The 57,671-nt window shown below is 63.8% G+C and carries 49 protein-coding genes, 1 tRNA gene, 1 other RNA gene and 6 pseudogenes (1 of these 57 running past the window's edge); 21 read left to right on the top strand and 36 right to left on the bottom strand.

All coding sequences use genetic code 11. The annotated features are described in order from the left end of the window. On the top strand, window positions 1-663 hold the 3' portion of the coding sequence (gene pip, locus NOF53_RS07285) for a prolyl aminopeptidase (protein ID WP_374212582.1). The gene continues 312 nt to the left of window position 1, outside the view; the window shows 663 of its 975 coding nt (coding positions 313-975); its start codon lies beyond the left edge, outside the window; its stop codon occupies window positions 661-663. Between the two features lie 5 nt (window positions 664-668). On the opposite strand, the gene NOF53_RS07280 is transcribed toward pip, so the two are convergent. Beyond that, window positions 669-2,066 carry an RNB domain-containing ribonuclease gene (locus NOF53_RS07280; RefSeq protein ID WP_255967205.1) on the bottom strand — a complete coding sequence of 466 codons (1,398 nt, stop codon included), beginning with the start codon at window positions 2,064-2,066 and terminating at the stop codon, window positions 669-671. Window positions 2,067-2,120: 54 nt separating this feature from the next. Further along, entirely contained in the window at window positions 2,121-2,306 is a 186-nt protein-coding gene (locus NOF53_RS07275) for a hypothetical protein (RefSeq protein ID WP_255966813.1), read from the bottom strand. A gap of 418 nt (window positions 2,307-2,724) precedes the next feature. Between NOF53_RS07275 and NOF53_RS07270 the strand changes: the two genes are divergently transcribed. The 3 genes from NOF53_RS07270 to NOF53_RS07260 are packed head-to-tail and all read left to right on the top strand — an operon-like array spanning window position 2,725 to window position 4,233. Further along, window positions 2,725-3,171 carry an FAS1-like dehydratase domain-containing protein gene (locus NOF53_RS07270; protein ID WP_255966811.1) on the top strand — a complete coding sequence of 149 codons (447 nt, stop codon included), beginning with the start codon at window positions 2,725-2,727 and terminating at the stop codon, window positions 3,169-3,171. Then, a complete protein-coding gene (locus NOF53_RS07265) occupies window positions 3,168-3,587 on the top strand; it encodes a MaoC/PaaZ C-terminal domain-containing protein (RefSeq protein ID WP_255966809.1) in 420 nt (139 codons plus the stop codon). Before NOF53_RS07270 ends, NOF53_RS07265 begins: the two co-directional genes overlap by 4 nt. 22 nt (window positions 3,588-3,609) lie before the next feature. Continuing rightward, complete coding sequence (locus NOF53_RS07260; RefSeq protein WP_255966807.1) at window positions 3,610-4,233, top strand: LysE family translocator; 624 nt, start codon at window positions 3,610-3,612, stop codon at window positions 4,231-4,233. Between the two features lie 10 nt (window positions 4,234-4,243). Here the strand turns inward: NOF53_RS07260 and NOF53_RS07255 are convergent, their stop codons facing one another. Next, complete coding sequence (locus NOF53_RS07255; RefSeq protein ID WP_255966805.1) at window positions 4,244-5,047, bottom strand: alpha/beta fold hydrolase; 804 nt, start codon at window positions 5,045-5,047, stop codon at window positions 4,244-4,246. A 58-nt stretch (window positions 5,048-5,105) separates the two neighbouring features. Continuing rightward, an RNA gene (rnpB, locus tag NOF53_RS07250) (RNase P RNA component class A) lies at window positions 5,106-5,540 on the bottom strand. Window positions 5,541-5,617: 77 nt separating this feature from the next. Here rnpB and NOF53_RS07245 point away from each other — a divergent pair. Both NOF53_RS07245 and NOF53_RS07240 read left to right on the top strand, forming a co-directional pair. Next, window positions 5,618-6,145 carry a DUF1697 domain-containing protein gene (locus NOF53_RS07245; RefSeq protein WP_255966803.1) on the top strand — a complete coding sequence of 176 codons (528 nt, stop codon included), beginning with the start codon at window positions 5,618-5,620 and terminating at the stop codon, window positions 6,143-6,145. Window positions 6,146-6,151: 6 nt separating this feature from the next. Continuing rightward, a complete protein-coding gene (locus NOF53_RS07240) occupies window positions 6,152-7,387 on the top strand; it encodes an SLC13 family permease (protein ID WP_255966801.1) in 1,236 nt (411 codons plus the stop codon). A gap of 6 nt (window positions 7,388-7,393) precedes the next feature. Here the strand turns inward: NOF53_RS07240 and NOF53_RS07235 are convergent, their stop codons facing one another. The 4 genes from NOF53_RS07235 to cobC all read right to left on the bottom strand — a co-directional run bounded on the left by NOF53_RS07235 (window position 7,394) and on the right by cobC (window position 11,508). After that, window positions 7,394-8,506, bottom strand: coding sequence for a bifunctional RNase H/acid phosphatase (locus NOF53_RS07235; protein ID WP_255966799.1), 1,113 nt, complete (start codon window positions 8,504-8,506; stop codon window positions 7,394-7,396). Beyond that, window positions 8,503-9,240 (bottom strand): zinc ribbon domain-containing protein, encoded by a 738-nt coding sequence (locus tag NOF53_RS07230; protein WP_255966797.1) that lies wholly within the window; start codon window positions 9,238-9,240, stop codon window positions 8,503-8,505. The genes NOF53_RS07235 and NOF53_RS07230 overlap by 4 nt, the downstream gene beginning before the upstream one ends. Before the next feature lie 88 nt (window positions 9,241-9,328). Then, window positions 9,329-10,477, bottom strand: coding sequence for a Nif3-like dinuclear metal center hexameric protein (locus tag NOF53_RS07225; RefSeq protein WP_255966795.1), 1,149 nt, complete (start codon window positions 10,475-10,477; stop codon window positions 9,329-9,331). Continuing rightward, window positions 10,474-11,508, bottom strand: a complete 1,035-nt coding sequence (gene cobC / locus NOF53_RS07220) for an Rv2231c family histidinol phosphate aminotransferase CobC (RefSeq protein ID WP_255966793.1) — start codon at window positions 11,506-11,508, stop codon at window positions 10,474-10,476. Before cobC ends, NOF53_RS07225 begins: the two co-directional genes overlap by 4 nt. 29 nt (window positions 11,509-11,537) lie before the next feature. Between cobC and NOF53_RS07215 the strand changes: the two genes are divergently transcribed. From NOF53_RS07215 to NOF53_RS07205, 3 genes are read left to right on the top strand one after another with little or no spacing between them, the layout of a single operon-like run. Further along, a complete protein-coding gene (locus tag NOF53_RS07215; protein ID WP_255966791.1) occupies window positions 11,538-12,263 on the top strand; it encodes an HAD-IA family hydrolase in 726 nt (241 codons plus the stop codon). Further along, window positions 12,250-12,723, top strand: a complete 474-nt coding sequence (locus tag NOF53_RS07210) for a low molecular weight protein-tyrosine-phosphatase (RefSeq protein ID WP_255966789.1) — start codon at window positions 12,250-12,252, stop codon at window positions 12,721-12,723. The genes NOF53_RS07215 and NOF53_RS07210 overlap by 14 nt, the downstream gene beginning before the upstream one ends. A 43-nt stretch (window positions 12,724-12,766) precedes the next feature. Beyond that, a complete protein-coding gene (locus NOF53_RS07205; protein ID WP_255966788.1) occupies window positions 12,767-13,648 on the top strand; it encodes an SURF1 family cytochrome oxidase biogenesis protein in 882 nt (293 codons plus the stop codon). On the opposite strand, the gene NOF53_RS07200 is transcribed toward NOF53_RS07205, so the two are convergent. Beyond that, the gene (locus NOF53_RS07200; RefSeq protein ID WP_255966787.1) at window positions 13,589-14,572 is read right to left on the bottom strand and encodes a cobalamin biosynthesis protein; all 984 of its coding nucleotides are present in this window, start codon (window positions 14,570-14,572) and stop codon (window positions 13,589-13,591) included. The genes NOF53_RS07205 and NOF53_RS07200 overlap by 60 nt on opposite strands. A 47-nt stretch (window positions 14,573-14,619) precedes the next feature. Here NOF53_RS07200 and NOF53_RS07195 point away from each other — a divergent pair, with 47 nt between their 5' ends. After that, a complete protein-coding gene (locus tag NOF53_RS07195; RefSeq protein ID WP_159921579.1) occupies window positions 14,620-14,982 on the top strand; it encodes a DUF5655 domain-containing protein in 363 nt (120 codons plus the stop codon). Window positions 14,983-15,073: 91 nt separating this feature from the next. Here the strand turns inward: NOF53_RS07195 and NOF53_RS07190 are convergent. The 4 genes from NOF53_RS07190 to NOF53_RS07175 form a co-directional block, all read right to left on the bottom strand. After that, window positions 15,074-15,148 (bottom strand) — tRNA-Val (locus NOF53_RS07190). 32 nt (window positions 15,149-15,180) lie between these two features. Next, a complete protein-coding gene (locus NOF53_RS07185) occupies window positions 15,181-15,645 on the bottom strand; it encodes a peroxiredoxin (protein ID WP_255966784.1) in 465 nt (154 codons plus the stop codon). 38 nt (window positions 15,646-15,683) lie between these two features. Continuing rightward, a complete protein-coding gene (locus tag NOF53_RS07180; protein WP_255966782.1) occupies window positions 15,684-16,109 on the bottom strand; it encodes a DUF3052 domain-containing protein in 426 nt (141 codons plus the stop codon). A gap of 165 nt (window positions 16,110-16,274) precedes the next feature. Beyond that, window positions 16,275-16,778 (bottom strand): Rv2240c family protein, encoded by a 504-nt coding sequence (locus NOF53_RS07175; RefSeq protein WP_255966781.1) that lies wholly within the window; start codon window positions 16,776-16,778, stop codon window positions 16,275-16,277. Between the two features lie 249 nt (window positions 16,779-17,027). Here NOF53_RS07175 and aceE point away from each other — a divergent pair, with 249 nt between their 5' ends. From aceE to NOF53_RS07145, 6 genes are all read left to right on the top strand, one after another. Continuing rightward, a complete protein-coding gene (gene aceE, locus NOF53_RS07170; protein ID WP_255966780.1) occupies window positions 17,028-19,883 on the top strand; it encodes a pyruvate dehydrogenase (acetyl-transferring), homodimeric type in 2,856 nt (951 codons plus the stop codon). An 80-nt stretch (window positions 19,884-19,963) separates the two neighbouring features. Continuing rightward, window positions 19,964-21,235: a PucR family transcriptional regulator gene (locus NOF53_RS07165; protein ID WP_255966779.1), complete on the top strand. Its 1,272-nt coding sequence runs from the start codon at window positions 19,964-19,966 to the stop codon at window positions 21,233-21,235. 127 nt (window positions 21,236-21,362) lie between these two features. Continuing rightward, window positions 21,363-22,280, top strand: a complete 918-nt coding sequence (locus NOF53_RS07160; protein ID WP_255966778.1) for an ACP S-malonyltransferase — start codon at window positions 21,363-21,365, stop codon at window positions 22,278-22,280. A gap of 108 nt (window positions 22,281-22,388) precedes the next feature. Further along, window positions 22,389-22,700 carry a meromycolate extension acyl carrier protein AcpM gene (gene acpM, locus NOF53_RS07155; RefSeq protein WP_109329100.1) on the top strand — a complete coding sequence of 104 codons (312 nt, stop codon included), beginning with the start codon at window positions 22,389-22,391 and terminating at the stop codon, window positions 22,698-22,700. Window positions 22,701-22,708: 8 nt separating this feature from the next. After that, window positions 22,709-23,959: a KasA/KasB family beta-ketoacyl-ACP synthase gene (locus NOF53_RS07150; RefSeq protein WP_255966777.1), complete on the top strand. Its 1,251-nt coding sequence runs from the start codon at window positions 22,709-22,711 to the stop codon at window positions 23,957-23,959. Window positions 23,960-24,057: 98 nt separating this feature from the next. After that, entirely contained in the window at window positions 24,058-25,491 is a 1,434-nt protein-coding gene (locus tag NOF53_RS07145; RefSeq protein ID WP_255966776.1) for an acyl-CoA carboxylase subunit beta, read from the top strand. A 118-nt stretch (window positions 25,492-25,609) separates the two neighbouring features. Here the strand turns inward: NOF53_RS07145 and NOF53_RS07140 are convergent, their stop codons facing one another. From NOF53_RS07140 to NOF53_RS07110, 7 genes and pseudogenes are all read right to left on the bottom strand, one after another. Beyond that, window positions 25,610-26,119, bottom strand: a complete 510-nt coding sequence (locus tag NOF53_RS07140) for a DUF3145 domain-containing protein (RefSeq protein WP_255966775.1) — start codon at window positions 26,117-26,119, stop codon at window positions 25,610-25,612. 125 nt (window positions 26,120-26,244) lie between these two features. Then, window positions 26,245-27,063, bottom strand: a complete 819-nt coding sequence (locus NOF53_RS07135; protein ID WP_255966773.1) for a serine hydrolase domain-containing protein — start codon at window positions 27,061-27,063, stop codon at window positions 26,245-26,247. Window positions 27,064-27,108: 45 nt separating this feature from the next. Further along, the gene (locus tag NOF53_RS07130; protein ID WP_255966771.1) at window positions 27,109-28,236 is read right to left on the bottom strand and encodes an NDMA-dependent alcohol dehydrogenase; all 1,128 of its coding nucleotides are present in this window, start codon (window positions 28,234-28,236) and stop codon (window positions 27,109-27,111) included. A 110-nt stretch (window positions 28,237-28,346) separates the two neighbouring features. Further along, complete coding sequence (locus NOF53_RS07125; RefSeq protein WP_255966769.1) at window positions 28,347-28,871, bottom strand: DinB family protein; 525 nt, start codon at window positions 28,869-28,871, stop codon at window positions 28,347-28,349. A gap of 574 nt (window positions 28,872-29,445) precedes the next feature. Then, a pseudogene (locus NOF53_RS07120) lies at window positions 29,446-30,590 on the bottom strand (IS701 family transposase). A 449-nt stretch (window positions 30,591-31,039) separates the two neighbouring features. Further along, window positions 31,040-31,666 (bottom strand): site-specific integrase, encoded by a 627-nt coding sequence (locus NOF53_RS07115; protein ID WP_255966767.1) that lies wholly within the window; start codon window positions 31,664-31,666, stop codon window positions 31,040-31,042. Between the two features lie 7 nt (window positions 31,667-31,673). Beyond that, window positions 31,674-32,693, bottom strand: a pseudogene (locus NOF53_RS07110) (site-specific integrase). 357 nt (window positions 32,694-33,050) lie between these two features. Between NOF53_RS07110 and NOF53_RS07105 the strand changes: the two are divergent. After that, window positions 33,051-33,538, top strand: a pseudogene (locus NOF53_RS07105) (helicase associated domain-containing protein); the annotation flags it as partial. Between the two features lie 354 nt (window positions 33,539-33,892). Here the strand turns inward: NOF53_RS07105 and NOF53_RS07100 are convergent. The 15 genes and pseudogenes from NOF53_RS07100 to NOF53_RS07035 form a co-directional block, all read right to left on the bottom strand. After that, window positions 33,893-34,819 (bottom strand): annotated as a pseudogene (locus NOF53_RS07100) (bile acid:sodium symporter family protein); the annotation flags it as partial. Window positions 34,820-35,376: 557 nt separating this feature from the next. Further along, the gene (locus tag NOF53_RS07095; RefSeq protein ID WP_255966765.1) at window positions 35,377-36,306 is read right to left on the bottom strand and encodes an NAD-dependent epimerase/dehydratase family protein; all 930 of its coding nucleotides are present in this window, start codon (window positions 36,304-36,306) and stop codon (window positions 35,377-35,379) included. 37 nt (window positions 36,307-36,343) lie between these two features. Then, window positions 36,344-37,363 carry a bifunctional lysylphosphatidylglycerol flippase/synthetase MprF gene (locus NOF53_RS07090; protein ID WP_255966763.1) on the bottom strand — a complete coding sequence of 340 codons (1,020 nt, stop codon included), beginning with the start codon at window positions 37,361-37,363 and terminating at the stop codon, window positions 36,344-36,346. An 11-nt stretch (window positions 37,364-37,374) separates the two neighbouring features. Beyond that, window positions 37,375-38,247, bottom strand: coding sequence for a tocopherol cyclase family protein (locus NOF53_RS07085; RefSeq protein WP_255966761.1), 873 nt, complete (start codon window positions 38,245-38,247; stop codon window positions 37,375-37,377). 140 nt (window positions 38,248-38,387) lie between these two features. Beyond that, window positions 38,388-39,749: an NAD(P)/FAD-dependent oxidoreductase gene (locus tag NOF53_RS27915; protein ID WP_374212580.1), complete on the bottom strand. Its 1,362-nt coding sequence runs from the start codon at window positions 39,747-39,749 to the stop codon at window positions 38,388-38,390. Between the two features lie 2 nt (window positions 39,750-39,751). Then, window positions 39,752-40,231, bottom strand: a complete 480-nt coding sequence (locus NOF53_RS07080) for a hypothetical protein (RefSeq protein WP_255966759.1) — start codon at window positions 40,229-40,231, stop codon at window positions 39,752-39,754. Between the two features lie 60 nt (window positions 40,232-40,291). Further along, the gene (locus tag NOF53_RS07075) at window positions 40,292-41,536 is read right to left on the bottom strand and encodes a class-III pyridoxal-phosphate-dependent aminotransferase (RefSeq protein ID WP_255966758.1); all 1,245 of its coding nucleotides are present in this window, start codon (window positions 41,534-41,536) and stop codon (window positions 40,292-40,294) included. Beyond that, window positions 41,533-43,746 (bottom strand): PEP/pyruvate-binding domain-containing protein, encoded by a 2,214-nt coding sequence (locus NOF53_RS07070; protein ID WP_255966757.1) that lies wholly within the window; start codon window positions 43,744-43,746, stop codon window positions 41,533-41,535. Before NOF53_RS07070 ends, NOF53_RS07075 begins: the two co-directional genes overlap by 4 nt. An 89-nt stretch (window positions 43,747-43,835) precedes the next feature. Next, a complete protein-coding gene (locus NOF53_RS07065) occupies window positions 43,836-44,360 on the bottom strand; it encodes a hypothetical protein (protein ID WP_255966756.1) in 525 nt (174 codons plus the stop codon). Window positions 44,361-44,881: 521 nt separating this feature from the next. Then, window positions 44,882-46,084, bottom strand: a complete 1,203-nt coding sequence (locus NOF53_RS07060) for an acyl-CoA dehydrogenase family protein (RefSeq protein ID WP_255966755.1) — start codon at window positions 46,082-46,084, stop codon at window positions 44,882-44,884. 37 nt (window positions 46,085-46,121) lie between these two features. Next, window positions 46,122-47,387 (bottom strand): aminotransferase class I/II-fold pyridoxal phosphate-dependent enzyme, encoded by a 1,266-nt coding sequence (locus NOF53_RS07055; protein ID WP_255966753.1) that lies wholly within the window; start codon window positions 47,385-47,387, stop codon window positions 46,122-46,124. A 75-nt stretch (window positions 47,388-47,462) separates the two neighbouring features. Beyond that, entirely contained in the window at window positions 47,463-49,751 is a 2,289-nt protein-coding gene (locus NOF53_RS07050; protein ID WP_255966751.1) for an MMPL family transporter, read from the bottom strand. Next, window positions 49,748-51,229: a cytochrome P450 gene (locus NOF53_RS07045; RefSeq protein WP_255967203.1), complete on the bottom strand. Its 1,482-nt coding sequence runs from the start codon at window positions 51,227-51,229 to the stop codon at window positions 49,748-49,750. Before NOF53_RS07045 ends, NOF53_RS07050 begins: the two co-directional genes overlap by 4 nt. Beyond that, window positions 51,205-51,792 carry a class I SAM-dependent methyltransferase gene (locus NOF53_RS07040; RefSeq protein ID WP_255966749.1) on the bottom strand — a complete coding sequence of 196 codons (588 nt, stop codon included), beginning with the start codon at window positions 51,790-51,792 and terminating at the stop codon, window positions 51,205-51,207. The genes NOF53_RS07045 and NOF53_RS07040 overlap by 25 nt, the downstream gene beginning before the upstream one ends. Before the next feature lie 291 nt (window positions 51,793-52,083). Continuing rightward, window positions 52,084-52,581 (bottom strand): hypothetical protein, encoded by a 498-nt coding sequence (locus NOF53_RS07035; RefSeq protein WP_255966747.1) that lies wholly within the window; start codon window positions 52,579-52,581, stop codon window positions 52,084-52,086. 123 nt (window positions 52,582-52,704) lie between these two features. Here NOF53_RS07035 and NOF53_RS07030 point away from each other — a divergent pair, with 123 nt between their 5' ends. The 4 genes and pseudogenes from NOF53_RS07030 to NOF53_RS07015 all read left to right on the top strand — a co-directional run bounded on the left by NOF53_RS07030 (window position 52,705) and on the right by NOF53_RS07015 (window position 56,879). After that, the gene (locus tag NOF53_RS07030; protein WP_255966745.1) at window positions 52,705-53,310 is read left to right on the top strand and encodes a TetR/AcrR family transcriptional regulator; all 606 of its coding nucleotides are present in this window, start codon (window positions 52,705-52,707) and stop codon (window positions 53,308-53,310) included. Window positions 53,311-54,236: 926 nt separating this feature from the next. Continuing rightward, window positions 54,237-54,860, top strand: coding sequence for a maleylpyruvate isomerase family mycothiol-dependent enzyme (locus NOF53_RS07025; protein WP_255966744.1), 624 nt, complete (start codon window positions 54,237-54,239; stop codon window positions 54,858-54,860). A 251-nt stretch (window positions 54,861-55,111) separates the two neighbouring features. Then, a complete protein-coding gene (locus tag NOF53_RS07020) occupies window positions 55,112-55,546 on the top strand; it encodes a hypothetical protein (RefSeq protein ID WP_255966742.1) in 435 nt (144 codons plus the stop codon). Window positions 55,547-55,941: 395 nt separating this feature from the next. After that, window positions 55,942-56,879 (top strand): annotated as a pseudogene (locus NOF53_RS07015) (phosphatidylserine/phosphatidylglycerophosphate/cardiolipin synthase family protein). Between the two features lie 213 nt (window positions 56,880-57,092). On the opposite strand, the pseudogene NOF53_RS07010 reads toward NOF53_RS07015, so the two are convergent. Then, window positions 57,093-57,557, bottom strand: a pseudogene (locus NOF53_RS07010) (IS5 family transposase); the annotation flags it as partial. Between the last annotated feature and the right edge of the window lie 114 nt (window positions 57,558-57,671).

Below are 57,671 nucleotides of genomic sequence, written 5' to 3'. Positions count from 1 at the left end.
CTGCGCAGCCACCTCGGCGTGGAGCGATGGCAGGTGTTCGGCGGTTCGTGGGGTTCCACCCTGGCGCTGGCGTACGCGCAGAAGCATCCGCTCCGGGTCACCGAATTGATCTTGCGGGGCATCTTCCTGCTGCGGCGCAGCGAGGTCGACTGGTACTACAACGGGGGTGCTGCGCATCTCTTCCCGGAACTGTGGGAGGAGTTCTTGGCCCCCGTACCCGAGCAGGAGCGGGACGGTGATCTGGTCGAGGCCTACCACCGGCTGTTGCATGCCGCAGATCCGGAGGTAGCCACACGGGCCGCGATCGCGTGGTCGGCTTGGGAAGGCGCGACCAGTTCTCTCCTGCCGAAGCCGGAACGGGTTGCCGAGAGCTCGGAGCCTCGGTTCGCGCTCGCCTTCGCCCGGATCGAGAACCACTATTTCCACCACCGCGGATTCCTCGCCGAGGGCCAGCTGCTACGCGACGCTGCGACACTCGAGGGCATTCCGGGTGTGATCGTGCAGGGTCGTTACGACGTGGTATGCCCGGCGACGAGCGCGTGGGCCCTCCACCGGGCGTGGCCCGGCTCCCAGCTCGACATCGTCGGCGACGCCGGCCATTCGGCGATGGAGCCGGGGATCGTCGATCGTCTGGTATCGGCCACCGACCGGTTCCGCCCCTGACGTTTCTACGCCGGATAGCTGAACTCGACGGTCCTCTTGGCGACGTCGGCGACGACGAGCCGGATCTTGACCTGCTCACCTTCCGCAGGATCGCCGACGCATTTGGCCATTACCGACACGGACGGGACGAACACGTCCGCAGTGCGCTTGCCGTTGCGTGAGCGGAGAACGGTGGCATCGAACACCTCCCCCACCCGGTCGGCGAGGACCGTCGCCTCGGCGAGGTCGATGCAGGCGCGTTCCACCTTGCCGGCCAGCGTGTCCGAGCCGCCCATGATTTCGGGCATCGATCCCAGTGCCTCGCGCACCCACGACGGGACCGCGGCACCGGACGCAATGGCCAGGCACACTTCCGTGGAGTATCGGTCCGAGAGCCGGCGCAAAGGTGCGGTGACGTGCGCATAGGGGGCGCCGATGGCCGCATGCACCGTCAACTCCGGAACGGTGCCGTCGAAGGCCGCGTAAGCGGCCCCCCGCAGCAACGACGGCGCCTCGGTCATCAGTACGAGCGTCGGCGCATTCGGGTCCAGCCCGGCGAGCATTTCACCCACACCGACGTCGCGTGGCCACTCGATGCCCAATGCCGCCGCGGTGCGTCGCAGAGCATTCACGGCGTCGGGCCCCGCGGGCGGCAACGTCCGCAGCAACCCGACATTCGCGTCGATCATCATGGCGGCGGCACACATTCCAGTGAGCAAGGACACCTCGGCGTTCCAGTCGTCGGCCTCGGTGCGGGGCGCCAGATCGATGCGCCAGCCGTCTCCGTCGGGCACCACATCCTGTTCCGGCAGTCTCAGTTCGATCGCTCCCCGGGCTACCGCGGCTGCGGCGCGAAGCCGGCCGAACTCGGGCAGTGACGTGATGGACGGATGCAATCGGCCCGCCTCGGAATCCGACTGGACCCCGGCATAGTCGAGCCGCGCGACCGAGCGCACGGTCGCGCGGGACACCGTCCACGCCAGCGGTTCGGCCCGCTGGTCGAGGTCGATCCGCCACAGGGCTGCGGGACGGATCTGGTCCGGCAGGAGGCTCGCCGACCCCTCCGACAGCTCCTTGGGGTGCAACGGGACCTTGCCGTCCGGAAGGTAGAACGTCTGTCCCCTCTTGCGGCTCTCCGCCTCCAGCGCACTGCCGGGTTCGACGACGGCACCCACATCCGCGATCGCATAGTGCAGGACGAACCCGCCCGCGGTGCGTTCGAGGTGAAGCGCCTGGTCCAGGTCCATCGACTCCGGCGGGTCGATGGTGACGAGAGGAAGATCCGTGCGGTCCTCACGCTCTGCGGCGCACCGGTCGGTGGCCTCTACCGCCTGGGACACAGCCTGCGGCGGGTAGCCGGGTGGAAGGTTGAACTCCTCGCGCACGGCACCGAAGTCGATTCCGTGCGCAAGGAAACGAGTTATCGGCACCGTAGGAACGCCCCTTTCACGCCGTAGGCACCCTGACGGTGCGCACTGTCAGTTGTTCCATTCCTCGTCGGCGTGATCTGCCGCCTTGTTTCGTTCAGCGGCGATCTGCAGCGCCTTCTCGGCTGATGCCCGGTCGGGGTACGGGCCCATCCTGGACATGGACGAAGCCGCCTTTCCTCGAGTGACGGTCCCGTCGTCGACGTTGTAGTACCAGAGTTGATCTTCGTCAGTCATGTTCCCAGTGTGGCACCGGCAGACCGTGTGGAGTTGTGGATCATGCCCAGACTGTTACCCTCGGGGCCTGTCCGGTGATACGTTCCCCGGCGCCGGTACGTGCGGTGTCGTGGAGGCGTCTCCCGCGTGCAGTGCCCGAACAGAGAATGGAGCGAGCATGTCAACGATCATCTTTGATCAGCTACTTCCCTACCTCGGCGCCGAAGGCGCCTCCTACTGGGCCCAGCTTCTGATGGTCGATCCCGTCTGACGGGATGCCGGTCAGCTGATTCGGAGCGAAGCCCCCGCCGAACTCGGCGGGGGCTTCACCGTGTCCGGGGTCGGTAGCTGAGCGGTCGGAGGTGGTGGTCGACGCAGCGGTGACGAATCACAGGCCGTTTCCCCTGCCCGTCGCCCACAGTCTCTCTACGCTGACATGATGGCAGTCAATCGAGCGATCGAGGGACGGGTCTATCCGCCCACCGAGCCGTACCTCGTCGGCCGTGAGAAGATCCGCGAATTCGCACGGGCCGTGTTCGCCACCAACCCGACCTCCTTCGACGTCGAACGCGCCCGAGCCGCCGGACATGCCGATCTCGTTGCGCCGCCGACGTTTCCCGTCATCGTGCAGGAACGCGCCCTCGCGCAGTTGGTCGCCGATCCGACTACGGGCATCGAGCCCGTCAACCTGGTACACAGCACCGAACACGCGTCGTCCCTTCGCCCGGTCGTCGCCGGCGACGAGCTGTCCGCGGTGCTCACGGTCACCGATGTGGCACCTCGGGGGCCCCACACCCTCATCGTCGCCACCATCGACATCACCGACGCGAGCGGTGATCTCGTCGCTACGATGACGTCCAGCCTGTTCGTGCGCGGTGAACAGTGACCTCTCCGGAGCGAATTCTGTTGGGCGACACCGTCGCCAAGTCGCGATATCACCTGACCCGCGCGTCGTTGGTCCGCTACGCCGGCGCCTCCGGTGATTTCAATCCGATTCACTATCGCGACGACATTGCGGCAGACGTCGGACTTCCCGGCGTCCTGGCTCAGGGGATGCTCACGTTGGGGCTCGCCACACAGTGCGTCGTCGATTGGCTCGGCGATCCCGCGCGGATCAACGGCTACCGGGCACGCTTCACGAAGCCGGTGGTCGTTCATCCCGAGGACGGCGCGTTCGTCGACGTGGTCGCCAAGGCTGCAGAGGTGGACGACGATGCGGGTAGCGCCCGGATCGACCTCACCGTGACGTGCGACGGCCACACGGTGCTGGGTAAGTCGCAGGTGTGGATTTCGCTCCACTGACTCCGAACGAGATACTGGGGGCATGTGGGGAGTTGTCGCGACCGCACTTGCCGTGCTGGCGCAGTTGACGGTTGTTCCGGGTCCGGACATGGCGGTGGTCACCAGGGAAGGCCTGTCCGGGGGGCGGAGCTCCGCGCTGAGGGCGACGTTCGGTGTGGTTGCCGGGCTGATGGTCTGGGGTGCGCTGACCGTTGTCGGGCTCGGCGCCGTACTCGCGGCGTCCGCGGAGGCGTACACGGTGGTCAAGGTCGTCGGTGGGCTCTACCTCGTGTACCTCGGTGTCACCACGCTGTGGCAGAGCCGCACCCGCAAGGAATCGGCCGGGACGAAGCCCGTTTCCGTGCACTTGCAAGGCTCGAGTTGGCGGGCGGGATTCCTCACCAACCTCCTCAATCCGAAGATCGCGGTGTTCTACACCGGACTTCTCCCCCAGCTCGTTCCGCCCGGCTGGCCCACCGCCCCCACTCTGGCAGCGCTGGTGCTCGTCCACGGGCTTCTCGGCATCGTGTGGCTCGGTGCCTACAGTCTTCTGTTGACCCGGGCCCGCGCCACCCTGGGGAAGCCGTCGATACGGCGAATCCTCGACCGCATCACGGGCACCGTGCTCTTCGGTTTCGGGGCGGTGGTGGTCGCCGAGGCGAGGTAGTGGACGCGGGTCAGCGTGGCGCCGAGGATGTCGCCGAGCTACCGCCCAGCAGGATGGTGCCGATGAGATCGGGGTCGTCGCTCATGGGGACGTGGCCAATTCCGGGAAGCACCAGCAGCCGGGCCTGGGGAAAGGACTTGCGCACCCGTCGCGCCTGGTACACGGGCAGGATGAAATCGCGCCTCCCCCACGCCACGGTGACAGGAACGGTGGCGTCCACGACGGGCGGCAGCGCGAAGGTGGCCGTCATCCCCTGGTCCACCAACGCGTTGGTGGCGAGGGACCGGGCGTCGATCACGGCATCCTCGTACGGCACGTGGCTCGGCCTGGCGAAGAACGCGGCGAGCGACGGATAACGGATGGCGCGGTAGCTCAGCGCCTTCGGAGCATTCTCCCCCATTGCCCTCGTAACCTTGCGGAGCGCGCGGAAGGTGTAGATGGTGCGCGCCTGATCCGCCCTGTTGACGAAGAACCCGGCCGGCGAGAGCGCTGTGGCGGAGGCCACCTCACCCCTGGCTGCGAGAGCGAGGGAAAGCCAGCCGCCGAGAGAGTTCCCGGCGATATGTGCGCGTTCCCCCGGCGGCGTCACCGAACGGACGAACGCGCTCAGCCCCTCGAGCAGCGCGGCCATCGCGTCCACACCGTCGTGCTCGAGCGCCGGACACTCCCCATGGCCCGGAAGGTCGACGGTGACCACTCGTCGATACGGCGTCAACTGGTCCAGCAGGGCGTTCCACGCCTGGCGACGATGCACCACGCCGTGTACGAGGACGAGCGTGGGGCCGGAGCCGGCGATGTCATGAGGCAAGTCCATGGGCAGATGTTAGCGCTCCCACAGGTAACACCTAAAGCTCCGGGTAAAACGACGAGCGCGGACGAGTTGGCGTGTAAGCCGGATCCTGTCCCCGGCACCGAAATGCCGGGTGGCGACCATCCATCTGGGCACACCGTCGCCGGGTACCTCGAGCGGTTCACCCGCAGGCTCGGGCGAGCAGCCCTCGAACACCTGCGCAACTGCACCAGACCCGAAGGACCTGGTGCAGTCTTCAACCTTGCTCCGGGCGGGGTTTACCTAGCCACCCCGGTCACCCGGGGTGCTGGTGCGCTCTTACCGCACCGTTTCACCCTGACCGACGCACATCCCGGAGAATGTGACGTCGGCGGTCTGTTTTCTGTGGCACTGTCCCGCGAGTCACCTCGGGTTGCCGTTAACAACCGCCCTGCTCTGTGGAGTCCGGACTTTCCTCGGCTCAGGGCCTGTGCATCTGCATGCTGGTTCCCTGTGCCGCGGCCGCCCGGCCAACTCGTCCGCCCGATCAGGATACTCGGCGCGCGCTCCGCCTCCGACGTCGCGGTGTCATCCCCTCGCACTATGGTCGGAATCATGACTCGATACGTCGCCCTTCTGCGCGGAATCAATGTGGGTGGCATCAACATCAAGATGGCAGAGCTACGCCGCACCTTCAGCGACTTGGGATTCGAGAACGTGAAGACGGTGCTCGCGTCCGGCAACGTGCTCTTCGACTCCGATCGCACCGACACCGCGGGGCTGAAAGGTGAGATCGAGAAGGCCTTGAGTGCCGAGTTCCGTTACGAGGCGTGGGTTTTCGTTCTGGAACTCGATACGGTTCGGAAGATCGTCGACGACTACCCGTTCGATCCCGAACGAGAAGGCTGGCACCCGTACGTACTAGTGACGCCCGACCCCGACGTCCTTTCCGGGTTCGTCGCCAAGCGTGAGGAGCTGGATCCTGCCGTCGAGCGAATCCAGGCCGGGAACGGGGTTCTGTACTGGGAGGTCGAGCGTGGTATGACACTGAAGAGCGCGTTCGGCAAGAGCACGGGCACACCGCGACTCAAGGCCTCCACCACCACCCGCAACCTGCGCACCCTGCAGAAGCTCTTGAAGTAACTCGCGGTGATAGTTCTGGCAGCGGCGTTGGTCGCCGCGGTCCTCCTGTTCGCGGTCGTCCGCCCGTACCGCCTCCCCGAGGTCGTGGTGGCCGCCCCGGCCGCAGCCGTCGCAGTGGGGGTGGGCCTGGTGACGCCGTCCCAGGCCTGGGACGAGGTGGCCGAGATGGCGCCGACCGTCGGGTTCCTGGCCGCGATCCTCGTCCTGGCGCACCTGGCGGATGCGATGGGTGTGTTCGCCTGGATCGCGAGCCGGTTACGGCGCGGCGCACGGGGAGACCCGGCGCGTTTGCTGACGCTGGTGTTCGGGGCCGCCGCACTCACCACTGCGGTCCTGAGCCTCGACGCCACGGTGGTGCTCCTCACGCCGGCGGTCATCGCCACGGCGCGTGCGTTGCAGATGGATCCACGTCCGCATTCGTATGCCACAGCGCATCTGTCGAACACCGCGTCGACACTTCTGCCGGTGTCCAACCTCACCAACCTCATCGCGTTTTCGGCGACGGGGATGACCTTCCTCCATTTCACCGCGGTGATGGCGCTGCCCTGGATCGTGTCGGTTCTCGTCGAACTCGCGCTCTTCCGCGTGTTTTTCCGGCGGGAACTGCTCGGTCGGCCAGGCGCCGAACCCGAGGCGGAACGCGACACACGCGCGCCGACTGCGGCGTTGGCGATCGTCGGGGGCACGCTGGCAGGATTCGCTGTGTCCAGCGTCGTCGACGTCGCCCCGGTGTGGGTGGCGGCCCTCGGGGCGCTCGCGCTGGGCGTACTCGCCCTGCGTGAGGGACGAACCAAAATCCGTCACATCATCTACGCGGTGGACGTGTGGTTCTGCATGTTCGTCCTCCTCCTCGGCGTCGTGGTGGCGGGAGTGGCGAACGGTCCGATCGGTCAGTGGATCAGCGAGCGGCTTCCCACCGACGCCACGTTCCTCGGCTTGCTGGTGATGGCCGTGGTGGCGGCCGTGGCGGCCAACCTCGTCAACAATCTGCCGGCGACTCTTCTCTTGTTGGCGGCGCTGGGCACCCAGGCCACACCCGCCCTGATTCTTGCACTGCTGCTGGGTGTCAACCTCGGTCCCAACCTCACCTATGTCGGGTCGCTGGCAAGCATGCTGTGGCGTCGGGTGTCCGCGCGCGCCGGTTCTCCGCCCGAGCTGCGGACGTTCACCGTTCTGGGCCTCCTCACGACTCCGTTGACACTGCTCGTCTCCGTCACGGCGCTGTGGCTGGTGGTCCGATGACCCGTCTCAGAGGTGCGAAGTGTCGTTGACCAGGCGGACCGACGAGCCACCGTCCGGATAGAACTCGGCGATGCTCAGCGACGCCAGATCCAGGTGCAGTTTGTACAGCAGCGAGGGTCCGGCAGCCAGAGCCAGCTGCAGGAGCGTCTTGATAGGAGTCACGTGGGTGACCACGAGGATGGTCGAACCGGAGTAGGAGGAAGTCAGGTCTTCTCTCACCTGCTCGATCCGCTCGCGCACCTCGTCGAAGCTCTCCCCGGACGGCGGGCGCACGGACGTGTCCGACAGCCAGCTGCGGTGAAGTTCCGGGTCGCGGGCCGCGGCCTCCGCGAACGTGAGCCCCTCCCACTTCCCGAAGTCGGTTTCGGTGAGGCCCTCGTGCACGGTGACGGGAAGCCCGAGGACCTCCGCCGCCGCCGCCGCGGTCTGCTGCGCACGTCCCAGCGGGGAGGACACCACCGCGGCGATACCGCCTCGTCCGGCCAGGCGCTTGGCCGCACCGCCCGCCTGCACCTGACCCAGTTCGGTGAGCGACGGGTTGCCGCGACCGGAGTATCGACGGTCGACGGACAGGGCTGTCTGCCCGTGCCGCAGCAGCAGCATCCGGGTGGGTGCACCGTGCGTGTCCATCCAGCCCGGCGCGGCCGGCGTGGTCGACGCAGGTGCGGGAGACGGTGTCGCCTTGGAAGGTGCGGGGATGTCCACGGCTTCGGCCGCATCCATCGCCTCGTTCGCAAGGCGGTCGGCATGAGAGTTCTCCGCGCGCGGGATCCACGTGTACGTCACCTGCTGGAACTGACCGGCAAGGTCGGCGGCCCGGCGTTGCAACGGAATCATGTCGGGGTGCTTGACCTTCCAGCGCCCCGACATCTGCTCGACCACCAGTTTCGAATCCATCCGCACCTCGACTGCCGAGGCGCCGAGTTCGGCCGCCGCCCCGAGACCGGCGATCAGTCCCCGGTACTCGGCGACATTGTTGGTAGCGACACCGAGGCCTTCCTTGCGCTCCGCAAGAACGGTGCTGTGCGCCGAGTCGAACACGACGGCGCCGTATCCGGCGGGCCCGGGGTTGCCCCGCGACCCACCGTCGGCCTCGACGACCACCCGCCCGGCACTCACAGACCGGACTCCTTGGTACGCACCAGGATTGCTCCACATTCCGGGCACCGCACCACGATGTCCGGTGCGGTCGCGGTGATGCGCGAGATCTCGCCGCGGTCGAGTTCGATACGGCACGCGCCGCACCGGCGCGCCTGCAGCAGAGCCGCACCGACACTGTTCTGGCTACGCTGCTTCTCGTAGACGGCGACCAGGTCGGCGGGGAGCTGCTCGGCCAGCGCGATACGGTCCGCGTTGCACCGCTGCTCCGCGGAATCGAGGTCGGCCACCGCATCGTCGCGGCGTCGTCGTGCGTCGATCAGTTCGTCCTCGATTTGCGACAGCTGGGCGCCGGCATGGTCGTGGTCGGACTGGGATGCTTCGCGCCGTTCCATTACTTCGAGCAGTTCGTCCTCGAGGAGACCCTGCCGTCGGACGAGGCTGCCGAGTTCGTGTTCGAGTTCGGTGAGCTGCTTCGACCCCACCGAGCCGCTCTGGAGCAGCGCACGGTCGCGATCCTCCCGCTTACGCACGGCGTCGACCTCGCCCTCGAGCTTGCGGATGTCGCGGTCGAGGTCGTCCAGGATGATCTCCACCGCCACTGCCGCGTCCTTGCGGGTGAGCCGTTCGGCCTCGAGGCGCTCGACTTCCTGCTGTTCCGGGAGCGCAGTGCGTCGGTAGGTGATCCTCGACAGCTCCGCATCGACGCCGGCGAGGTCGAGGAGCTTGGACTGGACCTGTGGTTCGACGTTCACGCGTGGTAACTCCTGCTGTCTTCTGTGAAGGGTTCTTCTCTGGAGATGTGTAGGCCAACCGTACCCCGGCCGCTGGGCCCGATCGGCGCTACCGCGGGCAGTCCGACGTCGCGCCGACCGACCACGGATCGGTCCGCACCGCCGACACCTGTACCTGCCATCCCGGTGTCTCACCGAAAGCCGTGTCCAGTACGCCTTTTGCCTGTGCGCACCAGGGCTGCTCACTGGCCCAGTGCGCGACGTCGATCAACGCTGGGCCACTGTCGCGTAGGTGCTCGTCGGCGGGATGGTGACGCAGGTCCGCGGTCACATACGCGTCGACGCCCAACTGCGCAATTGCGCTGAGGAACGAGTCCCCCGAACCCCCGCACACAGCGACCGTGCGCACCATCGCGTCCGGATTGCCGGCCGCCCGCACTCCCCACGCGGTGGTCGGGAGGGCGTCCGCAACCTGCTGCGTGAAGTTCCGCAGCGACACCGCCTCGCGCAGTTCACCTACTCGGCCGAGACCCCGTGGGCCGGGGAACGTGGCGGTCTCGAAGACGTCGAACGCGACTTCCTCGTAGGGGTGCGCGGCCCGCAGGGCGGCGAGTACTGCGGCCCTGATGCGCCGCGGCGCGATCACCTCCACCCGGCTCTCTTCCACGTGTTCGAGCTCCCCGACCGAGCCGAGGGCGGGATTCGCGCCGTCCGTCGGCAGGAACTGTCCCTCTCCGGTGACGGACCAGCTGCAGTCTCGGTAGTTGCCGATGTGGCCGGCTCCCGCGTCGAACAGCGCACGCCGGATCTTCGCGGCATCGTCGACCGGCACCGGCACGACCCACTTGTCGAGTGGCTCGGTGGGCTGCGGCTCGATCGGCCCGGTGACGTCGACCCCGAGTGCTGCCGCCAACGCGTCGGACACGCCGGGGTCCGCGGAATCCGCGTTGGTGTGCGCAGTGAAGAGAGCGCAGCCCGCCTTGATCAGCGTGTGGATCAGTGCGCCTTTGGGCGTGTGCGCGCCGACGGTGTCCACGCCGCGCAGCAGCAGCGGGTGGTGGACGAGAAGCAGGTCGGCGCCCGCGTCGACGGCCTCCGCGACCACCGCCGCGGTCGGGTCCACCGCGATCATCACCGTGTTTACCGGGTCCTCGGGGTCACCGCAGACCAGGCCGACGGAGTCCCACGATTCCGCAAGGGCAGGTGGATATGCCTCGTCCAGAACCGCGATGACGTCGCCCAGACGAACAGGGTTCACAGGATCTCCTTCATCGCGTCGATCAGTACCTCGGTCCGCTCGGGGGGCCGCACCGCCACCCGCAGAGAATTCCCGTCCAGACCAGGGAACGTGTCACAACGCCGGACGGCAATGCCCCGCTCCCGTAGGTGCTTTCGCATCAGTTCGCCATCCGGGAGTCGCAGCAGGAGGAAAGGAGCAGACGCCGGCTGGTGCACCGCCACACCGATGTCTCGCAGTCGCCGAATCATGTCCTCGCGCCAGGACCCCAGGAGCGCCGCGTTGTCCTGCGCGGCAGCGACGGCGTCGGCAGTACTGCATGCCGCGATCGCCTCCACCTGCAGGCTTCCCAGCGGCCAGTGCGCACGTCCTACCTGCAGTCGCTCGAGAAGCCCGGGAGGTCCGAGAACGTACCCGCAGCGCAGTCCCGCCAGCGCCCATGTCTTGGTGAGGCTGCGCAACACCAGGACGTCGGGCAGAGACAGGCCGGCCAGCGACTCCACTTCACCGGGCACCGCGTCGGCGAAGGCCTCGTCGACTACTAGAATCCGTCCCGGTCGGCGCAGCCGGAGAATGTCCTCGACCGGGTGCAGCACCGATGTGGGATTGGTCGGGTTTCCGACCACGACGAGGTCCGCCGAGTCGGGTACCGCCCCGTCCTCGAGTCGGTACGGATCCTCGAGCAGGACCTGGGTGACAGGTACCCCCGCCTCCCGCAATGCCCATTCGGGCTCGGTGAACGAAGGATGAAACAGCGCAGCCTTGCGTACACCGAGCCGGGGCAGCAACGAGAATCCCTCGGCCCCGCCCGCAAGAAGCAGCACCTCGTCCGGTGTCCGCCCATGCCGCTCAGCGACAGCGGTACGGGCAGCGAGGTCCGCGGCAACCGTGGGGTAGGTGCCGAGGTTCCCGAGCGCGTCGGCGAGGCGTCGGCGCAACCATTCCGGTGGGCCGTCACCTTGCACGTTCACTGCGAAATCGAGCAGACCGGGGCCTGCTTCCACGTCACCGTGATGACGCAGGCTCTCCCGACTACCGGCACGAATGTCCACAGCTGTCGAGCCTAAGGGACAATGGTCCGGTGACTTCGCTCTCCACCGCCCCGTCGGCCCTGTCCACCCAGTCGGCACTGTCTGCTCAGTCGGCCCTGTCCGCGCCGATCGTGCTGTTCGACCTCGACGGCACCCTCACCGACTCGGCTCCCGGCATCCACGGCGGTTTCCGGCACGCGCTCGCCACGATCGGGCAGCCGGAACCGACACCGGAGATGCTCGACAACGTAATCGGCCCGCCGATGATCGACACATTCCGTTCGCTCGGCCTCGACGAGGCCGATGTCCAACGCGCACTCGCGGCGTACTTCGAGCGCTACGACACCGTGGGGTGGGCGGAGAACTCCGTCTTCGACGGCATCGCGGACGTCCTGGCCGCCGCCCGGAAAAGCGGCAGGAGACTCGCAGTCGCCACCTCGAAATCCGAGCGGTTCGCCGTCCGCATCCTCGAGCACTTCGAGTTGGCGCACTATTTCGAGTTCATCGGCGGGGCCAGCAACGACGGACGACGCCGCGCCAAGGCGGACGTCATCGCACACTCGCTGCAGGCCCTGGGGGTCGCTGCCACCGAGGGTGCGACATCCGATGTGCTGATGATCGGCGACCGCGATCACGACGTGCTCGGTGCCGCCCGCTGGGGCATTCCGGCGGTCTTCGTCGAGTGGGGGTACGGATCACCGGCCGAGGCCTCCGGTGCGCACCGTTCGGCGCGCACGGTCACCGAATTGGGGAAGATGCTCGATGGCGCAGCCTGACGCCCGGTTGCACGTCACCTTCGTGTGCACCGGGAACATCTGCCGCTCCCCTATGGCCGAGAAGATCTTCGGCGAGCACCTGCGGCGCGCCGCCCTCGACCACCGGGTGACAGTGAGCAGTGCCGGGACCCACGGCTGGCACATCGGCCGGGAGGCGGACCTCCGGACAAACGAGATCCTGAAGCTGAACGGGTACCCCACCGGCCACACCGCTGCCGAAGTCGGGCCGTACCACCTCGGCGCCGATCTCGTGGTCGCCCTGGCTGCCAATCATGATCGTGAACTCGCTCACCTCGGTGTACCCGACGAGCGTCGCCGACTGCTGCGCAGCTTCGACCCGGACGCCGACACGTCGTCGGTCCCCGACCCGTTCTACGGCGGTCTCGAGGATTTCGAGCGCGTGCGCCGGCAGATCGAGGCAGCGGTGCCCGGGCTTCTCGAGTGGGTGCGCGGTCGCTGACCCGCGATCAAGGGTCTCACCTGCGAGCGGCTACCGTGGCAGTGTGCGAAGGCTGAAATTTCTGTTGCGACCCGGCTGGCTGGTGTTGGCCGTCGTGGTCGCCGGATTCGCATTCATGTGCTTCTACGTACTCGCGCCGTGGCAACTCGGCAAGAACACCTCGACCGAACACCGCAACCAGTTGATCGCCGACTCGGTCGAGGCCGAGCCGGTGTCCCTCGAAAGCCTGCTCCCAGGGTCGGCGCCGAATCCGGACGACGAGTGGCGCCGCGTCAGCGTCACCGGCTCGTACGTTCAGAACACTGACATCCTGGTCCGATTGCGGTCGATCGAGTCGGAGCCCGCGTACGAGGTGCTCACTCCCCTGCAGCTCGCGGACGGTCGCGCGATTCTCGTCAACCGCGGATACGTGCGGCCGATACAGGGAACCGAACCCCCGCCGGTCGGCCCGCCTCCCGCCGGGCAGGTCACGCTCGACGGGCGCATCCGCAAGTCGGAGGGCACCGTCGCCGGGAAGGATCCGATCGCGGAGAACGGCCTGCGCCAGGTCTACTTCATCGATGCAGGTCAGATCAGCGACTTCATCGGCATCGAACTTCTCGACGCATACGTGCAGTTGGAACCCGATCAGCCCGGCGGTTTGGGCGCAATTCCGCTTCCGCAGCTCGACGCCGGCCCCTACCTCTCGTACGGATTGCAGTGGCTGGCGTTCGGAATCATGGCGCCCCTGGGATTGGCGTACTTCGTCCGCGCCGAATGGCGGGAACGTCGCAAGGAGAAGGCTGCCGGAGACGGCTCGTCCTCGGCTCCCGCTCCGGTTCCGACTGCGAGGAAAACGCCGTTCACCCGGGGCAAGCCCACCGACTCAGCGCCTCGGACGGCGGCGGAAGCGAAGATGGCCGACCGCTACGGCAAGAGCCGCTGAGAGAAACGTCGCCCCGTACTGGACGGCAGTCGACAGCTGCACCGCACGACGGAGATCCGTAGGCGCGGGCATACGGCCATTCCCGAGCTGGGGGCGCATTTCCACTCCGTGCGCATACTGGGTGCGGCCACCGAGCGAGATTCCGAGGGCGCCCGCGGTCGCGGCTTCCACGACGCCCGCGTTGGGGCTCGGGTGCCCCGCCGCGTCCCGGAACCATGCCGTCGTTGCCTGCCGCGGTGAACCACCCACCACGGGGGCGAGCGCCACGGTGAGCGCGCCTGTCAGCCGGGCAGGCAGGAGATTGAGGACGTCGTCGCCGCGCGCCGCAGCCCACCCGAAATTGCGGTATCTCTGCGAGCGATACCCGACCATCGCGTCCAGCGTGTTGGATGCCCGATAGACGAACAGGCCGGGGATTCCTGCCACCGCACCCCAGAAGAGAGCTCCCACGGCCGCGTCGGACGTGTTCTCCGCCACCGACTCCAGTGTCGCCCGGGTGATGCCCTCGGCGTCGAGCACGCTGGGGTCCCGGCCGCAGAGAGACGGCAGCAGGGCCCGGGCGGCGGTGAGATCGTCCCCCGCGAGGTGTCCGGCCATCGCCGCGCCGGTGCGGCCGAGCGACGTTCCGCCGAGCACGGCCCAGGTCGCGATCGCTGTCCCGGCAGCCTCTCCAGCCCAGCCTCCCTGCCGCACAGCCCCTGTGGTGACCATCCCTAGCGCCCCGACGACGCTGACGAGCACTCCGGCATGCACAACACCCGCGAGCCGCGAGTCGCTGTAGATGGTTCTCTCGCACGCCACTGCTGCCCTGCCGAACCCGGACACGGGATGCCACCGGGCGGGGTCGGCCAGCAGCCGGTCGGCGGCGAAGCCGAGCAACAGGCCCGCTGCACGGGCGGTGCCTCGGCGGGAGGTTGGATACACGCCGTTATTTGTATCAACTACCGTTGCAGTGGAGTGAAGGAGCGTCCATGAGTGCCGTGATCGACGAGTACCTGGCAGGAAAAGACCCGGACGCCACGGAGCGTCTTCTGCAGTTCCGGGACCTGGTGTTGGCATGCGGCGAGGTGGACGAGCGAGTTCACAGGACCGAGATCGCCTGGGCGCGCACCCGCGTCTTCGCCGCCGCGTTCATCTACTCGTCCCGACTCGAGATCGCCCTCGACCTTCGTCGTCGCGTGCACCACCCGCAACTGCGCGACGCTTTCCCCACCACCAAAACGGTGATCACGCATCGGCTCACGATCACCGCAGACGGCCAGCTCGACGACACCCTCGCCGCACTCCTCACCGAGGCCTACGAAACGGTCGGTCCCGGCACCCGCGCGCGGTAGCGGCCGCACAGCCGCGCACGCTTCGGTCAGATGCCGAGTAATCGGTCGGCAAGTCCCCCAGATCGGTGCGGGGATGCGGAGAAGACGAAAATGGTGGGCGCGGAGGGTTTCGAACCCCCGACCGCTGGTGTGTAAAACCAGAGCTCTACCACTGAGCTACACGCCCGAACATCCGGCGAGAAACTCGCCGGATGTGCATCAGGACTCTAGCGTGGCGAGCGCTTTCTCCCAAGCTCCCTGGTCACGGGCTTCTCCGGGGCCGTTCATCTCGGCGAACCGGATGATGCCTTCTTTGTCGATCACGAAGGTGCCGCGGTTGGCGAAGCCCAGTTTCTCGTTGAAGACGTCGTATGCCTGTGCGACCTCGCCGTGCGGCCAGAAGTCGGCGAGCAGCGGGAAGGTATACCCCTGTTCGGCGGACCAGATCTTGTGTGTGGGCGAGGCGCCGACCGACAGCGCGAGGATGGCGGTGTCGTCGTTCTCGAACTTCGGCAGCTCGTCACGCACCTTGCAGAGCTCGCCCTGGCAAGTTCCGGTGAAGGCGAGCGGATAGAACACCAGCAGGACATTCTTCTTCCCGCGGAAGTCGGACAGAGTCACCTGTTGGTTGTTCTGGTCCTTGAGGGTGAAATCGGGGGCGGTGGCGCCCACCTCGAGCGGCATGACGTGATCCTTCGATGTGTGATGGAAGTGCCGGCGGGTCAGCGCTTGTTCACGGGGCGTGATTTCGGCTGTACCAGGCGGCTTCCGGACCAGTCCCCGAGGTTGGCCGCAGATGTCTGGGTCAAGCCGGCCGTGGGGGCTGATTCTGCGATCTCGCTGGGTTCCACATGACCGGGCTGGCCGGTCTTGGGGGTGAGGACCCACACGAACCCGTCGTCGGCCAGCGGGCCGATCGCGTCCATGAGGGCGTCGACGAGGTCTCCGTCTTCGTCGCGCCACCACAGCAGCACGACGTCGATCACCTCGTCCGAATCCTCGTCGAGCATGTCTCCACCGATGGTGTCCTCGACCGCGGCACGCAGGTCGTCGTCGGTGTCCTCGTCCCAGCCCAGTTCTTGTACTGCCATGTCAGCAGTGATCCCGAGTTTCTGAGCGTAGTTCTGGGCGTCCGCCGCGGCGACCACGGTGGGGTCCTCCTTTTGTTGACGGTGTTCGGGTACCCGAACACCGGCCGAATGAAGATCAATTAGGTGAAAGCGAACATGCTCGGACGCTTTCGCGCAAGCCGACTACGCGAAAAATGTGGAGAATCTGCCACGTGGTCATCGACCGAGCCTACGGTGCGGCGCTCAGGAAGTGGGGCAGGCTGCCCGAATCGAGTCGCGGAGTTCGTCCCCACGACCCGCCAGCGTGTTCAGATCGTCCCCACGTTCGCCGCTGTCCACGGCGGCCGCAAGGTCGCGATATGTGGTGGCGTAGTCGACGAAGAGACCGCCGAGATCGGGGGGCAGTGCCGTGCTCGCCTCCTCGGCCCGGTCCGCCGCTGACCGCAGGGCTCCTACTGCGAGAGCGGCTTTCGCGCCGATGTCCGCCGCGTCGGCATTGGCCGCGTCGATAAAGGCGTTGTACGCGTCGATGGTCTCGCCGGCGCGGGCGAGGAACAGCGCGCATTCCGCCTCGAGTGCGGCGAGTTCGTCTGCAGCCTTCTGCGACGACGAGGCCGCTTCCCTCGACGACGTGACTTCTTCGGCGTACTCGGCGGCCTGCGCTCGGTTTTCCTCCGGGCGCCCCTCCAGCGGGGCGGAGCAACCCGCGACCAGCCCGAGTGCAATCAGCGCAGCGGCGCCGACCACCCCCCCTCTTCCCGTTCCGGCGCGCATCCCTCTCCCCCGTTCTACGACTCCCCACAAGTGAACTGCCAGGCCCCGTAACTGCGCAAACGCTACCGGAGAGTAACCCCAGCGGAGTGTGCCGACTGCGCCGCAATGGGGAAAGATGGGGTCTGCGCCATATTTCATAAAGGAGATGGGTCGGACCTAACAAGGTCCCGATCACATGGAGAGGACGCCACACCGCGCGTCCCACCACAATGAGGAGCAACGTTGTCAGACCTGATCCAGGGACCCGCGTCTCAACCGGATTCCGCCACACCCGGCGCCGGAGCGGCCCAACCTTCCCACCCCAGTGCGACCCCGGGCCCCGACGGCCGCGTTCGTGTCATCCGTGAGGGTGTCGCGTCGTATTTGCCCGACATCGACCCGGACGAAACCACTGAGTGGCTGGAATCGTTCGACGGACTGCTCGACCGGTCCGGTCCGACCCGCGCGCGCTACCTGATGCTGCGCATGCTCGAGCGTGCCGGCGAGAAGCACGTCGCTCTTCCCGCGTTGACGTCGACCGATTACGTCAACACCATCCCCACCGAGAACGAGCCCTGGTTCCCCGGTGACGAGGAAGTGGAGCGGCGTTACCGCGCCTTCATCCGATGGAACGCCGCGATCATGGTGACGCGAGCGCAGCGTCCCGGCGTCGGCGTCGGTGGCCACATCTCCACGTACGCGTCCTCGGCCGCCCTGTACGAGGTGGGCTTCAACCACTTCTTCCGCGGCAAGGACCACCCGGGCGGCGGCGACCAGATCTTCATCCAGGGTCACGCCTCCCCCGGCATTTACGCCCGCGCCTTCCTCGAAGGCCGCATCCCGGCCGAGCAGATGGACGGCTTCCGCCAGGAGGCCTCACACGCCGACGAGGGCGGCGGCCTGCCGTCGTACCCGCACCCGCGCCTACTGCCCGACTTCTGGGAATTCCCGACCGTGTCCATGGGTCTGGGCCCGATGAACGCGATCTACCAGGCACGGTTCAATCACTACCTGCACGACCGCGGCATCAAGGACACAGCCGATCAGCACGTGTGGGCGTTCCTCGGCGACGGCGAGATGGACGAACCGGAATCGCGTGGTCTCGCCCACGTGGCCGCCACCGAAGGCCTCGACAACCTGACGTTCGTAGTCAACTGCAACCTGCAGCGCCTCGACGGCCCGGTGCGCGGCAACGGCAAGATCATCCAGGAACTCGAATCGTTCTTCCGCGGTGCCGGCTGGAATGTCATCAAGGTCGTGTGGGGACGCGAGTGGGACGCCCTGCTGCACGCGGACCGCGACGGCGCCCTGGTCAATCTCATGAACGTCACCCCGGACGGTGACTACCAGACGTACAAGGCCAACGACGGCGGCTACGTGCGTGAGCACTTCTTCGGTCGCGATCCGCGGACCAAGGAACTCGTCGCGAACCTGTCCGATCAGGACATCTGGAACCTCAAGCGCGGTGGCCACGACTACCGCAAGATCTACGCCGCCTACGCGGCCGCGATGGCACACAAGGGTCAGCCGACGGTGATCCTCGCGCACACCATCAAGGGCTACACCCTCGGTAAGCACTTCGAGGGCCGCAACGCGACCCACCAGATGAAGAAGCTCACACTCGACGATCTGAAGAACTTCCGCGACCTGCAGCGCATCCCGATCTCGGACGAGGAACTCGAAAAAGATCCGAAGATGCCCCCGTACTACCACCCGGGCAAGGACGCGCCCGAGATCCAGTACATGCTCGACCGTCGTCGCCTCCTGGGCGGATTCCTGCCCGAACGCCGTTCCAATGTCGCGCCGCTGCCGATGCCGCCCGACAAGACCTACGACGTCGTGCGCAAGGGTTCCGGCAAGCAGCAGGTCGCGACCACGATGGCACTGGTCCGCATCATGAAGGAACTGTTGCGGGACAAGGAGATCGGCAAGCGCATCGTGCCGATCATCCCCGACGAGGCCCGCACGTTCGGAATGGACTCGTGGTTCCCGTCGCTGAAGATCTACAACCGCAACGGTCAGCTGTACACGGCTGTGGACGCCGACCTGATGCTCGCCTACAAGGAGAGCGAGATCGGGCAGATCCTGCACGAGGGCATCAACGAGGCCGGCTCGACCGCGTCGTTCACGGCAGTCGGCACGTCGTACGCCACGCACGGTGAGCCGATGATCCCGCTGTACATCTTCTACTCGATGTTCGGTTTCCAGCGCACCGGCGACGGGCTCTGGGCAGCAGCGGATCAGATGGCCCGCGGATTCGTCCTGGGCGCCACCGCCGGCCGCACCACCCTCACCGGTGAGGGACTCCAGCACGCGGATGGGCACTCGCTGCTGCTGGCGTCGACCAACCCGGCGGCCGTCGCCTACGACCCGGCGTTCTCCTATGAGATCGCGCACATCGTCAAGGACGGTCTGCGCCGCATGTACGGCGGCACCGAGGGTGTAGACGGTTTCGGCGGCGAGAACATCTTCTACTACATCACCCTGTACAACGAGCCGTACTCGCAGCCGGCCGAGCCGGAGAACCTCGACGTCGAGGGCCTGCTCAAGGGCATGTACTTGTTCAAGAAGTCGGAAGGTTCCGGACCGAAGTCCCAGATTCTGGTCTCGGGTGTCGGAATGCCGGAGGCTCTGCGCGCGCAGGATCTCCTCGCCGAAGAGTGGGGTGTGGCGGCCGACGTGTGGTCGGTCACGTCGTGGGGCGAGCTGCGCCGCGACGGCGTCGAATGTGAGAAGCAGGCACTGCGCGACCCGGGCAACGATGCACCGCTGCCCTACGTCACGCAGGCACTCTCCGATGCGGCAGGCCCGTTCGTCGCCGCCTCGGACTGGATGCGGGCCGTCCCGGACCAGATCCGTCAGTGGGTCCCAGGCTCGTACACCACCCTCGGCACCGACGGGTTCGGATTCTCCGACACCCGCCCGGCTGCGCGTCGGTACTTCAACGTCGACGCCGAATCGATCGTCGTCGCCGTCCTCAGTGCTCTCGCCGGGGAAGGCGCGGTCGACCGTTCCAAGGCCGTCGACGCTGCGTCGAGGTACCGCATCGACGAGGTCGGTGCCGCGGAAGTGTCCTACACCGACACCGGCAGCGCGTAACACACCGATAAGTTCCTTGCTCACCGCCGCCCGAGTGTCCGTCGGACATCTCGGGCGGCGGTGAGCGTAGGTTCTTGACCATGGTCGAGCAGAGTCCGATGGTCTCCCGCAGACGAGCGCCCAGAGATCCGTTGCCCGATGCTCTTCTGCGCCGCGTCAAGCAATTCTCCGGCCGCCTCTCCACCGAGGCCGTCACCACCATGCAGGATCAACTGCCCTTCTTCGACGACCTCGATGCCGCTCAACGCTCCAACGTGCAGCTCCTCGTGCAGACGGCCGTCGTCAACTTCCTCGAGTGGCTCAAGGATCCCGACAGCGATATCCGTTTCAGCCTGGACGCCTTCCAGGTCATCCCCCAGGACCTGGCCCGCCGACTCACTCTCCGCCAGACGGTGGACATGGTTCGGGTGGCCATGGAGTTCTTCGAGCAGTGGCTGCCCGCCCTCGCCCGCAACGATCAGCAATTGATCGCGCTGACCGAGGCCGTGTTGCGGTACGGCCGCGAACTCGGTTTCGCTGCGGCCTCCGTCTACGCGAGCGCGGCCGAATCCCGCGGCGCCTGGGACACCAGGCTCGAGGCACTCGTCGTCGACGCCGTTGTCCGCGGCGACACCGGGTCCGACATGTTGTCGAGGGCCGCGACCCTCAACTGGGACGCCACGGCGCCCGCCACCGTCATCGTGGGCACACCGCCGGAGGACGAGCGTGTGTCCGTGGTCGGGACCGTGCACACCATTGCGCAGAAACACGGCCGCGCCGCACTGGCCGTCGTGCAGGGATCGCGCCTGGTGATGGTGGTCAGCGGTGAGCTGCACGAGGGGTCGGGCCACTCGAGTTTCATGTCGGATCTACTCGGCAAGTTCTCGGACGAGCCGGTGATCATCGGTCCGACCACCCCGACCCTGGGTGCCGCCCACTTCAGTGCCGTCGAGGCGCTGGCCGCAATGCAGGCGGTAGCGGGCTGGCGGGGTGCCCCGAGGCCGGTCCACGCCGCCGAGCTCCTCCCCGAGCGCGCGCTCCTCGGTGACAACGCGGCAGTTACGGCTCTCAACGAACACCTCGTCGCCCCGCTGGCGGCCGCTGGGGGGGTTCTGACGGATACTCTGGACGCCTATCTCGACTGTGGAGGTGCGGTTGAGACTTGTGCACGGCAGCTGTTTGTTCATCCAAATACTGTGCGGTATCGACTCAAGCGAATCGCCGAAGTCACGGGTCGAGATCCGACAAATCCGAGGGATGCCTACGTGCTTCGCGTGGCCGCCACCGTGGGTCGTTTGACACGTTCCCATAACGAACCCATCACACGTTTAACACCAGTCACAGGTTTCCCATTCGGAGAACCAGGGCTGTAACGAACGGTTGTCCAATTTCGATGCGAGGGGCCCACGTGCAATTTTGTGGGAACCCTACAAATCCGCCCACAAAGGTTCATCCGCAACGACATCTCGCAGTGTGTGCTCGACGGTGTTCTCTTGAAGAGTGATTTCGTTGCTCGCCCCGGGTCAGGGCTCTCAGACACCCGGCATGCTCATTCCTTGGTTGGAGCTGCCGGGTTCTCATGACCGCGTCGCATTGTGGTCGAAGGCTGCCGGCCTCGATCTCGTCCGGCTCGGCACCACTGCGACGGCGGAGGAGATCACCGACACGTCGGTCACCCAGCCTCTCGTCGTGGCCGCCGCGTTGCTCGCTTTCGAGGAACTCGACACCCGCGGCCTGATCCCCGCCGACGCCATCGCCGCCGGGCACTCGGTAGGGGAACTCGCTGCCGCTGCGGTCGCCGGAGTCCTCTCCGCAGACGACGCTGTTGCCCTCGCCGCGATCCGCGGCGCCGAGATGGCCAAGGCATGTGCCCTCGAGCCGACCGGAATGTCCGCCGTCCTCGGCGGTGACGAAACCGTGGTCCTCGCTCGCCTGGAAGAACTGGGCCTCGAACCGGCCAACCGCAACGCTGCCGGCCAGATCGTGGCAGCAGGACTGCTCTCCGCGCTCGAAGAGCTCGCCGCCAACCCTCCGGAGAAGGCACGGGTGCGCGCACTGCCCGTCGCCGGCGCCTTCCACACCCGGTTCATGGCACCCGCACAGGAAGCCGTCAGCGAAGCGGCATCCAAGATCAACCCCAACGAACCCACCCGCACGCTGCTCTCCAACGCCGACGGCGCACCGGTCGCATCCGGAGCCGACGCACTGACTAAGCTGGCTGCGCAGGTGACCCGACCTGTGCGTTGGGACCTGTGCACCGCGAGCCTGCGGACCGCCCAGGTCTCCGCGATCGCGGAACTTCCACCAGCTGGAACCCTGGTCGGCATCGCCAAGCGTGAAATGCGCGGTACGCCGACTCTGGCGCTCAAGACCCCGGGGGATATCTCCGCGCTGGCCGAACTCACAGAAGTCGGCTAGTTTGCTGCGCGCACCTCACGGTGTGTGCAGGGCCCGCGGGCGCGGCCGATGGGGGCGCGTCCGCACAACTCCAGATACATCTACACCGAATCAGAAGGGAGCCACTCAGTGGCCGCCACCCAGGAAGACATCATCGCCGGACTCGCCGAGATCATCGAGGAGGTCACCGGCATTGAGCCGTCCGAGGTGACCATCGAAAAGTCTTTCGTCGACGACCTCGACATCGACTCCCTCTCCATGGTTGAGATCGCCGTTCAGACCGAAGACAAGTACGGCGTGAAGATCCCCGACGAGGATCTCGCCGGACTGCGCACCGTCGGTGACGCCGTGTCCTACATCCAGAAGCTCGAAGCCGAAGGCGGCGCCGAGGCTGACGCCGTGAAGGCAAAGCTCGAAGCAGCCAAGAACGACGAGGAGTGAGCTCAACCGTGACTTCCGCCTCGACCAACGGGAGACAATTCCCCAACATCGTCGTCACGAGCCTCGCGGCCACGACGTCGATCGCTGGTGATGTGGATGCCACGTGGAAGGGCCTGCTGGCCGGCGAGAGCGGCATCGACACCATCCACGAAGCCTTCGTCGCCGAGAACGAACTTCCGGTGACGATCGGCGGCAAGCTCAAGGTGTCGCCCGACGAGTCGTTGTCGCGGGTCGAGATTCGCCGGATGAGTTTCGTCGAGCGGCTTGCGCTCGTTCTGGGCCGTCAGGTCTGGGAGAACGCCGGCAGCCCGGAGGTCGACAAGGACCGACTCGGTGTCGTCATCGGCACCGGATTGGGTGGCGGCGAGGCTCTCATCGACGCAGTCGAGAAGATGAAGGCCGGTGGCTACCGCAAGGTGTCGCCGTTCGCGGTCCAGATGGTGATGCCCAACGGTCCGTCGGCCACCGTCGGACTCGAACTCGGCGCTCGCGCCGGGGTCATCACGCCCGTCTCGGCCTGCTCGTCGGGTTCCGAGGCCATCGCCCATGCGTACCGCATGCTGGTGATGGGTGACGCCGACATCATCGTGGCCGGTGGCGTGGAGGGTTACCTCGACGCCGTGCCGATCGCGAGCTTCGCGATGATGCGCGCGCTGAGCACCCGCAACGACGATCCGAAGGCGGCTTCGCGGCCGTTCGACAAGGATCGCGACGGCTTCGTCTTCGGTGAAGCCGGAGCAATGATGGTTCTCGAGACCGAGGAGCACGCCAAGGCTCGCGGGGCCACCATCCACGCCCGTCTACTGGGCGCGGGAATCACCTCCGACGGCTTCCACATCGTCGCTCCCGATCCTTCGGGTTCGGGCGCTGCGCGGGCCATGACGAGGGCGATCGAGACTGCTGGATTGACGAAGAAGGACATCCAGCACATCAACGCGCACGCCACGGCCACGCCGATCGGTGACACAGCAGAGGCGAACGCCATCAAGGCTGCCGTCGGTAACCATGCTGCGGTGTACGCACCGAAGTCCGCGTTGGGGCACTCGATCGGCGCCGTCGGTGCGCTCGAGGCGGTGCTCACGGTCCTGAGTCTGCGTGACGGAGTCATTCCGCCCACGCTGAATCTCGAGAATCAGGATCCAGAAATCGATCTGGATGTCGTCAAGGGCGATGCCCGTTACGGCGAGATCGAATTCGCGATCAACAACTCGTTTGGTTTCGGTGGGCACAACGTCGCGCTCGCCTTCGGCCGGGTCTGACAAAGCCGGTCCAGCTAGATCGCGGGTGGAGACCTCCTTCGTCAGGGGGTCTCCACCCATCGACAGCCCCTCAGGGCTCGCTACAAGGAGGACGCGCGATGACAATCTTGGCACCCGCAACGAAGTCCGATGCGTCAGTCGATCCACGCGACCCCCTTGCGCGTCTGGAAAAGCTGTTCGATGCCGGGACGGTCGTCCCCTTGCACCCGCGTGACAAGTCCGGTGTGCTGGCTGCGGTCGGCAACATCGACGGTGTCCGCACTATCGCTTACTGCTCCGATGCCACCGTCATGGGCGGCGCCATGGGGGTCGAGGGTTGTAAGCACATCGTCGCGGCCATCGACACCGCCCTCGAAGAAGATGCCCCCATCGTCGGGCTCTGGCATTCGGGTGGTGCTCGTCTCGCCGAAGGCGTGGAGGCACTGCACGCCGTCGGACTGGTCTTCGAGGCCATGGTCCGCGCGTCCGGTCGCATCCCTCAAATTTCCGTCGTCCTCGGTTTCGCCGCCGGCGGCGCCGCGTACGGTCCCGCCCTCACCGACGTCGTCATCATGGCGCCCGAGGCCCGCGTGTTCGTGACCGGTCCCGACGTGGTGCGCAGTGTCACCGGCGAGCAGGTCGACATGGTGTCCCTCGGCGGCCCCGACACCCACACCAAGAAGTCGGGTGTCGCGCACATCGCGGCCCACGACGAAGCCGACGCCCTGCACCGGGCCCGCCGCCTCGTGTCGATGTTCTGTGAGCAAGGCGATTTCGATCAGGCCGCCGCCGAGCACGGTGACACCGATCTCCGCGCTCTCATGCCGGCGTCGGCCAAGCGTGCGTACGACGTTCGCCCGATCGTCCACGAACTTCTCGACAACGTCGAGGGCGAGTCGAGTTTCGAAGAGCTGCAGGGTAATTATGCGCGCAGCATCGTCACCGGGCTGGGCCGTCTCGGCGGTCGTACGGTCGGCGTCATCGCCAACAATCCGCTTCGCCTCGGCGGTTGCCTGAATTCCGAAAGTGCTGAGAAGTCCGCGCGGTTCGTGCGGCTGTGCAACGCGTTCGGTATTCCGCTCGTCGTGATCGTCGACGTCCCCGGTTATCTCCCCGGCGTCAGCATGGAATGGGAAGGCGTGGTTCGCCGCGGAGCCAAGTTGCTCCACGCGTTCGCCGAGGCCACCGTTCCCCGGGTCACGGTCGTCACCCGCAAGATCTACGGTGGCGCCTACATCGCCATGAACTCTCGCGCGCTCGGCGCCACCGCCGTGTACGCCTGGCCCGACGCCGAGGTTGCCGTGATGGGCGCCAAGGCTGCTGTCGGCATCCTGCACAAGCGTGCACTCGCCGCCGCGCCGGAAGAAGAGCGTGAGGCGCTGCACGAGCGTCTGGCCATCGAACACGAGAGCATCGCCGGCGGTGTCGACCGCGCCGTCGCGATCGGCGTGGTGGATGAGGAGATCGATCCCGCGAAGACGCGCAGCGTCATCACGGCAGCCCTCGCCGCCGCCCCCACACATCGCGGTAATCACAAGAACATCCCGCTCTGATCCGAATGTTCTGACACCGGAAAGGCCCCCACCGCACGGTGGGGGCCTTTCCGGTGCTCTGCTGACTCACGTGAGTGCACGGTGCGCCTCGGCGCGCTGCGCCACACTCAATGAGGAATCAGCCGACTTCCCTGCGCAGCCAGGTGACCTCTGCGCCTTCCCCGCCGCTACGGTAGGGCTCGAGTGCCTCGTCCCACGCGGTGCCCAGCGCGTAGTCGAGTTCGGCGGCGATGTCGCCACCCGCCTGCATCAGAGCCCGCAGGCGCATCTCCCCCACGACGACATCGCCGTTGGCGCTGGTGGACCCGTGCCATAGACCCATGCCGGGAACGTGGCTGTATCGCTCGCCGTCCACGCCTTCGCTGGCGTCCTCGGTCACCTCGAACCGCAGCATCGGCCAGGCGCGTAGCGCATTGACCAGCCGTGAAGCGGTGCCGACGGGACCGACCCAACTGGTGGTAGCGCGCAGTACCCCTTTGGAAGCCGGCTGCGAGGTCCACTTGAGATTAGGTGGGCAGTCGAGGGTTGCGGTCAACGCCCATTCGATATGGGGGCACAACGCGGCGGGCGACGAGTGGATGTAGACAACTCCAGCCGTCGCGTCCGCGAACTGATCCAATGCGCGCACTCCAGCCTCCTACTTCGACGAGGGACGTCTTCCCCAACGGCCTCAGTCGATGCGTGCAGCACGCTCGGTTGACCAGTGTGCCTTGTGTTGCCGGTGTTGCGCCAGTGATTCGCACATTCGGTGTGTCATGATCGCCGGCCCTCGGCCAGCACCGCGTCGCTCAACTCGGTCCAGAGGGGCTTCGCCCAGTCGCCGAACGGACGATCCGTCAGCACGACGCAGGCCAACCCTGCACCGGGATCGTTCCACAGGAAGGTGCCCGACTGGCCGAAGTGCCCGAAGGTCTGCGGCGAGTTGCGAAGGCCCGTCCAGTGCGGGCTCTTGTGGGAACGGAGCTCGAACCCCAGACCCCAGTCGTTGGGGCGCTGGGACCCGTAGCCGGGCAGAATGCCGTCCAGCCCCGGGAATTGCACCGATGTTGCCGCCTCGAACGTGTCCGGAGACACCAGCGTCGGCCGCATCAACTCCGCGGCGAAGCGTCCGAGGTCCCCCGCCGACGACTCTGCGCCGTGGCCGGCGGGACCGACGAGCGCGGATGCACTCATCGACAGCGGGACGAAGACGGATTCCGCGACGTAGTCGGCGAAGTCGATCGTCGTCTCGGCGGTGAGGAAGTCGGCGAGCACCTCGTAGCCGGCGCTCGAGTAGATTCGCTTGCGCTCCGGCGCCGTCTGCACACGGTTCGCGTCGAACGCTAGCCCCGACGCGTGCGCCAGCAGATGACGCACGGTCGAGCCTTCCGGGCCTGCGGACTGGTCGAGTTCGACTGCCCCCTCCTCGGTGGCCACCAGGACTGCGTACGCGCACAGCAGTTTGGTCACAGAAGCCAGCGGGAAGACGCGCTGTTGGTCGCCGTACTCGCCGATCACCCCTTCGTCGCGCGACAGGACCACCGCCGCAGCGTTGTCCACGGGCCATCGGGCAATCTGATCGAGACTCTGCACCCGGTAAGCCTACGAGAGCGGCCCGCGGTCAGCAGCGGCGAGCCGTCACCAGTCGGCTTCGGTGTACCGAATGACGCCGCGAATGTTCTTGCCGTCGAGCATGTCCTGATACCCGTCGTTGACACCTTCGAGGGTGTAGGTGCGGGTGATCATGTCGTCGAGGTTCAGTTGCCCTGATTTGTACATGGCCAGCAGGTTCGGGATCTCGACCCGCGCGTTTCCGCCGCCGAAGATGGTGCCCTTCAGGTCCTTCTGCAGCATCGAGAAGAGGAACAGGTTCAGCTTGACGTCCATGTCGGTCATCGCGCCCATGGCCGTGACGACGCACGTGCCGAACTTGCTGGTGAGCAACAGGGCTTCCTCGACGTATTCGCCGTGCATCTCTCCGACTGTGATGATCGTCTTCTGCGCCATCAGTCCGTTGGTGAGCGCGATGATCGGCTCGATTGCGGCCGCGGCACTCTCGAACGCGTGGGTGGCCCCGAACTTCAGTGCCTGTTCCCGCTTCCACGGCACTGGGTCGATGGCGAAGATCTGACGCGCCCCGGACGCCACCGCACCCTGCAGTGCGCTCATGCCGACGCCGCCGACCCCCATGATGACGACGGATTCGCCCGGCTTCACCTCCGCCATCCGCGTCGCCGAACCCCATCCGGTGGGTACGCCGCAGCCGACGAGGGCGGCGACGTCGAACGGAATGTCCTTGTCGATCTTCACGACCGACGTCTCGTGCACGACCATGTAGGGAGAGAAGGTCCCGAGGAGACACATCGGGATGACGTTCTCGCCGCGCGCGTGGATGCGGAAGGTGCCGTCGCTGATCGCCAGCCCGCTCAGGAGTCCCATTCCGAGGTCACAGAGATTCTGGTGTCCCGCCGAGCACGCCGGACAGCGTCCGCAGGCGGGCACGAACGAGAGCACGACATGGTCGCCGACTTCGAGGTCCTTGACGCCCGGCCCCAGCTTGGTGATGACGCCGGACCCTTCGTGGCCGCCCATCACGGGGAAGGACGCCATGGGCATCGAACCGGTGACGATGTGGTGGTCGGAGTGGCACATTCCCGCGGCCTCCATGCGAATCTGCACTTCGCCCGCAACCGGATCGCCGATCTCGATCTCCTCGACCGACCACGGCTCGTTCAGGCCCCACAGGATCGCACCTTTGGTCTTCATGGAACTCCCAACCCTTCATTCATGTCTGCGCATCTGCTGATGTGACGATAGACACAAACTCGCTGAATTGGAACACGTTCTACCGAATCGGGGCCCGGAATCCGAAACTGTTACCCCGAAACGTCGTGGAGGTGGTGGATTGGATCGTGAATGAAGTACTTCGCCAGCGACTCGACAGTGAAGGAAGCGCCGTCACTGCGCCGCCCGGTTCGGTCGCGTCGCTCGACCTCGACCTCGACCGCTTCGAAGGCAGCTGCCACGGAGTCGGCCGCCTCGACCAGTTCCCTCCCGACCATCCCAGGATCCTGTTCGTTGTACCGCTCGGCCACTGCCGTCTCGTCCTGGTTCCAGTTGGGGAACAGCGGATCCCTCTCGCCCAACATCGACTGCAGGCGCACATCGAAGATTCGAAACACGTCACGGACATGAGCGGCGTACTCGAGCGCCGACCACGTCTGTTCGTCCGGCCGCACCGTGACTTCGGGCCGCTCCAGAACCGGCACCCACGCCGTGGCATTCGCGCGCACGAGATCGGGAATGTCCTCGTACCGGACGTTCGCAGAGTCGAACCCGCAATCGGGACAAGTACGTTCGAGAACCCAGGTCCAGTTCTTGGTGTCGGGAGTTATCGCCATACCCGTCATCGTAGAGTTCGGCGCCCGCCTTCCCTGCCCGGACGCCATGACGTGCACCCGGCAACGAGCAGTTGGTTCTCGTGTTGCCTGTGTGACTGATGTGCACCTGAGTATCTCGTGGGCTCCGATCACTTAGTGGAGGCATCGGTAGGATCTGGCGAATGGTAACTGCGACCCAGCTCGTAGGATGGCTCTCGCCTGCGCGGTCTTAATCTCGGTGCCTGGGCCGTGACCGCATCGCACTGGTGCACCCACTGCGCAAGCCTTTCGCCGCGCAGGCCTGAGCTTCCGGTCGAACATCGCGGCGAGGAGCGCCGCAACCGAGTGAGTTCTTGATCTCACCTGCAGGTTTCCGGAAGTGTCGCAGCCACACAGAAATCGGGTTTGCCAGTTCCGTTCTTGCTTAGTACTGCAACGACAGTTTGTGATGTCGACGTTTGTAGTGGCTGGCGCGCGCTCTGGCCTGACTGGCCCGGCGCCAGTTCGACCAGTGCCAGACGTTGACGAGGGCGTGTTGCACCGGACAGGCGACGCGGCCCAAACAATCGCCGTATCTCGTTGATAGTCAGAGGTATTAGATCTCGGGTACCGGCTGGAGATCCCCTTTTTGAGCGCCGCGGCGCAGGATCGTCAGGAAGGCGGCCGCGGCCATCGACAAGGTGATGTGCCGGTACCAGGCCGGGTACCCGCGCACCTGGTAGTGGTCGAGCCCGGTCTCGTTCTTGGCGGTCTGGAAGCACTCCTCGATCGCCCAGCGACTGCCGGCTACCCGGACCAACTCGGCGGGTTCGGTGTCGGCGGGGCCATAGCAGATGTAGTAGGCAATCTCGTCGGGGTCGGTGATCGACCGGCGCGCCAGCAGCCAGTGCCCGCGACCGCGTTCTCGCAGTGGCCGGATGTCGACGACCGCCCAGTCGTAGACCCTGGGGCCGTGGGCGCCGTCGCCGCAGTTGATCCGCTGCCACGCGGTCGTCGGCAGGTCGGCGATCACGGCGTGGGCTCGGCGCTGGCGCAACTCCATCGAGATCACCATCTGCGACTTCTTCAGCGGCGAGAACATGGGCCACACCGCGGGATTCGAGCCAGAGCCGGAGCTTGCCGACCTGCCCGTAGGCCTCGTCGCCGGTGAACCATCCGAACGGCATTCCGGCGTCGAGGGCGCGTTCGATCATCGTCTGCGCCAGTTCGGGTTTCGTTGCGAAAGCCACCTCGTCGTCGATCCCGGCGGCCCGGCGGCGATCGCGGTCCTCGGTCCAGGCCTTCGGTAGATACAACTCCCGATCGATCAGCGCCCGACCCCGGTCGGAGGCGTAGGCGAGGAACACCCCGATCTGGCCGTTCTCGATCCGCCCGGCCGTGCCGGAATACTGCCGGGCCACCCCGGCCGAGCGCGTGCCCTTCTTCAAAAACCCTGTCTCGTCGACGATCAACACGCCCTTGTCCGCGTCACCGATCGTCTCGACCGCGACCTCACGCACGTCGTCGCGGAGCCCCTCGCAGTCCCAGGAGTAGAAGTTCAGCAGCCGCTGCATGCCCTCCGGGCCCGCATCACCGGCCGCCTCTGCCAGTGTCCATCCGTTCTTGCGTTCTTTCCTCACCGAGCAGCCCCCGCATGTACGCACTCATCCGCCGCCGCGACTCCACCCGCGAAAAACGGTGGGCGAACCGCGCACAAAACGCGGTGAACCCCGCTGACCACTCCAACACCTCTGACTGCACACTGGATCAATTACCACAACAGTCTCGTTAGTCACAAACTGTCGTTGCAGTACTAAGACTCCGCCGCGGGACACAGAGGTCCCAGGTTGAGACCATTCGCCGATCGTCGAGCGGAAGTCACTAGTCAGTCGAACGTGTGCGGACCCAAACCACGATCGAGACAACGACGATCACGAGACCGAACAAAGCGACGAGATTTGCTTGCCAGTCGATCAGGACCACCGATAGTTGGAACCCATCCGGCTCAGTCACTCGGCACGTCGCACTAACCAAAGGTGACCATGTCCTGCGGTACTCAGGAACGAACGTCGAACCCACCCAGCCGAACTCCACGCGAGGTGGAAACTCGTACCCTGAACAGAGGGCCGCCGGCGATCGAATGAGGAAGGCCGAGGCGTACACACACAGGCCAACGACAACTCCGAGTATAGCGATGGCGCCAAACATGGTCAGAAACCTAGCCGACGCTGAGGGCGGGTGCCTATCCGGTGAGGTGGGCGCGCACGATGCTCGCAATGGACTGGCCGGTCAATCACGGCAACCGGAGTCGTCCGATCCGTGACCGGCGAAGGTACCCGCATCCATTCGCCACCCGTGCTGATGGCGAGGGCGTCGGACTCCGCGGTGACGTGGGTGTGTCGCAGGCTGGCGATCTGCTCGAAATTCAGGCCAGCAGCGACCAGGGCGAGAATGAGGGCGTCGCGGCGGCCGAACAACCCAGCCGGCCACCCTTCTACCGGTATTCGCGGGATTCGCTCCGCGGCGGTTCGCGATTCGCTGCATGCGGTCCATCCGGGCCGTGTTGAGGAGTTGGCGGATCGTCTCGGCTCGCCCCGGCGGCGGAAGCTGACTTCCGAGTGAACTGTGTTGATCGCAGTGACCCGCCGTCGTTGGGTGCCATTCGCGGCGGGGTGGTCGGCGAGGAACTCTGCCAGCACCGACGGGTTTGCGGGCAGCGCGCGGTGCTCGCACGCGTCGCACCAGTCGGCGAACAGGGTCCAGTCGTGGGCGTAGCGGCGGGCGACTGCTGGGCTGTTACCCGACGACGGCGGTGGGCTTTCGGTGCTGAGGCTCATCGCAGTGTCAGAGTCCGATGTCGGTGACGGCGTTGCCGATCAGTGGCGCGTTCTCCCGGGCGTAGATCTCGACCGTCGCTGGATGGGACTGTCAGGTCTGGCGCATGATGGCGTGCGCGTCGCCGCCGTTGCGGAAAGCCTGGGTGACGAACCCCGCCCGCAAGGAGTGACCACCGAGTTGGGCGACGACATTCTCGTCGTACCCGGCGGCCTGGGCGCGGCGGCGATCGCCGCATGCACCGCCGCCCCCGGCAGTGCGGTCTCGGAGAGGTCGCCGTTCTTGCGGATCGACCGGAACAACGGAGCCCGCGCCCGCATCCGCGGCAGCGCCCCCCGACATACATGCGCCTCGGACGTTGGTGCGGTGCGCAGTAACCGGATCACCCCCGTCGGCTGGCCACGTCGAATGCGGCGACGACCTGAGCCCACCGAAAATATGCGCACGGTGGGCAACTGGCATGGGAGTTGGTGACTGGCAACGCCCGGACCGTGCCGGTGCCTTCGTGGTCGGTTTTCGACCTGCGCAAGCGCGCGTGGACCCCGTCGAGGCGGTGCGGGGTGACATTCCCACACGTGAGGCCGACGAGGTCGCTGCGCCGGAACGCCCCGGCGAACCCCATCAACAGTAAGGCCGAGTCGCGGCGTTCGTGGAACTCGGCCGCCCAGCCGGTTACAGCCTACCGGGCGGATCCTACGATGGTGACGATGTCCGTGGCCAACAACGGTGCCCGCGGCATCCGGGGTCGGGCGCCGGCGGCGGCGTAGTTCCGTCGGATCCCGGACAGGGCCGAGGACACCAGCACCTCCCCCGCTGGGTTCGGCAGGCTGGCGGTCCGGTGGTGGTGCCCGATCACCGACACCCACCGACTGAGAGTGGACGGCGAATACGCGCGCTCGCCCTCACCATCGACGGTGTCGGCGGCAATAGTGACCGGGTGCGCCGGCAACGGCGAGTGCCCGGCGCCCGTGACGAGGCGACCGCGCCGGCGATCCGGGCGGCGGCCTCCTCACTCAGGTCCGGTGCCATCCCCCACCCACCGACCGGCACCACATCCACTGCGGCCCCGGCCGTCACCTCACCTGTTCGATCGTCACGAGCCGGAACCCTACCGGCGGCCACCGACACGATCACTGCAGCGGGAAACGCTTTGGGACCTGCGTTTTCGGTGGAGTTGCTGCGTGAATTCGTCGTTGCCGGCACGGCGAACAACAACGACCCGATCAACATTCCTCGTTCGAGTCCTTCATCGAGACCGATGTTCGCACGCACCGGTGCCGCGAAATAGGGGTCAACCTTCTTGCTGCATCGTCCAACTGGTGGACATACTTGAACTAATGACAATTTCGAACAACATTCGCCGGCTGCGGGAAGGATGCGATCTCGATGCGTGCGACTCGGTCCGCAGCCTTCCCTGTGCAGCTCTACTCCGATTTTCACCGCGAACACCCCGGCACTGCGATTCCGGCCGACTATGTCACCGAAGACGGTTTCCACCTCGGCCGCTGGCAGGACCGCCAACGTGTGGCGCGCATGCTCGAACCCTGCCACCGCAACGCATTGCGCAGCTCGATGCGATCGGATTCGTGTGGAGCGATGACAACACTCCCCTTCCCGCCGTGTCCCGGGCCGATAGCAAGCGACGGCGGATGCTGACCGAGATCGCCGCCTATCGCGAAGAGCACGGGAACGCACTGGTTCCCGCGAACTATGTCACCCACGACGGTGAACAGGTCGGTCAGTGGCTCTATCGGGCGGTGAAGAAGTGACGGGCCGACACCCTCCCGGACGAGGAACGTGGCCCGCTCGCTGTTCTCGGGGTCTCCCCCAACCCGCGCCCGCGCGGGCCGCGCACACCAGCACAGCGCACCGGGTCGGCTGTCCGTCACCCGGGGCGGCGACCACAAGCGCGAATCCGAGCACGGATCCTGCTGCCAGCGTGTCTGTTCCCGCATCAGGCGGAAGGTACCCTTGCGCGCCCGGAACTTAAGTTGTGGCCACGAGGGCCATCGCGGCGCGAGCCCACGTCGATCGGGTTGCTACTCAGCAGAGTGGGTCGAAACCGAGACGCGCGGAGACCGTAAGCAGCCTCTGCCATCGTCCGCAACATCCCGGACGTGACGGTGCACCATCGATCCACATGCGCATTCGGCTAACCGAACTAGACTGACGTCGAAGGCGTAATGCGTCGGCGTGCGTATTCGAGCCGGTCACGTATTCCGAGGGCGCTACGGTGCCAGGTCGAGGTCACCCACGGTTACGGATTTCCCGGCCCCGTCCCGGGCTGAACTTCGGCCGCGAGCAATCACCCACCCGAACAGGGCTGCAACAGGGAAGGTGACCACGGCATACACGGCGGCGGGCACCGCCATCTGGACACTGTCGAGGACGCTGATTGCAATAGTGATGGCCAAAGTGCCATTGTGGATGCCGATCTCCATCGAGCTGGCTATCGACTGACGATCGGTGATCCCGAGTCCCCGTGGTACGGCATAGCCAACGACCAGGCTGCTTACGCTAAAGATCAACGCAATCAGACCGATATCGGCCAAATACCCGGAAATGTTATTGCGTTCGGTGATTACGGTACCGACGATAACCAACGCAAGGACAACCGCTGAACCGGTCCGCACCGGTCGGTCCATTCTCCGCGCGAAGGATGGCCACATTCGGCGAGCACTAACACCGACGGCGACCGGCACCAGGACAATCGCGAAGATTTGCACCACCTTCGAGAACTGCAGACCCAACGAACCGCCGCCAGGCGGATTGAAATAGTCAAGCGCGAAATTGGTCACCAGGGGTAACGTCACCACCGCAATCACTGAATTTACAGCTGTTAGAGTGACATTCAGGGCAACGTCACCCCGAAACAGGTGACTGAAGAGATTCGCAGTCGTTCCGCCCGGTGAGGCCGCCAGCAGCATCATTCCGACCGCAAGCATCGGCGACAGATCGAAGAGCCTAGCCAATCCGAACGCGATGACAGGGAGGAGGATCAACTGGCATCCCAGCGCAATCGCGACCGCACGTGGATGCCGCACGACCCGTGAAAAGTCGCCAATGGTCAGCGAGAGCCCAAGGCCAAACATGATGATGGCCAACGTAACCGAAAGTGCAACCGTGGCGAATTCCGAACTCATTCTCGAATCTCCATCTCTTGGAAGGTCAGCCGCCGAACGGTAAGTGCATCACTTGGTCTCCAAAGCCCGAACCTCGTGGTGCCGTCTCACGAAGTCTTCGAGGTGGCTCCAGTGCCGGACGGCGCCGCAACGCGGAAATGAGTGGGCGCTGCTGCCCATCGCAGCGGACCGTTTTCGGTTGACGGCCTCGATCGCCTCGCGGCAAATTATCACGCCGCGAGGCGGCCGTCCGCCGTCGGGGGGCTGGTAAACCCCGCACTGCCCTGGCTCGTGTCGAAGTATCGGATAGCCGTGGTCATATAGAGTTTTCGCGCACAGCGACGCCAAACTTTGTACGTGCCGGTGGTGAGTGCGGTGCACTCCTACTACGCGAAGTCGGAGCCAGAACCCGGCGCGAGTCGAGGCGGTCACTTGCACCTCGTCTGCACCGCATGGCAGCCGAAGCGCACGCACCGAAAGGGGATACCTGCGAATCCAGGCTCGTCCCACCACCGTAGCGTGCCCTGCAGATAGAAGCGGTCGAGTGCCCTGTCATGAGCAGTGGGTGAGGGACGGTCCGAGACCATTGACTACACCACTCTCCGGACTGTGCGCCCGTTCAGCCGCAGCATCATGCTGGCATTTTCATCCGATGATGTCGACGATTTCCATCCGGTGGCGTCCGAAAAGCGGGAAGAGTCGACACTGATATCTCCGGCTGTGACCCAATGGCCAGAATACTTGACCAGGCGCAGGCGGTAGAGGAGATTAGCGGCAGCAACAGCCACCCGCATGGGGAGCGAGACCAAGATTTGCCCGTGCAGGCTCGCCAGCGTCCGCATGGTCGTCCGGTCGGGCGGCGCGACGTTGTATGCCCCCTCCAACAACTCGTCGGATACTGCAAGGGCAAAAGCCTCTGCTAAGTCGGTTTCATTGAGGAACTGGTACGAAGCCCGATCGGCCTCCGGAATGGCTGCGAATTTCGCGCACATCGCGTCGATCGCGATGTTCGAAATGCTTGGACCGACGACGAATGAGCACCGTAGAGTCACAATGGACATGGGGGAAGCCGCAGTTGCTCGGAACCATTCAATGTAGTGCTCAATCTGGGACTTGTCGTGAAAATAGAACCGGCCGGGATCACTGAGGGGGAAGACGTCTTCGGTGACGAAGTCGTCGGAGATCTCAGACCCGTATGCATTGACGCTGGATGCCACAACTAAGTGTCGCACCCCGGCCTTCTCGGCAGCCGTGACGACGTTCATAGTTCCGCGCACATTGATGTCGTGAGAAACCCTCTTGTCGCGGGTCTCTTCGACGATGAATGCCAGGTGGATTACCGCGTCGTAACCGCGCAGGTGTTCGTGTAGATCGGGGTCGCGCACGTCCAATGCGACACTGCAAACCCTTGGATCATCGCTCACGTAAAGACGGCGCGCAATGGCTAGAACGGATGTCGTGGTCGAGTTCTCCAGCAGGCGTGGAATTATCACTCGGCCGAAGTTGCCGGTAGCGCCCACGACAGCGACCCTCACTGGTTTTCTCCGACGGGCGAGTTCATACCACGCCCGTTACCCGTAGGGCATTGACCATATCCAACGGCGATAGCATTCCACGGAACGCAATATATTCCGCGCTAGCAGGTTCGGTTCCCCACTTGGTCTTGTACTCGACTTGACTCCGGCCGGGATACAGCGCGCTACCGTGCTCGGCGATCATGCCAATTGCCCATTTCATGATCGGGCTGCTTCGCTCAACATCGTTCGCTGGAGACAAGTCCACGAATGGGGTAAACCCAAAGTGCAGCCAGCGAACGTCCTCGGTGTGGAAGGTGTTCATGGCGGTGACATTGATCAGTTCCATCGTTCCTGGCGGAGAGGTAGGAACTCGCCTTGTCAGATCGTGGAGCCATCCCGTGCGAGCACCGTAGCTCGGCGAGTAGGACACGTATCCAATGGGGCGACCCGCCATCTCTGCCACGAACAGTCGTCGATGTGCCTGAAGTGTGTCACCCATGGAACCGGTCAGGAAGTCGAGTTCACGGTCTCCCCCATGTTCCATCGCCCACAGCCATCTGGTGTCGATGCGGTCTATGTCCCGCGCGACATCGTCGTATACCCGTTCATGAACCTCGACACCGGCGCGTCGAGCACGTGAGATCTTGTTGCGCAGCTTGACGAACCGCTTTCCAGTCAGTCCGAATGTGCGCAGATCGACGGCGTATGACGATCCGATCTGGTTGAGGCGGAAGCCGAGCTGAGCATATGCATCTGCATCCTGCTCACCGACTTGTATCGCGACTATTCGCCGACGGTGGCTTGCACAGTGAGCACTAAATTCCTCGAGGAGGGCCGCTCGGGCCTCCGGCGCGCAGATCGGTCCACCGAAGATGACCGCCGAGTGACCGCGATTCCGGTACGCGACGACTCCGTCGCAGTGCCGACCGAAGTAGTAGTCATTGCGATCGGATAATCCATTGAAGGCACTTGGATTCTCCGAATACGCCGACACGAGACGGTGAGCCGATCGAACCACGTACTCGTGCGCCTCCGTGGGCGGGTCGGCGTCGGCCGCCATCTGCTCCGATATCACGCTCGAATTCCGACGCCGTGACGGCGTTCGTCCGTCAAAATCTCGAACAACGCTCGATGGGAGGTGGAAAGACGAAAGCTGTGGCCATCCGTCTTGTCGTTGACCTCGAGTTCACAACTACCGATCTTAGTGTTGATGCAATGCTTGATACCACCGGATGGGTTGTAATAGACGAGCCCGACGAACGCGTCCCGTGGAGCAGTAATACGCCCGGTGATTCGAGCCTGATCGTTCTCGGTGACGAAGTCCCATTCGAAGAATGAGTACTTGCCTTCGTTGCGGACCGCTCGTATCAGAGATGACATGTCGTACTCGCGACCGCGTGCTCGCAAGACCATCATCGTTGCCCACGGGGTACGAAGAGGACCCACCCTCACCTGTGCCGTGGCGATTTCGAGGAAGCTGTCCGGCTCCTCGTCGAATCCCGCGACCTGAGCGAACGCATACCGGTCGGTGTGCGCTGAACCCCAGTTGTGATTCTGGCTCCCAACCCAGTCTTGTACCTGAACCACGCGATCACCGACGTTCAACACACCACTGAAGACCGCAAGTGGATGTGCAATAAGACTTTTCGCCTTCGGGAACGGAAGGGAATAGGCCCGGCGCGATTGCAGGAAGACGGGGTCGTGGGATGAGGAGTACGAAAGGTCCCACTCGCAGCGTATTCCCTCAGAAGACCCGCCGCCGATCAGTCGACCGGGTGACAACACTGCATCACCGATCCGAACGTCGAAGGAAGTTGTCGCGAATGCGCATTGAGCGATCGGCAGTTCTTCCTTCATCACAGTGTGCTCACCGGACTCACCGTCGAAGAACACGAACCACAATTCACCGATTGCGGATTCTGGTCGCCCCTTCGGAACGAACACTGTGTATCGAATCCAGAATGCCAGTGGGCGGGTGGGATGGTTGGCGCGTTGGTAGAAGCTTTCGTAGTGTCCACCACGCATCCCACCGTCATACTGCGCGTGGTTGAGCTCATCGGGATTACGCAGACTACTTTCGATTCTCACTGGCTTCTCCTCGTTCGGATGGGTCGTTCGCCTGTCTTCTTCACCGCGTTGGCCTGTGACCGTCTCATCGCCATCGTCTTGGCGTGCACCAACGCACCGACAGCCACGGAGACTGGTCTCGAGGCCGCTGGCCCTGGAGCACGCGATCGTAACCACGGTAGGTCGATGGAATGGCTATCGGAACTTGTGACCGAGCTCGCTATCACGGCGGCGTTGAAGGCCGCCATGGCAAGCCCGTGCCCTCCACATCCGCCCATGAACCACACATCAGGCAGGCCGGCCACCGGGCCCACGACGGGAAGTCCGTCACCCGTCACTGCGATCGGACCGGACCAACGATGGCTGAATGCCTTCTGTCCCTGCCCGTCCTGAGCAGTTTCCCACCATTGCGCTAGCCAGTCCCACGTCGCGAGGTCGAATGCTTTTCTCGATCCTTTAGCGGGTCTCGATCGCGCACCCCCACCGCCAATTATTGTCGAGCCATCCGCTCGCGTCAGGTGGAATGGGGCGAGCGAATCGGCACCGACGAACGCACGCCCTGTTGCTCCAATCAATTCGGTATCTTCGGACTGTACTGTCAGCGCACCGAAGACTTCGAGTCCGACGACCGCACCTACACGTTGAGCGATCGACGAGATTGTCGGGGTGTTCGTTGCCACGACTACTGATCGAGCGAAGACCGGTCCTTGCCCCGTCTGTACTCGAACCCGACCACGGAAGTTGTCGATCTCAGAAACGGGTGTCCTGTGGTAGACGTGCGCACCGAGCGCTTTGGCGCGGCGCGCAAGGGCCCCTGTCAGTAGCGCAGGATCGACAGTCGCGGCCCGTTGATACTCCAGCCCGCCGAATTGTGGTGCGGACGTTTCGTGGGCGAGTCGCTTCTGGGTGCACATGCGCACGTCGATTCCGAGGCGCCGGTAGGTCGATGCTTGTGCGAATAATGTTCGCTGCTCGGCGGCGGTACGAGCCACCACGTACTGGGTCGACTCGTTCCACGGAACACCCAATTCGCTGCACAGCGCTGTGGTCAACTCGACAGCCTGCTCAGACGCTCGGTACGAGCGCAGAGCCGATGCGTTACCCACTCGCCGCTCCAGAACGTCGATGGCGGGCCCGATCCGAGGCCCCACAAGCCCTGTCCCACGCCCGCTCGCGCCAGCAGTCGGCGCGTGGATTTCCAGTATTGCTATTGACGCCTGAGGTTCTCGCCGCAGCAACTCTACGGCCGTGGCCATGCCCACAAGTCCCGCGCCGATCACTACGCGGTCGAAGGTGGGTGAGCAATTCAACTCTTCGGTGTTCGAGGAAGCTTCTTCGTAACCGACCCAAGGCGGGCTCTCGAGTATTGCGGAATCCATGGTCAACGCCAGGCCTGTGTAAGTCGTGCTTCCTTCTGTTGCTGCTCCTTCATCGCGATGAGCAAGTCTGTGAACGGTTGGATCCGTGTCGGTTCGAAGGGGGTGGAGAACACCTTCATTTGATTGCCGAATAGTCCGCGGTCGGCGAATACGTGTATTGGAATTGCCAGAAGCGCCCATTGGGCGCCGAAGGCTGCAATCCACGCACCGACCACGGCTCCCTGCGTAATGGCACTGTGCATGACGTTGTACAAGACGTAGAAACTGCGGGGTGGATGGTTTGTTCGTCGAAGCCGACAGTAGATGGCGCCTGGCACGTATCCGATGACGTCGATGTAGAAGAACAGCAGTAGTGCCGGGATCCAGTCGATCCGATCGATGTGGGCGACGGCGAGCGCGACACACACCGCGAATGCAGCCGTGTATTCGATTCGCACTAGGTTGTACGTCGTTCGTGTATCGAAGTAGTTTTTGGCGTCCACGTTGTGAGCCTGCCCGTCCGCTTGTCTGTAGTTTCGTCGATAGTCTGCTGGTCCGCTGCGCTAACCCTGAGTTAGTGCAGCTGCCTCCGAAAGTCTGGTCAGCAAAAGGTCTACTTGATCTGTGGTGATGATCAGCGGCGGCATCATGAGAACTGCGCGCGCATGGTTCGGTGCGGGAGATACGAGCAGTCCCTTCGCCCAGCAATTTCGTACGAAACTCATGCGTGTGTCGGGGTTCGCCAATTCCAATGCGCACATCAGTCCTACGCCACGTGAGGCCGCAAAGAGGGTGGGACGGCGTTTCACCAACTCGTTCAATCCGTGGGCTAGGAGTCCACCGCACTCGCGCACCGACGCAAGAAATTTCGCGTCGCTCACAGTTTCGACGACACTGCGGGCTACTCGGCACCCGAGTTCGGAACCGCTGAAGCTGCTGGGGCGGAAGAATGGTGTGTCGGAAATGGCACGTCCGATTTCTCGAGTGTAGATGCAGGCCGAGATCGGGTACACACCACCGGAGAGGCCTTTACCCACGACGAGAACATCCGGTACAACACCGAAGATGTCGATCGCCCACATCGATCCGGTTCGTCCCAGGCCCGTCTGCACTTCGTCGACGACGAGCACTGTCCCCGTTTCGTTACAACGGCGCCGCACGGCTTGCAGGTACTCGTATGCGGGAATTATCAATCCTGCGGCGGCTTGGATCGGTTCGAGGACGAAGGCTGCCACGTCGTCGTTTACCGCGTTCAGCGCTGCGTCGATATCGCCGAACGGCACAACACCAATTTGCGGCGAAACGGTACGAGTGGAGGTCGCTCCGGTTTGTGAGAGCAGCTCCGCGGTGCCGATCTGACCGTGGTAAGCATTATCGGTACCGACGATTCTCTCGCGCCCAGTGTGGCGGCGCGCTAGGTCGCAAGCCATATCGACGGCCTCACCGCCACTGGTCCCGAAGGTCACCAGCTCCAGCGGATCGGGCAGTACTTTGGCGATCGCACGTGCGGCGGTGCCGCGGTCGACGGACGGTAACAGCCAGTCACCGATGTCCACGGAGTTGAGACTGTCAGTGACGAGCTCACGGATTCTTGGGTTTCGGTGACCGAGGTTGAATACGCCTCCTGCACTGCGGCAGTCGAGCAGGTCACGGCCGTCGGAGTGGTATATGAAAACTCCGTCACTGCCTGATGGCGTCGGGACGTCACCCAGCGCGCGGTAGAACGCCGCCCGCGGTGGGGACAGGTATCGCTCGAGGACGTCGAGGGTGTCGGTTGGTTCACCCGCGAATTGTCTGTCTGCAGTCATCGTCGGACTACTTCCCCTGTAGTTCCATCGATCCGAATGATGTCACCGGTAGTTATGCGTGTGGTTGCGCCTCGAACACCTACCACCGCCGGCAATCCTTGTTCCCGGGCGAGGATTGAACCGTGCGACAGCATCCCACCGCTTTCCGATACCAACCCACTTGCGCAACCGAAAACGCCGGCCCAGCCGGGGTTGATGGTGCGCACCACGAGGATGTCGTTCTCCGTCACAGCGGCAAGATCCGATTGCGTGTCGACCACCCGCGCCGGGCCTTCGGCGACACCGTACGAGCAACCGATTCCAGCCAGTTCAGTTCTCGAATGGACTGCGGCGGATTGAGGCCCCTGCTCGGACTGTCCCACGGCATTCCGGATTGTGTCCGGGACCACCCAGTTGCGGAAGGTCGACGCGCGTCGTCGCCGGTTGTCCGCGTACAAGCTTAGGTCCCCGGTGTCTGAGAGGGTGGACGCAAGGAGTACCTCGTCGCGGGTGAGCCAAAAGACGTCTTCCTGTTTGGTCAGACGGTGCGAGTCGACAAGCTGGTCGCCCAGTTCGAGACATACTTTGCGAACCAGGTAGTTGTGCCGTGCTGCGCATGCCCGCATGGCCTCTCGAAGAACAGCCCAGGACCGTGCGTGTCTAAGGATCAGGGCGAGCAGCGGTCGGCGGTACAGGGGTCCGCTCAGCAATGCTTGCCGAGCACTGGTGTGGCGGGAAGCGACTGTCGACGCAAGTGTCCTGGTGCTCCTAGTCCGAAGATTGGCTTGCAGCAGGGCCAAAGGGACGTTCAGGTCCTCGTCCCACCGTGGGTTCGAGAGTTCGTCATCACAGAAGGACAGGTAGCCCCACTGTTCGGCGATCTGTTCCAGGTCTGCGCGCACCGGTGCGGGCAAGTCATCCACCGAGCTTGCAGCCAAGATAACTCGGGCCGAGGCGCGGTGACGGTTCGCGAGATCCGCTAGGGCCGTGGCTCCGCGATTGGTAGCGAGCACGCCGAGATCCGACATCATTTCGGACGGATGGATGGTAGGGGCACCGTCGGTGGAAGCGGACTCTGCACAGACCCGCAATGCATCGAGGGCTTGCTCTGCGATAAGCGAAACCTGCATCGACAATAGATACACTTGATGGTGTGTGGCCAGCGCTTCACGCAATCGCTGGCTCAGAGTCCGCGGCGAACCCTGGTACCTGTGACGGTCCACGGCCCAGTCAACGTTCTCATTGCGAGCGACACATGACTCGGCATCCCGCTGAATCCGCCTTGCGTATAACATGCCGCGGACCACGATAGATGGGTATCGAAACGCACGGAGCCATCCTTGCCTCGACTCGACGGCGTGTGGGTCGTGCTCGATCCCGACTGAGGTGTCGAAGACACGGGCATCGTGGCCCGGCAGTCTCTGCAACTGTGCGCGCAGTCGGTCGACGCGCCAGTAGGGCTTTGCATACATTGGCCGTGCAGTGACGAGCGGCATATCGGAACGATCACTCTTCATGATCGACCGAACCGCTGCGTTGACCGCTGCAGGAAAGGTCAATTCCAGTGTAGTAGTCGCAGTCAGCGTCGATACCGTGTCGGTCAGAGAGTCCCGAAGATTGGCTGATGTCCATACACCGTCGATACCGCCGAACCCGACAGCGGTCACCGGCCGCACCTGGAGGAGCCACATCGTCGACGTGTCGCTGGCGAACTCGACATCGACGGGAACACCGAGCCACTCGGCTAGGTCGTCGACTAGATCGCACATCTTCGTAACCGCGAGGGGCGGCGCATCACCGGCAAATTCGGTGACGTACGCCCCGTCGACGCCGAGCCTGCGTTGCACAGTCGTGGGCGACGCTGATCCGTCCGTCACCCTGTCCCCCAGCCCGGCGACCACTTCGATGGTGGTGACGTCTCCGTCGCCGCTGACTGGATCGATAGAGAAGCCCACACCGGCGAACAGCGGATCGACCATGCGTTGGACGATGACGGGAATCACCCCGCCGTCGGCCGAATCCTCTCTACCGCGCCGGACAGATTCGACGACATCATCGAGATCATGTCCTTCGACGTCGAGTACTGTGCTGAACTGGCCCGCCATCGACGACGCGGAGCCATCCTCGTCCGGTGCGGATGAACGGACCGCGAAAAGAGTGGCGCCAAGAAATTGCGCGATCGCGATTCCCTGCGGCGGCGTCCCCGGCGGTATAACGATCCCGTTTGGCACGTTGAATCCCTGTCGCGCCGCCCGCGAGAGCATTCTGGCTTTGTTCCCAACCACGTCGATGCTGTGATCGGCGGCATTGACGAGATCGATCACGATGCCGCGCCAGCGGCAGAGCTGCGGGTGACCGGTTCAACCGGTGAGCTTTTGGCGGGCACGAACTCGAACTTGAAGCCAACTCGTTCGAGTTCCGTGCGTAATTCGGTGAATGTGACCATTTTCTCGAGCGAGTGCACACCTGGGTGTACTGGCGTGCGGTCGAGAAGTGCCCTACCGAAGACATCGGCGGCGGCAACCGTGAGCCGATAATCTCCAGAACCCGTCAGTCGGTATCCGGCGATCGCCTGACCTTTCAGCGCGACTTCGACCAAGTCGCCCTTTCTCTCACTGGTCAACTCGTCGGGGACCTTCAGCCCCAGGACGAACAGCCATTGCGGTACGAACCGCAACAGTGCCACCGAATTGAGGGCGAGGAGGCTTCGTTGGAACCACGACTCCACGAAGAAAAAGTAGACCCTTCCGATCCGACCTTCCGCGGCATCACCGAACAAACCGTCAGCCTCACTGCCCACCTCGATGCACTGCCTCTCGGCGTAAGGAGCGGCGAGAGTGAACATGCCGGTTCGGTGGCGTGACCCGCGGGCCAAGAGACGGTATGCAAGCCCGCCCACCGCCTGCGGCCCTCCGGACTCCGAGCACGAGAAACTCATCACTAGTCTGATCTCATCTGCATTCGGGTACCTCGTCAGGAGGTCCGCGCAGAGCAAACTATTGACGCCGGGTGAAAGTCCCGCATTGATGATGACCGTTCCGCGGGCACCTTTCGCGTAGGACCGTAACGATGCACTTTCGGACAAACTGAGGTTGGACAGGTTCAAAAGTGTGCCACCGGTTTCCAGAACGCGTTTCTCCGCCAACAGTTCCGGGGTGTGGACGCAGTTGATGATCAGATCGAACCCGCCCAATACACTTGCCACTGACTCAGGATCGGCCAGTTCGATCGGTAGATGAGGTCCGGGGTCCTTCGGTCTGGAACGACTTGCGACGACGACATCCGCCCACGCCCTGACCGTGCGAGCGACGAAGGTACCGAGCACTCCTGAACCGATAACGAGTACGCGGGGGCGGGAATTGCCTGTCATCTTGACCCTCCTGACGCCGCGGACGAACGCTCAGACGAGTCGGGAGTCAGCATAAACAGACCCCCCTCAAGGTACTCGACTATGCCGGCGGCCATCTGAGACCGGAATGGGGGATGGAACCCGTAAGCGTGTACGACAGACTCTAGATATGCCACTTCAGGTTTATCAATGAAGGCGGAGCCACCGAGGCCTGCAACGCTCGACGCAGCAGATCGCGTCAGTGAGTCGCGAGTGGCATACCGTACTAGCAGAAGTTGCGCCGACAAGTCGGCGCCGCGTTCTCCGCCGTCGAAGCGACGCGCGATACTTTCGACTGCGGAGTACGACATCTCCAGTTCCCCTGCGGCGCTCACGATCAGATCGCTGTTCGCGTTCGGCTTCGCCATCAGCAACTCGACCAGTCGGCTGGCGGCGCCCAGGTACGAGGCAGTGATCAGCATCCCGAACCAGAGGAAACCAGTCATCTCGTGTCTGTGCATTGACTGTCCGTCGGTGTCGGCGATGACGAGTTGCTCGGGCACGAATACTTCGTCTAGAACCACCTCGTCGCTTTCCGAGCCACCGAGAACATGAGTTTTCCAGAAGGGACGTACTGATAGTCCGGGAGTCTCGGCCGAGATGAGTGCGATGCCCCGTAAAGGTCCGTTCTCCGAAGGCACAACAACTGTTGCAGTCAGCAGGTCCATCGAGGACGACATGCTGCACGGCTTCTTCGAGCCCGAAACGAGATAACCGCCGGTCACTTGTTCAGCCTTCATACTCGGTTCGAACACACTCGATCCCGACTTACCCTCGGCGAATCCCGAGGCGATCAGGGTGTTGGCTCCAACGATGGCCCGAGCGAGATCTAGATCGTCTTCGGTCCCTGCATGTGCATACTCGAGAAGTGTGGCAAGGGACAAATGGTGCATCGTCGTCGCTGCAGCCAGCGATGGAGAACGGCCGCCGATCTCACGCTGTACGGCAATTGCCGTTCGTGCGGAGGCACCCACGCCGCCGAGTTCTTGGGGAACGATCAGTCCGATCGCTCCAGATGTCTTGAAGCGCTCGACTACACCTGACCCTCGGGTTTCGAGTGTCAGCAGCGGGGTGCCCGAGAGGTACTCGAACAGCTCGGGAAACATGTTCTCGAGCAGGGGCTCCCGGGTCGGCCAGATAGTATGAGCCGCTTCGGCTCGTTGATAGGTGGCTGCACTCATAAGTGAACTCCCGGCTGAAGAGGGTGGCAGTGCCGAACTACGCGGCTGCGGTGACATCGAGACTCTGGGCGATGGCATCCGCAGCGAATTCGAGTTGTTCCGCCGTGTGTGTCGCCATGACGCACACACGCAGCAGCGCATTCCCTGCCGGGACCGCGGGGTGAACCGCAGCGTTGCAATAAATTCCGTCGTCAAACAGTGTGCGCCAAGCTTCGATCACACGAAGATCGTCACCGACGTAGACAGGAACAATCGGCGATGGAGACAGGCCTGCTACCGAGGGGTCGCTTCCGACGTCGACACCACGCGCCTGTAGCTCCGATCGCAGGAATCGCGCGTTTTCGGCAGACTGCGCGGCGAGAGCGCGACCTTCGTCGCTCCTCGCGAGTTGGATCGCTGCCAGAGCTGCACCCAAAGTCGACGGGACGCCGGCCGTGCTGAATTGGAAGGCTCGCGCTCTGCCACGGATAGTGTCGATCAGGTCGCGAGTACCAGCCACGAAGCCACCGGTCGACGCCAGACCCTTCGACAGTGAACCCATCCGAACGGGCACACGGTCGGCTAGTCCGGCCATTTCGCTTACGCCAGTGCCTCGATCCCCGAAGAGCCCGACGCTGTGTGCCTCGTCCACCATGAGCACTGCGCCGAAGTCGTCACAGAGCTCTTGCACTTCTGTTAGAGGGGCGAAGTCGCCTTCCATGGAGTAGAGCCCATCGATGATGACCAGTACCGGCACAACGGAACCGAGTTCAGTCAATGCCGCCCTCAGTGAACCCATGTCGTTATGGCGAAAGCGTCGCAAGTCAGCACCAGCTAGGCGGCACCCGTCCTGTATTGAGGCGTGGGCATACTGGTCGACGACCACTGGCCCACCGGGTGGCACCAGCGCGCCGATCGTTCCGAGATTGGTCTGGTACCCGGTTGTGAAGACGATCGCGTCTTCGGTGCCGTGCCATTGCGCCAACTCGGCTTCGATACGAAGGTGCAAGTCGATTGTGCCGTTCATCAGGCGGCTACCAGTGGTAGCGGTGCCGAACTCACGAAGGGCGCGGGCGGCACCTTCCACTACCGCCGGGTGCGTCGAGAGACCCAGGTAGTTATTGGAACCGAGCATGGTCATCTGGCGTCCTTCGACCGACATTGTCGGTGCCGTGGCCGATTGCATTTCGCGAAAAAATGGCAGGTGACCGCTGTCGCGCAGCGCCTTGAACATCTCGATCCGAGGATCGTGGCCGATTAGCCTTGTAAGCGACGTAGTACCCATGCAATGAACCCCCATGTAAGTGCGTTCGATGATTGTCATGCGGCCGAAAAAGATCCCCGCTGGCCGCGTCGCCGCAACGACCCTGCAGCTGACGGAAGTCGGACGGAAATACGCTCACAGAGCGCTGTGTGCGTGCCTCGGTTCGTCCGCAATCTCTGGCGGTGCATGCAGAACCGTCTTGTCAGGAAATATTGGTGTCCACCAATTCAACCGGCCCATCAGGGACATGGCAGCGGGAATGGCCAGCAAGCGAATAAGGGTGGCGTCCAAGGCAACCGCCGCGGCAAGGCCGAGACCCAGTTGCTTCATCGGAAGGACTGACGCGAGCGTGAACGCCATGAACACAGCAATCATCAGGAGTGCGGCACCCGAAATCAGCGGAGCGGTCTTCACTGAACCCTCGACGACCGCTGCTTTGGTGTTACCGCCGTTCGAACGGTATGCCTCTCGAATTCGGCTGATGAGAAAGACCTCATAGTCGGTACTGATACCGAAAAGGAGGACCGCGAGAACAATCGGAACGAAGTTCGTCAGACTGCCGACGCTTTCCGCGCCGAAGAGCGGTCTTCCCAAACCATGTTGAAATACTAGAACGACAACACCATACGTTGCGGAGATTGACAGGACGTTGACGACAACAGCTTTGAGTGGAATGAATACGGAACGGAAGAACACGAAGAGCAACGCGAAGATCCCGACGAGCATCAGAGCCAGAACAATCCACAGTTTTCGTTCAATCTCGGCATTAGCATCCATACCCTCGGCGGTCTCACCGCCAACGTTGATCGTGAACGCGGTTTCATGCGTTCCGAGTTCGCGAATCTGTCGGACCGCGTCTCGAGCGATCGCCGATGACGCATCTCCATCAACGAGTGCCTCGACAACAAGGGCTTTCCCATCGCGTGCGATGTATCGATTGACCGCTGCTGCCCGAGGGTCACCGCCGTCTCTATCGATATTACGAAGTCCGTCGATAGCATTCCCGCGACCGAGCGTGGCCAAGGTCGGCAACACGCTGTTGACCGCCGTCACGCCGGGTACCTCCGAGACTGATTCGACGAACCTGTCGATTGCCTCCACGTTCTGTAGTTCGACGAGGGGCTCGTCGAAGGTCGCAACCACGTTGATCGGTGCGACTGAGCCTTCGCCGAACTGGGTTCGCATCGACTCGTACCCCGCTGCCATTGATGATGACTGTGGAAGAATTCCCGAATCAGGGGTGACTGTCTTCATATCGAGCGCCGGTAATGCCAAGAGCCCGCAGATGCAGAGGCAAATACCCACTGTTACGTAGGGCCGTTTCATCGCGAACCTCGGTCCGCGTTCCCAGATCGACGTCCGTTTCCGAGATTTGCTCTCGGTTGTGGCGGATGGACTGATGAATCGCGAGAAGATCAGTATCAGAGGAGGCAGCACAATCAGGCTGATCACCATGGCCGATCCGATACCGAGCATTGCACCGATAGCCATCGATTTGATGACATCAAGCTGCACGATGAACAGAGCTGTCGATGCCACGACGATAGTGAATCCGGACACCGCGACTGTCTCGCCCGACCTCAGCCAAGCTATACGCAATGCTGCCACGGGCGTGAGACCGGCGGCGAGTTCCTCGCGGTATCGGCTGATGATGAACAATGAATAGTCGACACCGATCGCGAGTCCGAGCATTGTCGCCGCACTCTTTCCGAAGAGCGAGATTTCGGTAAAGCGTGCCATGAAGCCCAACGCACCAACTGACAAGAGAACCGACGCTCCACCGACAACTCCCGACAGCAGGGCAGCGGGAACGCTGCGGAATACGTACAGCAGAACAAGCGCCAGAACGGGGAGTGCGATGAGTTCCGATCGGATCAGCCCCGATTCGGAAAGCTCGTTCATCTCGCCCCAGAACGACGACGCGGAGACCATGGTCGCCTGAATCCCGGAGCCATCGAAACGTTCCGTCAACATCGCTTGCAGGCGCGGGAACTCCCGCCGCGCCGAACCGTCGTCGAGGCTGGTTCCCACGAAATCGACAACAGTCTGCCGGTCAGTTCCGACGAACTGCCCACCGAAGCCATCCGGGAGTGTTGACCATCCGAAACGATCGACCGACTCTATGCCGAGATCTGCCGCTACCACATCGAACACGGATTGCACGGACCTGCGGAAATCAGGATCCGACACCTCCATACTCTCGGAAGTGACGACCAACGCAAACGAGGAGGGTCCTCGGCCTTCGAAACCGTCACTGAGCGTCTGTGCCGCGATCCTGGAATCGGATCCCTCGACATACCAGCCGCCGCCGGACAAGTAGTTGTTCGACGTCAAAGCGAAGATGGCGCTGATCCCACAGACCCCCAGCCAAACCATTACAACGCCCCACCGTGATCGCACGATCAAATCAAAGGTCCTCTTCACGAGTGGCTCCTCGACTCGGTGCGCATTCGCGAAGCCCTGTCTGTTCTCGGGCGGAAGATCATTTCCATGCCATATCTCGGGCGCAGAGTAATGGAGGCCAGTGTCTGGACGTCGTGGTGCGGATTGTGCCGAAAGTCGAACCGCTGGAAAAGGCCAGCTAGGATCAGCTGAGATTCGGCCGTTGCGAAGTGCTTACCGATGCAGATGTGTGGCCCCGCACCGAATGGCGCATACGCTTTGTGCTCTACTCCGATTGGTTTGTCGGCATCGAACCGTTCAGGCCGGAACTCGTCAGGGTCGTCCCAATGCCTGACATCCCTCCCAATATTGAACAAGCTGATCAGGATGCGGCTGCCGGCACGAAGTCGGTAGCCGCCCAAGGTGCAATCGCGTGCAACGAGGCGGGGAATGAGTGGGGCCGAGGGATACAGGCGCAGTGCCTCGGAGGCAACCTGAGCGGTGTACTTGAGATCTCGCAGGTCCTGCGCCGTGGGGCTCCGTCCGTCCAGGACGGTATCTATTTCTTGCCGCAGTCGGGCCGCAGCTTCTGGGTTCTGTGATAGCAGATACATCGCCCAGGTGAGTGTCTGCGCGGTGGATTCGTGCCCTGCAGCGAAGGTCGTCATTACCTCATCGCGAATCTCTCTGTCATTCAGTCCCTCTCCGGTTTCCTCATCGCGAGCTCCTAGGAGCATGTCCAGGAGGTCTCCATAACCAGGCTCCGTATTGCGACGGTCCGCGATCAGTTTGTACACGTATTCGTCAAATTCACTCATGATTGTGCGAAAACGACGGTTCGTCCGCGTTGGCCAGGACAACGGGGCGCTGAACGGATTCTGCAGCCTGTCGAACGCGAAGTTGAGTGCGTGTTCGACGGATTCGGGTTTCGCAGCATCACCGAGCTCATCGACTCCGACGCCGAACATGCATTGCGATACGACATCGAGGGTCACCTGCATTTGAACTCGATGCATGTCGACGAGGTCCGCCGACTCTGCGTGATGGTCGAGACGAACCAACATTCGCTCGACGCACTCCTGCATCGTGGAATACATCTGCTCGATGCTCGTCCGCGTATACAGCGGTTGCATCATCCGCCGGTTCCGTTTCCACACCTCATGATCGGAGGAAGTCAACAGTCCCGTGCCCAGTACCAAGCGTAGGGGGTTGTCCGGACCCAGCTTTCCGTAGAGGGAAGTATTGGTGAATACCTCATGTGCGAGCTCACTGCTGGAGATGCAATACACCGAGACCGGTCCGAGGCGGTATTTGACGATATCGCCGTGGCGGCGCCAACCCAACTCGGTGGCCTTCAGGATGTCTGCGCGGAAATCTCTGATCGTTTGAATGACTCCACGGTCACTCGTGGGAACCTCCATCGGTTCGGCTGCCGTGTCGATTTCATGCCGCTTCACCGTCTTGTCGTCACCGTCCGGCCGACTATTGCGGGCGCTCACGGCTTGGTAGCCGATGCGCACAGCCAACCAAGGGAACGTTCTGGCCGCCCAGTCCATTGGCTACTGATGAAGCCAGCTTCGGTGAGTAACGTGCACAGGCTTTGTCCCGAAAGAATCGTCATGCCACTAGATTCCGATCGCTGAATGAAGCGCCGTCCTACTGCACGTTGTGTCAGCGTGGGATTATGCATGGACTCCTTGCTCATTTCCACGACAATCCCGACTCGACCACCTGGACGAAGAATTCTGTGCATTTCTCTCAGGCCAGCCATGATGTCCGGCCAGAAGTAGACAGTTTCGATTGCCAGGGCCAGATCGAAGGACTCGTCTGCGCAGGGCAACTGGTCTGCCGTTGCAATTTCGGCGGTCAATCGCTGCGAAGTAACCTCCGTCCGGTTTCGCTGGAGTGTTTGTTCGACCATCACGTCGGAATAGTCGACGCCCATCAGCTTTCCCGATGTTCGTCGAGAGATCATCTCGAGCGCCATTCCTGATCCGCAACCAATGTCCAGCACACTGGATTCCGGGTCGATTCCTATGGTATCGAGAGCCCACGTGGTCAAACTTCTGTGCTGGACCGACATAAGACGTCCGACTGCTCGGCCCCAGAAACCAGTTGGTTTAAGGAAGTTTGCTTCGAGCAACTCGAGTGGTTGCCTCACCTGAGACGCCGGCATGGTTGTACCGACTGGATCCTTGAAGATCGCATAGAAAAATAGCCCCCTTGTGTGAACAAACTCCCCGTCACGAACCGTCGCCGTCAGAGTAATGAGCCAGCTCCGCGGGTGGGTGTGAATCAGAAGATTAGTGTGTGACCGCCGATACAGCAACCGCTACGGCAGTGGCACTCACTCTTGTTTGTCGGCCTCAGCCCGTCAGAGCAACGACCACAGGATCAGGAAGAAGGCCAACAGCACTGCCCCCGCGGCGATCTCCGAACCGAACCCGCCCGCCTCCCGCTCGCTATCGGATTCAGTTCGCTCGACCGTGAGGGCACTGCTTTTGAGTCCGCCAGTCGGCGTTCCCCTCTCCTTCCCATCCGAATGCATGACAGTTTTGCCGTCGACCGCATTGTGATCAATTAAGTTCCGCAAGAAGGGTTTTGCAGCGTCTGCCCGCGCCCAAGCCCGGCGAGCGATCTCTATGCGGTTTGCGCCCGAAGTCTCCGCTGCGAACGTCTCCTGCTCGAGAAACCCGCCATAGAGTGTTGACCACTTCGCCTCGAGAGCTGCCAGCAAAGCCGACTCCGACTCGAATATGGCTGACGCTTCCGGCACTTCGAAGAAGGGAAGCGATGTTTGGCCCGTCCGAGCGGCTTGCTCCAGTACTGCGTCGATGGCAACGGCTCTGCGGTGGTATTCATCCCAACTCACGTCTACTCCTCTTTGTGACGGATAACTGACCGATACGGCGACCGCGACTCGTTCCGGACTTCGAACCTTTCACATACTCGTGGTCGGTGAAATACTGACGTTCATCGAGTATGGTTAGGTCTTATGAGTGATGTCAAGCATGGCCGGCGAGAGATCTACGCTGCGTTGACGCGGAAAGCTGTCCTCGATGCAGCCAAGACCCTCTTCGTGGGAAAGGGGTTCGCGAACACCTCAGTAGGTGACATCGCCACTTTGGCCAACGTCAGCAAAGGCGCGGTCTATCACCACTTCGACGACAAACAGGAAATATTCGCGCAGCTGTTTCGCGAGTCCCTCGGTGGCGTGCTGCAGGCAGTCGCCGATTCGATGCTGGGATTCGACCAGCCGTGGGCGCGTGTGGACGCGGCCACTCGAACGTTCCTCGCTGTCTATGTCGCCGATCCGGAGGCTCGCATGTTGCTACAGCAGGTCGTCGGCGTGCTCGGAGAACAGCGCACTCGTGCGCTCGACGAGGAGTTCGCGCTTCCGATCATCCGAGCGATGCTCGTCGAACTTGACAAGGTGGGTGAACTCAAACCGGTATCTATTGATGCGACAGCTCGAATCATCTTCGACGTGTTATGTGGAGCTGCGTCATCTCTGGTCGATGCGACGAACGCCGAAGTGGCGGCGCACGAACTGGAAGTAGCGATCTTGTGCATGTTCTCAGGATTTCGTCGCAGCGAGTAGTGCGCTGCGGCCGTGCGTCTGGGCATTGCTACCGCCCTGGCCGGCCGTTTGCTGACCGGGCACTCCTTGGTGGGATCGCTCCCGACTCGGACTCATCGTTGAGCCTGTTGCATACTCGCAACGAACCGGCAGTATTGGCGACATCGATCGCCGTGGACCGTCTCGAAAGTTCACCGGGACCTACTTCAGCCCTGGAGAACGTCTTCGTACCCTCTGGGTGGTGGTACACGATCGCAGTCCCACGTCCGGGATCCGTGCAAAAGGCCTCCCGACGACGTATCCCTGCGAGGCCGAGAGAGGAGGAGCCAGAAATCGATCGAGTCGGACAGTCCACAAGGCCGCTGACGCTACCTGAGTCACCTCACAAATCGATTCGAGATGTCCCGCTCCGAGTGTGCTTGCCGGAAACATTTGCAGTGTCGCGGTGGACCCGACCGGCGGCATCGACTCTATCCGGCGTTGATACCCCACATCGACCGACTGCGCGCTCGAGTCCTATGGCACGACCGTGCGCTTACCAAGCATTGGTCACCTTCGAAGCGAACTCCGATCGGTCGAGCCATGAACCTCCGCTAGCCAGTCCACCGCGCGTACTGGGAACGATTGAAGCGAACGCATCCACCCGACTACACCCCCGATGTGGGGACAGGCGCACCCATTTCCGAGATCCGAGTATCGCTGTAGCGCAGCTGCAAGTAGTCCAATCCCGCCATTCATATCGGCTCCCCATTCGACGCGTATGCGGCCAGGGCTGCGCACCTGAGAGTGCCCGTGAGCCGTTCGCGTGACCACGGCCCTACATTGCGCGTTGCTGTCCCAGTAAGGCCACCTGCGACATCGGCATGAACCCAACAGGAGGATAAGACACCCGGACGACTCACCGAACACGATGCGGCCTTCTTCGATCCTGAGCTACGGTGAGCGGCATGAATACACTGGGAATGCTGGCAAGCGAACGCCGAGAACTCGTCAACTTCTTGCAGACCCTCACACCTGAGGAATGGCAGGCACCCTCCCTGTGCGAGAAATGGCGCGTAAGGGATGTCGTGGCACATTTGCTATACGACGCTATTCCCCTGTGCCAGTATATGTTTGCCGCCGTACGCAACGGGCCCGGTGTCGACCGGCTAAATAACCACCTCGTAGACACTGAACGTTCGACATCACCGTCGACTCTGCTCACGCGATTTGCTTCCATCGAGAACGGAACGCTCTCGAGGCTCAGTCCTAGAACGGCTCTGGCCGACATGTTGGTTCACCATCAGGATATTCGCCGCCCGCTCGGTCGGGACCGCACTATCGAACCCGACCGATTGCGCTTTGTCCTCAACCACCCCGACCCGTTCGCGTTCACCCGGCGCTATACCCGAGGCCTTCGGTTCGAAGCAACGGACCTCACATGGTCGAAAGGCAACGGACCAGAGATTCGCGGCACCGGTGAAGCACTCGCGTTGGCAGCGACTGGGCGGCGGGTCGTGCTCGACGAACTCGAGGGCGACGGCGTCGCGGTCCTTCGTAATCGTCTGGGGAGTAGCTGGGCAGACGCATGAAGCCATGACGTTGGATACACCGGGCCAGGTAGGCGCTGACCAGTGACTGACTGCTAGGCCCGGGTGGTCGTACGAGGTGACTACACGGCACGTGCCCTCGCAAGAACTGCTATCGAAGAGTCTGCTCCGCTTGTAGATGTGAGGTCCTGAAACTTCGCCGGTGGCGTCGACGAAGCGTCATCATCGAGCGGTTCACTCCCATAGACGTCTCCGTCCGTGATGGCGGGATATGCCAAATCTGCCTCGAGCCCGTGGACCTCGATGCCCTGCACGGCCGCCCCGACGTCATGTCGATCGACCACATCGACCGAGAAGGTCCGCATACGCAGGCGAATTGCCGCCTCGCTCATTTGTTCTGCAACAACGATGCGCAGTGGGCTCGCGGCGTAGACCCCGAATTGGCCCGTGCGCGGCTGCGCTGCAAGGTCATCACCAACGAGCCGGCCGGGCCTGGGGACCGTTTCCCGCGGCGGTCCCCGATCACCGGCGAAGTGGTTTCCTATGAGGAGTGGCAGCAGCAAAGGACCGCCGCCGTCGACGCAGTACTCGCCTTGGCCTCGACCCCACGACCGCGCACGGCGAGGGTGCGGCTGCCGCGGTCCGGGCACTCTCCTGGCGCCGGTAGGGCGGTTCTTTCCATCTCTGCCGCAGACATCTTTTCGACGGCCGTGTCGCCGCGTAGCTGAGCACCACCTTCGGTGCAGGATCGCCGACGTTCACCGGCAGGTCAGCGCAAGCAATCGTCAAGCGCAGGTTCCTTTTCCGCAGAGTGCGTGAGGTAAGCCGGGTGGATGTCACCGTCGTCTGTTCGGAACCGACCGAACAATGTCACGCTGTATTGATCAAGCGGGTACCGGTGGAACGCAGACTTTTCCACCCGTTCGCACTCTTTCGTCGCGTTCATCCCTCCACTGGCGCACGAGGTGGGGACATGTCATCCGCCCAGCTCAATGGCACTTTTCCTGCGAATCCTGCACACCCCGGATGGCATCAACGCCTGTGGGGCATGGAAACCGATCGTGGGATGCGATCGGGCGCTACCGGCCCCGGGCGTCTCGCGGCCGCGCTACCGTTCCCGGGTATGGGGACGACATTCCACGGGCCGAGCCCCTGGCCGCACATCACCGCGGCGATCAGAACGAAAGGCCGCCGCCGGGCCGCGATCGCCTACCTCGGCCAGGACGCACCCACCCTGCTCCCCCTCCGCGCCGGCGATGTCCTCATCGTGAACGCCTCGAAAGCGGCACTGCGCGCCCACGCCACCTCACCGGCTGCCCTCGCCCACTACATCGATGCCGGGGTGCGGGTCCTGTCGTCGCCGAACCTGCATGCGAAGGTGATCGTCACCGACCGGCGGGCGGTCATCGCCCCCCGAACGCCTCACACAACTCCACCGTCGTCGACGAAGCCGTGATCATCTCCGACGACCCGGGCCTACTTACCTCGGCCGGCGCGTTCATCGACGACATCGCCGAGATCACCGAAGTCGATGCGGCCTTCCTCGACAACGCCAACACCGAGTGGGCGAAGGGCCGGGCGCTGACCATTCCGGGAGTGACCGGCCGGATATAGGCCGAACCCGACTTCCTTCCCTCACCGGTGACCCGGATGTTTCTCTGGCAGACCGAAGAGTACGACCCGAGCGCGTCCGAGCAACGCAAATGGACGACCCAACAGCGGCGGCAGCGGCGTAGCGCCGGACCGGCAGCGAGGTACCAACTCGAGTGGTTCCGCCTCGGCGAGCCCGGCCACCTGAAACTCGGGGACGTCCTGATCCAGGTCACCGACAACTGGATTCATCCACCCGCCGTCGTACACTCCGAGGCCGTCACGATTCCCCGCTCCCGCAGCGCTGTCGCGCACTTCCTCCGCACCCGAATCGATCTGGAACTCATCGCGCTGCGGGAGGCAGAGAAGGCGCTCACCGATCTCGGCCACCGCAACCCGCGGCTGCGGACCGACCACCGCATCATCTCCCCCACCCTGCGCGCCGCCCTCCTCCGGCTCTGGAACCTCTGACCGGTCTCACCGAAGGGGGGAGGTATCATCTCACCAGGTCAACCTATCTTTCCCTGCGTGTCGGTCAGGATTCGTCCGGGACGAGGCAGGCGAGCTTGCACCGGAACGGATACGTACCCGGGGTGCCCAGCACTGATTCGATCACTGCCTGTCCGGGGCGCTCATCTGGGTGTCGTCAACAGACTCTCGGGCGTAACGTCCTAAGAGCTTGTCTCATGTGGGGAGTTTCTTGAAGCAGGTGAGTGCGGCGGCGAGGTGGAGGAAGCCGGCGAAGTGTTCCCCCTGGCGTTCGTAGCGGATGGTCAGGCGTCGGTAGCCGGTGAGCCAGGCGATAGTGCGTTCGACCTTCCACCGGTACCTGCCGAGCCGATCATTCCTATCGATACCGCGTCGGGCAATGCGCGGAACGATGCCGTGTTCGCGAAGCCACCGGCGGTGCTTGTCGTAGTCGTAGCCCTTGTCGGCCCGGGTTTTGCTGGGTTTGCGGCGGCGTGGACCACGCCGGGATTTCACCGCCGGAATCGCGCTGACCATCGGTTGCAGCAGGGTGCTGTCGTGGGTGTTCGCTCCGGAAACATTGACGACCAGCGGGATACCGTTCGAGTCGGACAGGACGTGGATCTTCGAGCCCTTCTTACCGCGGTCGACCGGGCTGGGACCGGTCAGTGAGCCCCCCCTAATGAGAGTCAGCGAGTCCGCTCATACGGCAGACTCGTCACCGGTAGCGGCGGGCAGGTGAGCACTCTTCCCCCCTGGACCTGGAGTCCTGAAAAAGATCGTGCCCCTGCCCGT

The sequence above is a fragment of the Rhodococcus tibetensis genome, from assembly GCF_024438035.1.
Lineage (GTDB): Bacteria > Actinomycetota > Actinomycetes > Mycobacteriales > Mycobacteriaceae > Rhodococcus_F > Rhodococcus_F tibetensis.
The sequence above is the reverse complement of the archived record's forward strand: the minus strand, read 5'-3'. Positions and strand labels throughout refer to the sequence as shown.

Coding starts and splice junctions, on each gene's coding strand:
- NOF53_RS07255 (WP_255966805.1), bottom strand. CDS start 5,047: ATGGACTTGCCTCATGACATCGCCGGCTCCGGCCCCACGCTCGTCCTC.
- NOF53_RS07210 (WP_255966789.1), top strand. CDS start 12,250: ATGGCGCAGCCTGACGCCCGGTTGCACGTCACCTTCGTGTGCACCGGG.
- NOF53_RS07040 (WP_255966749.1), bottom strand. CDS start 51,792: ATGTCGGTCCAGCACAGAAGTTTGACCACGTGGGCTCTCGATACCATA.
- NOF53_RS07275 (WP_255966813.1), bottom strand. CDS start 2,306: ATGACTGACGAAGATCAACTCTGGTACTACAACGTCGACGACGGGACC.
- NOF53_RS07165 (WP_255966779.1), top strand. CDS start 19,964: ATGGTCGAGCAGAGTCCGATGGTCTCCCGCAGACGAGCGCCCAGAGAT.
- NOF53_RS07075 (WP_255966758.1), bottom strand. CDS start 41,536: ATGACTGCAGACAGACAATTCGCGGGTGAACCAACCGACACCCTCGAC.
- NOF53_RS07260 (WP_255966807.1), top strand. CDS start 3,610: ATGTGGGGAGTTGTCGCGACCGCACTTGCCGTGCTGGCGCAGTTGACG.
- NOF53_RS07030 (WP_255966745.1), top strand. CDS start 52,705: ATGAGTGATGTCAAGCATGGCCGGCGAGAGATCTACGCTGCGTTGACG.
- NOF53_RS07195 (WP_159921579.1), top strand. CDS start 14,620: ATGAGTGCCGTGATCGACGAGTACCTGGCAGGAAAAGACCCGGACGCC.
- NOF53_RS07130 (WP_255966771.1), bottom strand. CDS start 28,236: ATGAAGACCAAAGGTGCGATCCTGTGGGGCCTGAACGAGCCGTGGTCG.
- NOF53_RS07125 (WP_255966769.1), bottom strand. CDS start 28,871: ATGGCGATAACTCCCGACACCAAGAACTGGACCTGGGTTCTCGAACGT.
- NOF53_RS07025 (WP_255966744.1), top strand. CDS start 54,237: ATGAATACACTGGGAATGCTGGCAAGCGAACGCCGAGAACTCGTCAAC.
- NOF53_RS07090 (WP_255966763.1), bottom strand. CDS start 37,363: ATGGCGGCCGACGCCGACCCGCCCACGGAGGCGCACGAGTACGTGGTT.
- NOF53_RS07060 (WP_255966755.1), bottom strand. CDS start 46,084: ATGAGTGCAGCCACCTATCAACGAGCCGAAGCGGCTCATACTATCTGG.
- NOF53_RS07055 (WP_255966753.1), bottom strand. CDS start 47,387: ATGACAATCATCGAACGCACTTACATGGGGGTTCATTGCATGGGTACT.
- NOF53_RS07145 (WP_255966776.1), top strand. CDS start 24,058: ATGACAATCTTGGCACCCGCAACGAAGTCCGATGCGTCAGTCGATCCA.
- NOF53_RS07185 (WP_255966784.1), bottom strand. CDS start 15,645: ATGCCGCTCGAGGTGGGCGCCACCGCCCCCGATTTCACCCTCAAGGAC.
- NOF53_RS07115 (WP_255966767.1), bottom strand. CDS start 31,666: ATGAGCCTCAGCACCGAAAGCCCACCGCCGTCGTCGGGTAACAGCCCA.
- NOF53_RS07270 (WP_255966811.1), top strand. CDS start 2,725: ATGGCAGTCAATCGAGCGATCGAGGGACGGGTCTATCCGCCCACCGAG.
- NOF53_RS07065 (WP_255966756.1), bottom strand. CDS start 44,360: ATGTTCACTCTCGCCGCTCCTTACGCCGAGAGGCAGTGCATCGAGGTG.
- NOF53_RS27915 (WP_374212580.1), bottom strand. CDS start 39,749: ATGGATTCCGCAATACTCGAGAGCCCGCCTTGGGTCGGTTACGAAGAA.
- NOF53_RS07245 (WP_255966803.1), top strand. CDS start 5,618: ATGACTCGATACGTCGCCCTTCTGCGCGGAATCAATGTGGGTGGCATC.